A 54,424-nucleotide genomic window follows, 5' to 3' on the forward strand; every position below is an offset into this window, starting at 1 on the left:
ACCCCGCGTGCCGTCCGCAAGCTCACGGGCGGCCAGGGCGCGGACGTCGCCGTGGAGTGCGTCGGCCGGGCCGCCACGATCCGCGCGGCCTGGGAGTCGACCCGCCGCGGCGGCCGCACCACGGTCGTCGGCATCGGAGGCAAGGACCAGCAGGTGACCTTCAACGCCCTGGAGATCTTCCACTGGGGCCGTTCCCTCACCGGCTGCGTCTACGGGAACAGCGACCCCGCCCGCGACCTGCCCGTGCTCGCCGAACACATCCGTGCCGGACGGTTCGACCTCTCCATGCTGGTGACGGAGCGGATCTCGCTGGACGGCATCCCGGCGGCCTTCGAGAACATGATCGCGGGCAAGGGCGGACGCGCGCTGGTCGTGTTCTAGGCGTTGCGGAGGTACGGGGCCGTGGGACCCGCGGCCCCGCTACGCGGCCCCGGACTCCCGGATCACCTGGCTCAGCGGCCTGCGGGGAGGGATCGGGGGCTGCTGCGTCGCGTACCCCAGCCGCAGCACCATCTGCGGGTGCCCGAAGTGCGCGGCGCCGGAGGCCACGTCCGGGCGCAGCTCGGCGTCCTCCAGGGGCTGGTTGGCGAACGAGGCGGCGATGCCGTGTCCGGTGGCTTCCAGCAGGAGCCTCTGCAGCGCCTGGCCGGCGGCGATCCACGCACCCGGATCGTCGTCCGCGGTCTCCAGGACGGCAAGGTCCGGGTGCGGCTCGAAGGCGGCGCTGCCGCGTCCGGGCAGGTCGAGGCCCTGGGCCATGTCCCGTACCGGCGCGTCGTCGGGACGGCCGGGCCTGGGCACAGGCCCGAGATTGCCGACCGGGATGGCGGGCGGCCGGGCGGACGGTGACAGCCGCGCGCCCCGGTCCTCGCGGACCGCATCGTCCTCGGCCCACGTCGCGTGCCGTATCGATGTCAGCATCCGCTGGTACTCCGGCTCCCCTTCCAGCAGGCGCAGCGTCGCGCCCTCGCGCCGGGCGGCGTCGTGCAGCAGTGCCAGCACGGCGGCGGGGATCCCCTCCGGCCTGAAGGGATAGCGGTTCGTACGGCGGCTGCCCAGCCAGCGGTACAGCTCGTCCAGCGCGCGGTCGGGGGCGTCGTCGGTCACGGCGACCCGCGCGACGAGCAGCGGGTCCCCCTCGTCGGGAAACACCGACACCCGGGACCCGTGGCCCCGGCGCGCGAGGGCTACGCGGGCGTTGAACACCGCGGCACCGCACGACAGGCGCACGTCGCGTGCCGCGGACGCCGTCGGCATGGAGGCGTCGTGCGGATCGGCGTGCACCTCCATACCGGCGTCGGTGAAGACGAACGACCACGGCTGGGTGTTGAACACCGAGGGAGCGGCGGCCGCGGCGGCTGCCACGACGAGCTGTTCCGAGGCGTTGAGCGTGGCGTGGTCGGTGTGCTGCATGGCTCGATGACCTCCCGCTGGTTCGGCCGTGCGGAACGGGTGCCGGCCGCACGGATGTGACGTATCTCCCAGCGTGCGACCCGGGCCGGGGCCGGTGCGAGGGACGTCGGTCACCTGTCGGCAGGACTTCGGTCCATCCGCGCGGCGCCGCCTCCGCTCAGGGCCGGTCGGACGCGACCGGCCCGGGATCGGACCCGGCCCGCCCGGCGTCGGACGGCGCCTGCCCGGCGTCCGCCGCCCCCTGTCCGGCGTCCGCGGGGCCGAGGTCGCCCGCCCTCCGGCCCCGGGTCCGGGAGACCGCGACCCCGGCCAGGCAGAGCAGTCCGCCGGCGACGGTGAGCAGCGCGGGCACCTCGTCGAGCAGCACCCAGGACATCAGCACCACCAGTGCGGGCACGGCGTACGTCGTCGCGCCCATCCGGCCCGCGGTGGTCCGCGCCAGCGCGTAGGCCCAGGTGGTGAAGGCCAGTGCCGTCGGGAAGACCCCGAGGTAGATCATGTTCAGCGTCGCGGACAGGGGCGCGTCGGCCGCCTCGGAGACCAGTACGCCGGTGAACGGCAGGCAGGCGACCGTGCCGATCAGGCAGCCGAACGTGGTGATCTGCAGCGGGGTCCCATGGCGCAGCGCGGGCTTCTGGATGACCACCCCGCCCGCGTACGACAGTGCGGCCAGCAGGCACAGCAGGACGCCGAGCACCGAGGAACTCCCGTGGCCGGACATCGAGAGGCCGACGACGACGGCCCCCGTGAACGAGACCGCCATGCCCGTCAGGAGCCGGCGCGGCAGCCCTTCTCCGAGCAGCCGGGCACCCAGCAGTGCCATCAGGATCGGCCCGACGTTCACGATCATGGCCGCCGTGCCCGCGTCCACCTGCTGCTCACCCCAGTTGAGCACCACCATGTACAGCCCGAACCAGAGCAGCCCGGAGCCGATGATCCCCGGCCAGGCCGCCCGGGACGGCAGTCCCTCGCGGCGTACGAGCAGGATCGCGCCGAGCACCAGCGTGCCGGCCAGGAGCCGGCCCAGGGCCAGCGCCCCGGGCGAGTACGCCTCTCCCGCGCTGCGGATGGAGACAAAGGCCGAGGCCCACAGGATGACCGTGGTGCAGGCTGCGGCCGGGGCGCGCCAGTCGCGTCCTGGAGTGGCAGGCGCGACGGGGCGCGCTGTCGGTGTCGTCGTCATGGCCATGACGGTAAGCCGGTAACGCTTCGGCGCCCACCGAATTGTCAGTTGCCGTCAAGTGTCGCCGGCTCGATGCCCAGGTGCCCCCGCAGGGCGCTCAGCCCGGCAGGCGTGGCCCGGACCGCTCGTCCCGTGCCGACCCGTTCGCACCACCCCGCGTCCAGCACGTGACGGCACAGGGCGGCGCCCGCGGTCCCCGCGAGGTGCGGCCGCCGCTCGGTCCAGTCCAGGCAGCCGCGTGCCAGGGGGCGCCGTGACGCCGTGTCCAGCGGGACACCGAGCGCGGCGAACCACCGCACACCGTCCTCGGTGAGCGCGAAACCGGTGTCCTGCCGCAGGAGTCCGCGTCCGGTCATCGCATCGGTGATGCGGATCCCCAGCCGCCCGGCGAGGTGGTCGTAGCAGGTACGCCCGCGCGCCAGCGCGTTCTGGAGGCTCGCCTCGCGCAGGCTGCGCGGAGGCGTCCGCGTTCCGGGGCACGCGTGGGCGGCCAGTCCCTCGATCAGCTGGGCCGTCCGCCCGTCGGCGAGCCGCACGTAGCGGTGGCGGCCCTGGCGCTCCTCCGTCAGCAGCCCGCCGGCGACCAGCTTGCCCAGATGCTCACTGGCCGTCGAGGCGGCCACCCCCGCGGCGCGGGCCAGTTCACCCGCCGTCCAGGCCCGGCCGTCGAGCAGGGCCAGGCAGAAGGAGGCACGGGTCTCGTCGGCGAGCAGGGCTGCCAGCGCGGCGAGCCGGGGCGCCGCCGGATCGTGCGGTGTCGTACGGGTCATACGCCCAGGATGCGTCAGGCACGGTTCGGCGTCTGCCGAACCGTGCGCGCCGCGGCCGTCTGCTCGTACTGGAGCGCCAGGCCGTCCAGCAGGGCGCGCAGCCCGGTCTCGAAAGCGCCCTCGTCGACCTGCTGGCGGCGGTCGGCCAGCAGATGGGCCTGACCGAGGTGGGGGTAGTCGGAAGGGTCGTACGCCGTCTCGTCGTCGACGAACCCGCGGGCGAAGGATCCGAGCGCCGACCCGGTGATGAAGTAGCGCATCAGCGCGCCGATGTACGTCGCCTGGGCGGGCGGCCAGCCGGCCCTGACCATGGCTCCGAAGACCGCGTCGGCCACCCGCAGACCGGCCGGACGCCGGCCCGGCCCCTGGGCGAGCACCGGGACGATGTGGGGGTGCGCGGCGAGCGCCGCGCGGTAGGAGACGGCCCAGTCGTGCAGGGCGGCGGCCCAGTCGCGCGGGTCCGACTCCTCGAACATCTCCAGGTCGACCTGTGCGGACACCGTGTCGGCCACCGCGTCGAGGATCTCGTCCTTGTTCCGGAAGTGGTTGTAGAGCGAGGGACCGCTGACCCCCAGCTCGGCTGCGAGACGGCGGGTCGAGACGGCGTCCAGCCCCTCGGCGTCCACGAGCGAGCTCGCCGCCTCGATGATGCGGTCTCTGCTGAGGAGGGGCTTGCGCGGTCGGGCCATGCGGCACATAGTAGGGCCTGCAAGCATTAAACTAGCAGTGCTAATTAAAAGTGGGGTGCCGCAGGATGAACCTGGAGCTGAGCGAGGAGCAGGACGCCGTCCGGCAGCTGGCCGAGGACTTCGTCGCACGGGAGATCACTCCGCACGTCGTCGAGTGGGATCGCGCCGAGAGTGTCGACAAGTCGATCGTGAAGAAGCTGGGTGCCCTCGGCTTCCTCGGCCTGACGATCCCGGAGGAGTACGGCGGTTCCGGCGGGGACCACCTCGCGTACTGCCTGGTGACCGAGGAGCTCGGCCGCGGAGACTCCTCGGTGCGCGGCATCGTGTCCGTCTCGCTCGGCCTGGTCGCCAAGACGATCGCGTCCTGGGGCAGTGAGGAGCAGAAGCGGCAGTGGCTGCCGAGGCTGACCGCGGGCGAGGCCATCGGATGCTTCGGCCTGACCGAGCCCGGCACCGGGTCCGACGCCGGGAACCTGACGACCAGGGCCGTGCGCGACGGCGACCACTACGTCATCAGCGGCTCCAAGATGTTCATCACCAACGGCACCTGGGCCGATGTCGTCCTGCTGTTCGCCCGCACCGACGACACCCCGGGCCACCGGGGCATCTCCGCCTTCCTGGTGCCGGCCGACGCCCCGGGCCTGACCCGGCGCACCGTCCACGGCAAGCTCGGGCTGCGCGGCCAGGCCACGGCCGAGCTGGTGCTGGAGGACGTCCGTGTGCCCGCCTCCGCCCTCATGGGTCCCGAGGGCAAGGGCTTCTCCATCGCCATGTCCGCCCTGGCCAAGGGCAGGATGTCCGTCGCGGCCGGCTGTGTGGGCATCGCGCAGGCCGCCCTGGACGCCGCCGTGCGCTACGCGGGCGAGCGCGAGCAGTTCGGCAAGTCCATCGCGAGCTACCAGCTCGTCCAGGAGCTCATCAGCGACATCTCCGTGGACGTCGACGCCGCGCGGATGCTGACCTGGCGCGTCGCCGACCTCATCGACCGCGGCCAGGACTTCGCCACGGCGGCGTCCACCGCGAAGCTCTTCGCGTCCGAGGCCGCGGTCCGGGCCGCCAACAACGCCCTGCAGGTCTTCGGCGGCTACGGGTACATCGACGAGTACCCCGTCGGCAAGCTGGTGCGGGACGCCCGCGTGATGACCCTCTACGAGGGCACCAGTCAGATCCAGAAGCTCATCATCGGCCGCGCGCTGACGGGGGTCTCCGCCTTCTGAGCCGGCCACCGGCGGCCTTTCCGTGCCGGTGTCCGGCTCCTCCTCTGAGTACCGGGTGAGTACGCCGGCGGATACCGGCGTACGCCACCGCGCCGGATGCTGTGCGACATGAGTGAGACAACATCGGTCAAGCAGCAGAGCACCGCCGCGTTCTACGGACAGGCCGTCCTCTCCTTCGGCGTGGCGGCGGGCGCGGTGGCCCTCGGCATCTACTTCCTCGACGCCGACGCCTGGGTGAGGGCCTTCCTCGCCATCGGCGTCCTCTACCTCGTCACCTCGTGCTTCACCCTCGCCAAGGTCATCAGGGACCGGCAGGAGGCGGGGCAGATCATCAGCAGGGTCGACCAGGCGAGGCTGGAGAAGATCCTCGCCGAGCACGACCCCTTCCAGAAGCTCTGACGATCTCACCCCACGAGCGCTCTAAGCGCTTGCTCAGGTTCGCGGTATGGTGTTCGTCCTGCCAGCGGAAAGGGGCACGTGGCGATGAGCACGGCGGAGGAGACCGACGGCGAGAGCGCGCCGTGGAGCGAGGTGACGCCCGAAGCGGCCCGACGACTGCTCGTCGCCGCCGTCGAGGCGTTCGCCGAGCGTGGCTACCACGCGACCACCACCCGCGACATCGCCGGGCGGGCAGGGATGAGCCCCGCCGCGCTCTACATCCACTACAAGACGAAGGAAGAGCTGCTCCACCGGATCAGCAGGATCGGTCACGACCGGGCCCTGCGTCTTCTGGAGACGGCGGCCGACAGCGGTGGCGCGGCGTCCGACAGGCTCGCCGACGCCGTCCGGTCCTTCGTCCGCTGGCACGCGGAGCGCCACACCACGGCGCGGGTGGTGCAGTACGAGCTGGAAGCCCTCGGCGACGAGCACCGCACCGAGATCGTGGCCCTGCGCAGGAAGACCGACGCCGTGGTGCGCCGGATCATCAGCGAAGGCGTGCGGGCGGGCGAGTTCGACGTGCCGGACGTGCCGGGCACCACGCTCGCCGTGCTGTCCCTCTGCATCGACGTGGCGCGCTGGTTCAACGCGCAGGGCAGCCGGACGCCCGAGGAGGTCGGCACCCTCTACGCCGACCTCGTCCTGCGCATGGTGGGCGCCCAGAAGTGAAGTGACGCCGGCGCCCGGGCGGGCGACCGGCTCACTCCGCACCGCCGGAGGCGGTGGCGTGCCTCAGAAGTAGTAGCGCGACACCGACTCCGCGACGCAGGCCGGCTTGTCGCCGCCCTCGCGCTCGATGGTGACGAGGGCGGTCACCTGCACACCGCCGCCCGCCTCCTCGACGTTCTTGAGCACGGCCGTGGCGCGCAGTCGCGAGCCCACCGGCACGGTCGAGGGGAAACGGACCTTGTTGGTCCCGTAGTTGATGCCCATCTTCGTGTTCTCGACCTGCAGGATCTGCGGGACGAGCACGGGCAGCAGCGACAGCGTCAGATAGCCGTGCGCGATCGTCGTGCCGAAGGGGCCGGCCGCGGCGCGCTCCGGGTCCACGTGGATCCACTGGTGGTCGCCGGTGGCCTCGGCGAACTGGTCGATCCTCTTCTGGTCGACCTCCAGCCAATCGCTGTGTCCGAGCTCCTGGCCCACCCCGTCCCGCAGCTCCTGTGCGGACGTGAAGATCTTCGGCTCTGTCATGGTGCTGGTCCCTGCCTTCCGGCTGTCGGTCGCCCTCTCCGGGGCGGTGTCTAAGCGCTTGCTCAGCATGGTTGGGCCACGCGCCCCTGTCAACGACGGACCACCCGGGTTCTCGAAGTGGCGGCAGCGGGCCAGGCGCGCCCATTAGGGTTCGGCGAGTGCCGCAGATCCCTCAGACATTCCAAGAACTCACCGTCGGTCAGCTCTCCGCCCGTAGTGGCGCCGCGGTGTCCGCCCTGCACTTCTACGAGTCCAAGGGCCTGATCACCAGCAGCCGCACCAGTGGCAACCAGCGCCGCTACACCAGGGACGCGCTGCGCCGGGTGGCGTTCGTCCGGGCGGCGCAGCGGGTGGGCATCCCCCTCGCCACCATCAGGGAGGCGCTGGCCGAGCTGCCGGAGGAGCGCACGCCGACCCACGAGGACTGGGCCCGGCTCTCCGGGGCGTGGCGCTCGGAGCTGGACGAGCGCATCAAGCAGCTGGGGCGCCTGCGCGACCACCTCACCGACTGCATCGGCTGCGGCTGCCTGTCGCTGGAGACCTGCGTGCTGTCCAACCCGGACGACGTCTTCGGCGACCGGATGACAGGCTCGCGCCTGATGCCCGAGCGGGGCGCGGCGGACCGTTCCTGAGCGCACGGGGCCGCTGTGCCGGGCGGGAGGGACCGTTCCTGAGCGCACGGGGCCTGCCGTGCCGAGCGGGGCGCGGCGAGCCGCTCCCGGACGCGCCCGCCTCCGGGAGGTTCTTCCGCGGCCCCGCGTCCCTCAGGCCGCCGACGCGGCGGCCAGAGTCCTCGTCCGTATCCTCCTGGCCCGGGCCAGCGCGCCCGCCGTCAGGACGGGCCGGGGGACCACGATGCCGCACCCCGTGCAGACCGGGCCCGCCCAGGGTTCCCGGTCCAGGTCCTGCCGCCACACGATCCCGGTCCCCGTGCAGACCGGGCAGGCGGTGCCCGGCTTCGTGCCCAGCGCCGCGATCAGCCGTCCCAGGACGTCGGCGAGGGGGGCGCTGGGGTGGACCCCCGGATCCTCGCAGTGCGCGATCCCGTTGCCGCCCCAGGTCAACCGGTGCCAGTCGTCGAACGTGCCGGGCCGGCGCAGCCCGTCGTGCTTCTCCCGGCGCCGCCGCTCGGCGAAGCCTGTCTCGTACGCGAGCCAGACGGCCCGCGCCTCCTCCAGTTCGTCCAGCGCGCTGATGAGGCGCACCGGATCCGGGGCCCGGTCCTCGGGCTCGAGCCCGTGCCGGGCGCACAGATGATCCCAGGTCGCCCGGTGACCGTACGGGGCGAATCGCTCCAGGCATTTGCGCAGCGAGTACCGCCGCAAAGCCAGATCGCCCCGTGGATCGCGGACCTGTCTCGCAAGACTCCGGAAACCGGCCATGGCACTGCCACCTCCGTCGCTCGTACTTCGGCGTCAAGGGATGGACGTACGACTGCCCGATTCGGCTCCATCGAAAGGTGAAATGCGTCCACGGATTGAGATGGTCCGTGTGAGGCCGTGCAACGAGGTGTGGCGATTCGGAAAAAGTGACTGATGTTCATCTTACCGGCGGAGGCGTACCGCCAGTAACCTCCGGCGCATCGGCCACCCGGAGGAGCACGCATGCCCCCACGCACCCGCACGCTCAGAGCCGCCGCAGCCGCGGCCGTTCTCGCTCTCGGTACGTCCCTGCTCGCCTCGGCGCCCGTCGCCGGAGCCGCGGAACCGAAACCCCTCGCCGTCACCGACCACTGCGGAAGTCAGTGCGCGGACATCCTGCCGCCCGGCGAGAACGGAAACGCCACGCTCGTCGAGATCCTCGGGAACAAGGCGTTCGGCACGCACCCCGCCCACAGCGACGACCAGCTCGACCGCTACAACGGTCTGGTAGCGGGCCATACGAGCCTCACCGACCAGAAGCTGACGGACTTCTTCAACGACGCCTCCTTCGGCGTCCCCGCCGGTCAGGTGGAGTCCGTCACCTCGCCGCGCGAGGACGTCACCATCACCCGGGACAAGAAGAGCGGCGTCCCCCACATCAAGGGCACCACCCGCTACGGCACCGAATTCGGCGCGGGCTTCGCCGCCGGGCAGGACCGGCTGTGGCTGATGGACCTCTTCCGCCACATCGGCCGCGGTGAGCTGACCTCGTTCGCCGGGGGAGCACTGGCCAATCAGGGCCTTGAGCAGCAGTTCTGGCCACAGGCCCCCTACACCGAAGCGGATCTCCAGGCGCAGGTCGAGCGGATCAGGACCACCGAGGGCGCGCGCGGTGAGCAGGCGATGGCCGACGCGCAGGCCTACGTCGACGGGATCAACGCCTACCGGGTGAAGTCCAAGAAGGGCCGCTACTTCCCGGGCGAGTACGTCCTCACCGGGAAGATCGACTCCATCACGAACATCGGCGAGATCCAGCCGTTCGGTCTGACGGACCTGATCTCGATCGCCTCGGTCGTCGGCGGCCAGTTCGGCGGAGGCGGCGGGGGAGAGGTCCAGGCCGCGCTCTCGCTGCTCGCCGCCCAGCAGAAGTACGGCGTCGAGGAGGGCACCCGCGTCTGGGAGTCCTTCCGTCAGCGCAACGACCCCGAGGCCGTCCTCACCGTCCACGACGGCACCTCGTTCCCGTACGCGGGCAAGCCCGACAAGGCCCGTGGGACAGCACTTCCCGACCCGGGCTCCGTCACACCCGAGCCCCTGATCCACGACCGCACCGGTTCCGCGGGCACCGGCAAGAAGGCCCCGGTGAAGGCGCCGGCCGCCCTCGAACCGCTGCAGGGGATGTACGACGACGGCGTCATCCCGGAGGGCTCGCTGCCCGGAACCGGTGACGGCGCGCAGAAGCGCGGCATGTCCAACGCCCTCCTGGTGTCCGGCAAGCACACGGCGAGCGGCAACCCGATCGCCGTCATGGGCCCCCAGACCGGCTACTTCGCGCCACAGCTGATGATGCTCCAGGAGCTCCAGGGCCCCGGCATCAGCGCCCGCGGCGTGTCCTTCGCCGGGGTCGGCATGTACATCCAGATGGGCCGCGGGCAGGACTACGCCTGGAGCGCCACCTCGGCGGCCCAGGACATCACCGACACGTACGCCGTCGAGCTCTGCGAACCCGACGGATCCACGCCCACCAAGGACTCCACCCACTACCGCCGCGACGGTGCCTGCACGGCCATGGAGAAACTGGAGCGCACCAACTCCTGGAAGCCGACGGTCGCCGACTCCACCGCCAAGGGCTCCTACCGGATGCAGGTGTGGCGCACCGACTACGGCATCGTCACCCACCGGGCCACGGTGGACGGCAAGCCGGTCGTCTACACCTCGCTTCGCACCACCTACCGGCACGAGGCCGACTCGATCATCGGCTTCCAGCTGATGAACGACCCGGCGTACGTGACGGACGCGGCCTCCTTCCAGCAGGCGGCGAGCCACATCGACTACGCCTTCAACTGGTTCTACGCGGACTCGCGCACCGCGGCCTTCTACAACAGCGGCATGAACCCGGTGCGTGCGGCCGGGGTGGACGCCGCGCTGCCGGTCAGGGCCGAGAAGGCGTACGAGTGGCGGGGCTACGACCCGGCGGCCAACACCACCGACTACACCCCGTTCGCGGAACACCCGCAGTCCATCGGCCAGGACTACTACATCTCCTGGAACAACCGGCAGGCCGAGGACTACTCCACCGCGGCGTTCGGCTTCGGGGCCGTGCACCGCGGCGACCTGCTCGACGACAGGGTGTCCGAACTGGTGGCGGACGGCGGGGTGACCCGTGCCTCCCTCACCCGCGCCATGGAGGAGGCCGCCCTCACCGATCTGCGCGGTGAGCAGCTGCTGCCCGAGCTCCTGAAGGTGCTGCGCTCCCAGCCGGTCACCGACCCGGAGCTCAACGCGGTCGTCCAGCAGCTCGACTCGTGGCGGGCCGCCGGGGCGCAGCGCAAGGAGACCAGCCCCGGATCGCACACGTACACGCACGCGGACGCGGTAAGGATCATGGACGCGTGGTGGCCGAAGCTGGTCGAGGCGGAGTTCCGTCCGGGCCTGGGCGACAGCCTCTACACGGCGCTCACCGCGAGTCTGGCCACCGACGAGTCCCCGGCCGCGAGCCACGGGCCCAGCGGGGCGCACAGCGGCTCCGCGTTCCAGTACGGCTGGTGGGGTTTCGCCGACAAGGACCTGCGCCAGGTCCTCGGACAGCCCGTCAAGGGGCCGCTGGGGAAGACGTACTGCGGTGGCGGCGACCTCAGCACCTGCCGTACCGCGCTGCTCAGCACCCTGAAGGAGGCGGCGGCCGTCCCGGGGACCACGGTCTACCCGGGTGACGACAGCTGCAAGGCCGGTGAGCAGTGGTGCACCGACACGATCGTCCACCGTCCGCTGGGCGGGATCTCGCAGAAGGCGATCCACTGGCAGAACCGGCCGACGTACCAGCAGGTCGTGGAGTTCCCCTCGCACCGCTGAGCGCGCGGGTCCCACTCCCCCCGCCCGGACGGACCGTTCCTCCGGTCCGTCCGGGCGGGCGTCCCGCCGGACCTGCCCTACCGGTACAGCAGGTGCTCCCGCCGGATCCTCCGGAACGCGGCGAGGTCGCCCGACCACGCGCCGACGACCTCGTCCGTGTCCGCCCCGGCGTCGATCATGGTGCGGACCCGGGTGTTGCCGGTGAGCTTGTCGATCCAGTTGTCCGCCCGCCAGGCGAAGCCGCTCCACGTCCGCTTGGCCGTCACCAGCAGCGCGATGCCGGTGCGTACCGGGTCGAAGGACTCCCGGTCCTGGACGTGCACCTGCACGCCGCCCACCGTCTTCCCCTGGAACTTGGAGAACGTCGGCGCGAAGTACGCCTCACGGAAGGCGACTCCGGGCAGGTCCAGTGCGTTCGCCGCGGCCGCCCAGCGGTGGTCGATCCCCTCCGCGCCCAGCAGTTCGAACGGCCGTGTCGTTCCACGCCCCTCGGAGAGGTTCGTCCCCTCGAAGAGGCATGTCCCGGAGTAGACCACCGTCGTCTCCGGCGTCGGCATGTTGGGGCTCGGAGGCACCCACGGCAGGCCGGTCGCGTCGAAGAAGTCCGAGCGCCGCCATCCGGACATCTTCACGACGTCCAGCTCCACGGGCCGGGCCGCCAGGAACTCGGCGTTGAAGAGCAGCGCGAGCTCCGCCACGGTCATGCCGTGCGCCTGCGAGATCTCCCGGCGTCCCACGAAGGTCGCGAAGGCCGGATCGAGGACCGGCCCCAGCGCCGCCCTGCCGGTCACCGGGTTCGGCCGGTCCAGCACGACGAACCGCTTGCCGGCGAGCGCCGCCGCCTCCATGCAGTCGTACAGCGTCCAGATGTACGTGTAGAAGCGGGCGCCCGCGTCCTGGATGTCGAAGACCACCGTGTCGACACCCGAAGCCGTGAAGACGTCGGCGAGGGCCTGCCCGCTCTTCAGATACGTGTCGTAGACCGGCAGCCCCGTCGCCGGGTCGTCGTAGCGCCCCTCCGAACCGCCTGCCTGCGCCGTCCCGCGGAAGCCGTGCTCCGGGCCGAAGACGGCGGTCAGGTCGACCCGGTCGTCGGGGTGCATCACGTCGACGATGTGCCGGACGTCCGAGGTGATCCCCGTCGGATTGGTCACGACGCCGACCTTCTGCCCGGCCAGCAGCCGGTAGCCGTCGGCGGCCAGCCGGTCGAAGCCGGTGCGCACACCGGCCCCGTGTCCCCGGCCGGCGGCCGCGGCCGTCCCTGGGCCCGCGGCGGTCGCCGCGAGGGCTCCCATCGCGCCGCCGACGGCCAGCACACCACGCCTGGACAGGGTCATTCCGCTACCTCCATGATCGCGACGACTGTCATGGTCACGCACGTTAGCGCGGGTGCGGGCCAGGCGGAACGGCCACGACTGGGCAGATTCCCAGTCCTGCCCCGAACCCCTTCCCCGATCACATACCGACTGGTTAGTCTGCCGGGGACGACTGCTGAGAAGGGCGGGACCGATGAGTACGGTGCAGGGCGCTGGCGTAGTGGTGACCGGAGCCGGAGGCGGCATCGGAGCCGCCCTGGCCCGCAGATTCGCCGCGGAGGGCGCACGGGTCGTCGTCAACGACCTCGACGCCGCCCGGGTCGAGGCCCTGGCGGACGAGATCGGCGGCACGGTCGTGGCGGGCGACGCCTCCACCGTCGTGGACGCCGCACGCGACGCCCTCGACGGCACGATCGACGTCTACTGCGCCAACGCGGGCCTCGCGTCGGGCGGGGACGCCTTCGCGGAGGAGGACGTCTGGGCCAGGGCCTGGGACGTCAACGTGATGGCGCACGTCCGCGCGGCCAAGGCGCTGCTGCCGGACTGGCTGGAGCGCGGCAGCGGCCGTTTCGTGTCCACCGCGTCGGCGGCCGGTCTGCTGACGATGATCGGCGCCGCTCCGTACAGCGTGACCAAGCACGGTGCCGTCGCCTTCGCCGAGTGGCTCTCGCTGACCTACCGGCACCGGGGCGTCAAGGTCCACACCATCTGCCCCCAGGGCGTGCGCACGGACATGCTCACGGCGGCCGGCTCCGCGGGCGACCTGGTGCTCGCACCCACCGCGATCGAGCCGGAGGCCGTCGCCGACGCCCTCTTCGACGCCATGGACGAGGACCGCTTCCTGGTCCTGCCGCACCCCGAGGTGGCCGGCTACTACCGCGCCCGCGCCAAGGACCCCGACCACTGGATCGGCAACATGAACCACCTGCAGCAGAAGTGGGAGGCGGCCGGCGCATGACCCAGTCGATCTACGCGGCGAAGCCCTGGACCGCCCTGCTCACCGAGGCCCAGCTCGCCCCCGTGCACCCCGCCGAGACCGTGGTGCACGCCTTCCGCGCCGCCGCCCGACGGGCCCCGGACCACACCGCGCTCGCCTACTTCGACGGACGCCTCAGCTACCGCGAGACCGACGAGCTGTCCGATTCCGTGGCGGGACACCTCGCGGCCGAGGGCCTCGGGCGCGGCGACCGCGTCGCGATCATGCTCCAGAACACACCGCACTTCGTGCTCGCCCTCCTCGGCGCCTGGAAGGCCGGGGCGACCGTCGTCCCGCTCAACCCGATGTACAAGTCGGGCGAGGTCGGGCACGTGCTGAAGGACGCGGAGGTGTCCGCGCTGATCTGCTCGGACCGCGCCTGGAAGTCCTATCTGCGGGTCACCGCCGAGGCCGCCCCGAGCGTGCGGATCGCCCTCACGGCCTGTGAACTCGACCTCCAGTCGGCCGACGACCCGCGCGTGCTCGGCTTCGAGCGGCTCCCCGCGCCCGGCGCCGACGACCTGGCCTCCGACCTCGTGGCCGTCGCCCGCCAGGGCCTCCCGGCCCCCGGGGGCCGCGAGCTCACCGCCTCGGACACCGCCCTGATCAGCTACACCTCGGGAACGAGCGGCACCCCCAAGGGGGCCATGAACTCCCAGGGCAACATCATGGTCAACGCCGAGCGGCAGCGGGCCGGCCACCCCATCGCCGAGGGTTCCGCCTACTTCGCGCTCGCCCCGCTCTTCCACATCACCGGCATGGTCTGCCAGCTCGCCGCGTGCGTCGCCAACGCGGGCACCCTGGTCCTCGCCTACCGCTTCGAGGCGAGCGTCGTCCTGGAGGCCTTCGCCGAGCACCGCCCCGCCTACACCGTCGGCCCCTCGACCGCCTTCATGGCGCTCGCCGCGCACCCCGGAGCCACCCGGGAGCACTTCGCCTCCTTCGAGGTGATCTCCTCCGGCGGCGCACCGCTGCCGCCCGCGCTGGTCGAGAAGTTCCGCGAGGGCTTCGGCCCCTACATCCGCAACGGCTACGGCCTCACCGAGTGCACCGCGCCCTGCGCCTCCGTGCCGCCGCAGCACGAGGCGCCGGTCGACCCCGTCTCGGGAACCCTCTCCGTCGGCGTCCCCGGGCCCGACACCGTGGTCAGGATCATCGACGAGAAGGGCGACGACGTCGCCTTCGGCGAGCTGGGCGAGATCGCCGTGCGAGGACCGCAGGTCGTCTCCGGCTACTGGAACCTGCCGGAGGCCACCGCCGCCGGCTTCCCGGACGGCGAGCTGCGCACCGGCGACATCGGCTTCATGGACACGGCGGGCTGGCTCTACGTCGTGGACCGCAAGAAGGACATGATCAACGCCTCCGGCTTCAAGGTCTGGCCGCGGGAGGTCGAGGACGTCCTCTACACCCACCCGGCCGTCCGCGAGGCGGCCGTCGTGGGCGTTCCCGACGCCTACCGCGGCGAGACCGTCCGGGCCTACGTCAGCCTGCGCCCGGGGGCCGAGGTCGCCACCGGTGAGCTCGGCGCGTACTGCAAGGAGCGGCTGGCCGCGTACAAGTACCCGCGCGAAGTGGAGATCCTGGCGGAACTCCCGAAGACGGCGAGTGGGAAGATCCTCAGGCGGGAACTGCGTTCCCCCCGTTAGAACAGTTCACGCACGGTACGAGAGGGCAGGTGGCGGCAATGGCCAAGGCGACGGACGGGAACGGTACCCCCGTCCCCCAGAGGCTGCTGGCCGCCGCCACCCGGCTCTTCGCGGAGCGCGGCTACGACCGCACCTCCGTCCAGGAGATCGTCGAGGCGGCGGGCGTCACCAAGGGGGCGCTCTACCACTACTTCGGCTCCAAGGAGGACCTCCTCCAGGAGGTCTACGCCCGGGTGCTGCGGCTCCAGCAGGAGCGGCTCGACGCCTATGCGAACGCCGAGGCGCCGATCGAGCAGCGGCTGCGTGACGCGGCGGCGGACGTGGTCGTCACGACCATCGACAACCTCGACGACGCCTCGATCTTCTTCCGCTCGATGCACCACCTGAGCCCGGAGAAGAACAAGCAGGTCAGGGTGGAGAGACGCCACTACCACGAGCGTTTCCGGGCCCTGATCGAGGAGGGCCAGCGGGCCGGGGTGTTCTCCTCCGCGACCCCGGCCGACCTCGTCGTCGACTACCACTTCGGCTCGGTCCACCACCTGTCCACCTGGTACCGCCCGGACGGCCCGCTCACCCAGCAGGAGGTCGCGGACCACCTGGCCGACCTGCTGTTGAGGGCCCTGCGCCCCTGACACGGCTCCCCGAGGCCCGGCCCGCCGGGTGCGGTCGGCCCGGATCCGGTATGCCCCGGAGCGGCGAGCAGCGGCGAGGCGAGTTCCTCGCGAGCCCTTCGGGGCGCCGGCCGTTCATCAGGCCCACCAGGTCGGTCCGATATGCGGACGGGGCTGTCCGAATCCCGCCCTTGACGGTGCACGGTCAGTGATTGAGCATCGGGGGCGCACTGCGCACCGCCAGCTCCAGGCCCCGGTCGTGCACGCCCGGGGACCCCCGCACGTTCCGTCAGTCCCCGAACGGAATCCGGAGCCTCCGATGAGCCCTGCCCGTCGTCACAGACCTCTGCTCGCCGTCGCCCTCGCAGCCACCGCCCTGCTGGCTTCCGCGGCACCGGCCGTCCAGGCCGCGCCCACCAGGGTCGCGGCCGCCCCCGACATCCCGCTCGCCAACGTCAAGGCGCACCTCACCCAGCTCCAGTCGATCGCCACCGCCAACAGCGGCAACCGGGCCCATGGGAGGGCCGGTTACAAGGCGTCCGTCGACTACGTGAAGGCCAAGCTGGACGCCGCCGGTTACACCACCGCGCTCCAGCAGTTCACCTCCGGCGGTGCCACCGGGTACAACCTGATCGCCGACTGGCCCGGGGGCGACCCGAACCAGGTCCTCATGGCCGGCTCACACCTGGACTCGGTGACCTCTGGCGCCGGGATCAACGACAACGGCTCCGGATCGGCCGCCGTCCTGGAGACGGCCCTCGCGGTCTCCCGGGCGCAGCTCGCTCCCGACAAGCACCTGCGCTTCGCCTGGTGGGGAGCCGAGGAGCTGGGCCTCGTGGGCTCGAAGTACTACGTGAACAACCTGGCGTCCACGGAGCGTTCCAAGCTCGCCGGCTATCTGAACTTCGACATGATCGCCTCGCCCAACCCCGGCTACTTCGTCTACGACGACGACCCGGTCATCGAGCAGACCTTCAAGGACTACTACGCCGGTCTGTCGATACCCACCGAGATAGAGACCGAGGGCGACGGCCGCTCCGACCACGCCCCGTTCAAGAACGTGGGCGTCCCCGTGGGCGGGCTCTTCTCCGGTGCCGACTACACCAAGACGAGCGCCCAGGCCCAGAAGTGGGGCGGCACGGCCGGCCAGGCCTTCGACCGCTGCTACCACTCGTCGTGCGACACGACGGCGAACATCAACGACACGGCCCTGGACCGCAACAGCGACGCGGTGGCCCACGCGATCTGGACCCTGTCCGCGGGGACCGTCACCCCGCCGACCGGGACCGTCTTCAGCAACGCCGCCAACGTCAACGTGCCGGACAACGGCGCCGCGGTGACCTCGTCGGTCGCGGTGACCGGGCGTACGGGCAACGCCCCGTCCGCGCTCAAGGTGGGTGTGGACATCAAGCACACCTACCGCGGCGACCTCGTCGTCGACCTGCTGGCGCCCGACGGCACGGCCTACCGGCTGAAGAACTCCAGCAGCAGTGACTCCGCGGACAACGTGATCGCGACGTACACGGTCAACGCGTCCGCCGAGGCCGCCAACGGCACCTGGAAGCTCCAGGTCAGGGATGTCGCCGCGCAGGACACCGGCTACATCGACAGCTGGCAGCTCACCTTCTGACCCGTCGGAGAGACCCGCGGGGAGGCGCCGTCCGGGCGCCTCCCCGCACAGGGCTCAGAGGTACTTCTTGATCTCGCGCCGCGCCAGCGACCGCTGGTGCACCTCGTCCGGTCCGTCCGCCAGCCGCAGCGTCCGCGCCGACGCCCAGAGTTCGGCGAGCGGGAAGTCCTGGCTGACGCCCCCGGCGCCGTAGAGCTGCACCGCCCGGTCGAGGATGTCGCAGACCGCGCGCGGCGTCGCGATCTTGATCGACTGGATCTCGGTGTGCGCTCCGCGGTTGCCCACCGTGTCCATCAGCCAGGCGGTCTTCAGCACCAGCAGCCGCAGCTGTTCCACCGTCACCCGGGCGTCCGCGATCCAGTTCTGCACGACGCCCTGCTGGGCGAGCGGCTTGCCGAAGGCCGTACGGGCAACGGCCCGCCTGCACATCAGCTCGATCGCGCGCTCGGCCATCCCGATCAGCCGCATGCAGTGGTGGATGCGGCCCGGACCCAGCCGTGCCTGCGCGATGGCGAAGCCGCCGCCCTCCTCGCCGACCAGGTTCGCGGCGGGCACGCGTACGTCGGTGAAGACCACCTCGGCGTGGCCGCCGTGGGAGTGGTCCTCGTAGCCGTAGACCTGCATCGCGCGGCGTACTTCGAGTCCGGGGGTGTCGCGCGGGACGAGGATCATGGACTGCTGCCGGCGGATGTCCTCGCTGTCCGGGTCCGTCTTGCCCATCACGATGAACACCGCGCAGTCCGGGTTCATCGCCCCGGAGATGTACCACTTGCGTCCGTTGATGACGTACTCGTCACCGTCCCGGACGATCCGCGTCTCGATGTTCGTCGCGTCCGACGAGGCCACCTCGGGCTCCGTCATCGCGAACGCCGAGCGGATCTCCCCGGCGAGCAGCGGCTCCAGCCACTGCTTCTTCTGCTCGTCCGACCCGAACTGGGAGAGCACCTCCATGTTCCCGGTGTCCGGGGCCGCGCAGTTCAGCGCGGTCGGCGCCAGGTGCGGGCTGCGGCCGGTGATCTCGGCGAGCGGGGCGTACTGGAGGTTCGTCAGGCCGGCGCCGTACTCCGCGTCCGGCAGGAAGACGTTCCACAGGCCCTGCCTGCGCGCCTCGGCCTTCAGGTCCTCCACGATCCGCGGGGTGTCCCACGGCGACGCGAGAGCCGCGCGCTGCTCCTCGGCGACCTGCTCGGCCGGGTACACGTGCTCGTCCATGAAGGCGAGCAGCTTCGTGCGCAGCTCTTCGGTGCGGGCGTCGAATGCGAAGTCCATGGGGTGATCAGCCTTCCTGGAGGGTGGTGAGGCCGTGCGCGATGAAGACGGGGACGAGGTCGCCGATGCGGTCGAAGCCGGCTCCGACGGTCTGGCCCAGGGTGTAGCGGTAGTGGATGCCCTCGAGGATCACGGCGAGCTTGAACCACGCGAAGGCCGTGTACCAGGAGATGGCGGAGGTGTCGCGGCCGGAGCGGGCCGCGTAGCGCTCGATCAGCTCGGCGGGGCTGGGATGGCCGGGCGCGCCGCTCGTGGTGGAGACCGGCGAGGCGGGCAGGTCGAGGTCGGAGCTGTACATCACCAGCAGGCCGAGGTCGGTCAACGGGTCGCCGAGCGTGGACATCTCCCAGTCCAGCACCGCCTTGATCCGGTCGTCCTGGCCGATGAGCACGTTGTCCAGGCGGTAGTCACCGTGGACGACGGTCGGCGCGGGGGAGTCCGGGAGCTCCCTGCCGAGCGCCGCGTGCAGCTCGTCGATCCCGGCGAGCTCACGGTTGCGGGAGGCGTCGAGCTGCTTGCCCCAGCGCCGCAGCTGCCGGTCCAGGAAGCCGTCTGGACGCCCGAAGTCGCCGAGCCCGACGGCCTCCGGGTCCACGGCATGCAGGTCCACCAGGGTGTCGACGAGCCCCAGCACGACGGCCCTGGTGCGCTCGGCGCCGAGCGGGGCGAGCTGCTCGGCGGTGCGGTACGGGGTTCCCCCGACGTACTCCATGACGTAGAAGGGCGAGCCGATGACGGCGTCGTCCTCGCAGAGCAGCAGGGTCTCCGGCACCGGGACCGCCGTCGCGTGGAGGGCGCTGATCACCCGGTGCTCGCGCTTCATGTCGTGCGCGGTGGCGAGGACGTGGCCCAGGGGCGGCCTGCGCACGACCCACTGTCCGGACCCGTCGGTGACGATGTAGGTGAGGTTCGAGCGGCCGCCCTCGATCACCCGGGCGTCGAGCGGTCCGTTCACCAGCCCCGGCCGCTCACGGTCGAGATGGCCGCGCAGCAGGTCGAGATCGAGACCTGGCGGGTGGACTGGGCTCATGGGGCGCACCTCCGGGACGGTTGAACGGTCGGGACCATGATGCCGACCAGTCGGTATGTCGTCCAGTGTCCGCCCGGAATCCGAGAAGTGATCTCCGGCTCCTCCCGGGGACCGGCTCAGTCGTCCCAGCCCTGCGCCGCCACGAACGCGTCCCCGTGCGCGGCCGACCAGCGGCCCAGCGCCTCGATCGGTTCCAGCAGCGTCCGGCCGAGCGCCGTCAGCGCGTACTCCACGCGCGGCGGAGCCTCGGCGTACGCACGGCGCTCCACCAGCGCGTACTCCTCCAGCCTGCGCAGCGTCTGGGTGAGCACCTTCGCGCTGATGCCGCCGATCTCCGCGCGGAGCTCACCCGGCCTGCGCGGGCCCGCCGCGAGCGCGTACAGGACCACGGGATTCCAGGTGTTCCCCAGCAGGTCGAAGCCGAGCCGCGCCCGGCAGTCGGCGAGCAGCCGGTCCATGCGTTCCCCTTCCCCCGCCCGTTGGGCACCGAACGGTGCGCAACGGGTCCCCTAGCGTCCCCTTCGGCACGACGCTACGTGACCGGACTTCGAAGGGGAGAGACATGCGCATCGGCATCATCGGGACCGGCAACATGGCCGACGCACTGGGCGGCCGGTGGGCGGCGGCCGGCCATCAGGTGCTCTTCGGCGGCAGGTCCGCGGAGCGGGCCGGAGCGCTCGCGGAGCGCACCGGCCAGCGCGCAGGCACGCTCGCGGACGCCGCGGCCCACGGCGACGCGACCCTGCTCGCCCTGCCCCACGACGCGGTGGCGGGTGTGCTGGCCGCACTCGGCGCGGCGGACGGAGCGCTGCGCGGCCGGCTGCTCGTCGACTGCACCAACGCCGTCGGCGCGGGCTTCCGGCTCACCACCGGCAAAGGCCCCGGCGCTGCCCGCGCGATCGCCGACGCCACCGGGGCGCGGGTCGTCAAGGCCTTCAACCACCTGCCCGACTCGGTGTGGAGGCTCGCCGCGCCCTCCTTCCCCGACGGTCCGCTCACCGTCCCGCTGTGCGGCGACGACGCGGCGGCCCTGGAGACGGTCGGGACCCTGGTCCGGGACCTCGGCTGCCTGCCCCTGACCGTGGGCGGGCTCGACCGGGCCGCGTATCTGGAGGCGACCACCGCCTTCGTCATCGGGCTCTGGCACTCCGGCCACGACCCCCGCACCCTGCTGCCGCCCTTCGACGTGGTCACGGCCTGAGTTGCGGGGACCCCCGGGCGCGCCGATCGTCGGAGGATGAAGGCGATCAGCTACAGCAGGTACGGCTCGGCCGACGTCCTGGAGTACGGCGAACGGCCCGACCCCAAGGTCGGCCCCGACTCGGTCCTGGTGAAGGTGCGGGCCGCCGCCGTCAATCCCGTCGACTGGAAGGCCCGCGAGGGCTATCTCCAGGCGGGGCTCGAAGCGGTGTTCCCCGTCATCCCCGGCTGGGACGTCTCCGGTGTCGTGGTCCAGCCCGGAGCCGCCGTGGACGAGTTCGCGGTGGGGGACGAGGTCATCGGCTACGTGCGCGAGGACTTCCTCTCGCGCGGGACGTTCGCCGAGTACGTCGCCGCGCCCGTGCGCACCCTCGCCCGCAAACCCCTGAGCATCGGCTTCGAGGAAGCCGCGGGCCTCCCGCTGTGCGGCCTCACCGCCTACCAGGTGCTGCACCACAGCCTGAAGATCCGGGAGGGCGAGACCGTCCTCGTCCACGCCGCCGCCGGCGGGGTCGGGTCGCTCGCCGTCCAGCTCGCCCGGCACGCGGGCTGCCGGGTCGTCGGCACCGCCGGACCCCACAACCACGACTACGTGCGCCGGCTGGGCGGCGAACCGGTGGAGTACGGCGAGGGGCTGGCCGGCCGGCTGCGGGAGCTCGCCCCCGACGGCTTCGACGCGGCGTTCGACACCGTCGGCGGGGAGGCGCTCCGGATCTCCGCCGAGACCCTCGCCCCCGGTGGCCGGCTCGCGTCCATCGCCGACGGCGAGGTCTTCTCCTACGGCGGGCGCTACGCCTTCGTACGGCCCGACGCCACGGACCTCGCCCACCTCGCGGGACTGGCCGAGCAGGGCATCGTCTCCGTCCACGTGGACCGGGTGTTCCCTCTGGAGCAGGCCGCCGACGCCTACCGGCTGAACCAGGAGGGCCGTACCCGCGGCAAGATCGTCGTCTCCGTGGACTGGGAGGACTGAGGGCCCGCTCCGCCGGGCGGGGCGGCCGGTCAGAACAGCGTCGCGGCGGCGAACACCGCGAGCGCGACCGTGCACGCGGCCGCCGTCAGCGCGCGGCGGGGCGACAGCGGGGCGGGCTCCGCGCTCCCCATGCCCGTCACCCTGCGGTGCGCCACCGCGAGGAAACCCAGCCAGGCCAGCAGGGACAGGGCCACCGCGAGCACCCCCGCCGTCGTCGCCCCGCCGTGCAGCGCCTGCCGCATCGCGAGCAGGGCCACCACCGTGCAGGACAGGGTGGTGCGCCGCCAGGCCAGTCGCGTCCGCTCCGGCTGGAGGCCGGGATCGCGCTCCGCGGAGGTCACCGGCCCTCCCAGCCGAACAGGACCACCACCACCATCGCGACCGCCACCACCGCGACCACGAGGCTGAGCAGCGCGGGGAAGTGCGACGCCGGGAGGTCCTCGCCGCGCCGCATCGCCCGCTCGCACCGGACCCAGTGGTTGACGGCGCGCAGGGAGCAGAGCACCCCGGCCGCCAGCAGTCCGAGGGCCAGCCCGGCGCGTATGCCCCAGGCCAGGCCCGGCAGGAACTGGTCGACGGCGAAGCCGCCGCCGATGAGTGCGAGGGCCGTCCGGATCCAGGCGAGGAAGGTGCGCTCGTTGGCGAGGGAGAAGCGGTAGTCGGGGGTGTCGCCCTCCTCGCGGATCCGCTCCGGCGCGAACCACAGACGCAGACCCCGTACGAAGTCGCTCACGCGCCGGCCCCCGTCCTGCCCGCGGCCCGGAACGCCCGCAGCCGGTGGTAGGTCTCCAGCCCGTCCGGCACCCACGTCCACGTGTCCAGGCGTTCCTCCACCTCGGCGTCGGTCAGGAAGGTGTGCCAGGCGACCTCCTCCGCCTGCGGGTCCACCGGCACCGGGCAGCGCACCTCGTACACGTACGACCACCAGGTGTGCCTCGGGCTCTCGTAGAGGAACTTGAAGAGGGGCGTGGGGCGGGGGAGGCCGGAGACCCCCAGCTCCTCCTCGGCCTCCCGCAGCGCGGCCTCGTCGTACGACTCGCCCGCGCCCACCACCCCGCCGACGAACATGTCGTGGTGCGAGGGGAAGACCAGCTTCGTGGCCGTCCTGCGGTGGACGAAGAGCCGGCCCGCCGTGTCCCTGGCCTCGATGAAGACGCAGCGGTGGCGCAGGCCGCGCGCGGTGGCCTCGCCGCGGGGCATCTGCCCGACCACCTCGTCGTTCTCGTCGACCGTGTCCAGGATCTCGTCAGCCGGATTCATGGGGTCCATCCAACATCAACCGGTCGGCGGCCGTGGATCCGTGTCGCTCCTTCCCCTCCGGCATCGCCGGGTGCAGCCCCAGCAGCACGATCCCGGCCACGATCGCCGCGAGCCCCGCGGCCTGCCAGGCCAGGGCGCCGGTGTCGGTACGCACCTGGTCGCCGAGGAACCCGATCCCACAGGCGATCCCCGAGAGGGGCTGCGCGGCGGTCAGCGCCGGCAGGGACATCCGCAGCGGCCCCGCCTCGAACGCGCTCTGGACCAGGAGCAGCCCGGTCACCCCCAGGACGAGGACGGCGTACGGGTACCAGCTCGTCAGCAGCGCGTCCCAGCCGTCGTCCGACAGCCGCTCACCGCTGAGCCTGGTCAGGGCGTCCTGCAGGCCGTAGAGCAGCCCTGCCGCCAGACCGAGGAAGACAGGGGTCCCCCGCGTCCGGGGGTGTCGGGCACATGCGGTCAGGACCAGGGCGAGACCCGCTCCCACGCCGAGCACCAGCCACTGCCTCAGGGACGACGTCTCCGCCTCACCGCCCTGGGGCTCGCCCGCCAGCAGGAACGCGGTGACGCCGCCCGCCAGCAGACAGAGTCCTCCCCAGCCCTGTCGCCCCAGGGACTGGCCGGTGCGGTGGCGTGACAGGGCCATCGCGAAGAGGAGATTGGTGGCCAGGAGAGGTTCCACGACGGACACCTCGCCCTGGCCGAGGGCAAGGGCCCCGAGGACCATCCCGCAGACCATCAGGCCGAGCCCGGCCAGCCAGCTCGGCACCCGCATCAGGTCGAGCAGCAGACGGGGCGAGAGGAAATCGCTCAGGGGCGCGCGGCGGGCGGCGTCCTGCTGGAGCACGAAGCCGAAGCCCAGGCAGCAGGCGGCGCCCACGGACAGCAGGATTACCAGCACCGACACGGTCCGACGATAGCCCGGCAGACGTACAGGATCGGTGAGGGCGCCATCGACCGGACGGTTGACGTGGGCGCGGCCCGTACCGAAGATCTGACCCACAAGTAACTTGGCTGCCGCGCCCGCCGCTGCCCCGCACCGCCCCGAAGGATGGAACCCATGGCGTACGACGCTGATGTGATCGTGATCGGGGCAGGGCTCGCGGGGCTGGTGGCCACCGCGGAGCTCGTCGACGCGGGCCGCTCGGTGATCCTGCTCGACCAGGAGCCCGAGCAGTCCCTGGGCGGCCAGGCGCACTGGTCCTTCGGCGGGCTCTTCCTCGTCGACTCGCCCGAACAGCGCCGGTTCCGGATCAAGGACAGCCACGACCTGGCCCTCCAGGACTGGTACGGCACGGCCGGCTTCGACCGCGACGAGGACCACTGGCCGCGCAAGTGGGCGGAGGCGTACGTCGACTTCGCGGCCGGGGAGAAGCGGTCCTGGCTGCACGCCCAGGGACTGCGGTTCTTCCCCGTCGTCGGCTGGGCCGAACGCGGGGGCTACGACGCGAACGGCCACGGCAACTCCGTCCCCCGCTTCCACATCACCTGGGGCACCGGGCCCGGCGTCGTCGCCCCCTTCGAGCGGCGGGTCCGCGAAGGCATGGCGAAGGGCCTCGTCCAGGCGCGCTTCCGGCACCGGGTGACCGGCCTGGGCCGCTCGGCGGGAGCGGTCGACACGGTCACCGGCGAGATCCTCGAGGAGAGCGGCGCCGAGCGGGGCACCGCGAGCAGCCGCGAGGTGACCGGCGCCTTCGAGCTCAGGGCCCAGGCCGTGATCGTCACGTCCGGGGGCATCGGGGGAAACCACGACCTCGTGCGCGCCCAGTGGCCCGAGCGGCTGGGCACCCCGCCCGAGAAGATGCTCTCAGGGGTCCCCGCCCACGTCGACGGGCTCATGCTGGGCATCACCGAGAAGGCCGGGGCCCACCACATCAACCGCGACCGGATGTGGCACTACACCGAGGGCATCGAGAACTGGAGCCCGATCTGGGACAAGCACGGCATCCGGATCCTGCCCGGCCCGTCCTCCCTCTGGCTGGACGCCCGCGGCAAGCGGCTCCCGGTCCCGCTCTTCCCGGGCTTCGACACGCTGGGCACCCTCGAACACATCATGAGGTCGGGCCACGGCTACACCTGGTTCGTCCTGGACCAGAAGATCATCGGCAAGGAGTTCGCGCTCTCCGGCTCCGAGCAGAATCCCGACCTGACCGGGAAGTCGGTCCGCGACGTCATCGGCAGGGCGCGCGCCGACGTCCCCGCACCGGTCAGGGCGTTCATGGACAAGGGCGTGGACTTCGTCGTCGAGAAGGACCTCGGCGCCCTCGTACGGGGCATGAACGCGCTCACCGGCGAAGGGCTCATCGACGAGGAGGACCTGCGCCGCGAGATCACGGCCCGCGACCGCGAGATCGCCAATCCCTTCACCAAGGACCTGCAGATCACGGCGATCAACGGGGCCCGCTCCTACCTCGGCGACAAGCTGATCCGCACGGCGAAGCCGCACCGCATCCTCGACCCGGCCGCGGGCCCGCTCATCGCCGTACGGCTGAACATCCTGACCCGCAAGTCCCTCGGCGGGCTGGAGACGGACCTGTCCTCCCGCGTCCTGACCGAGGACGGCACCCCGCTGCCCGGGGTCTACGCGGCGGGGGAGGCGGCGGGCTTCGGCGGCGGCGGGGTCCACGGCTACCGCTCCCTGGAGGGCACCTTCCTCGGCGGCTGCATCTTCTCGGGCCGGGCGGCGGGCCGGGCGGCGGCGGAGGCGATCGGCTGAACGCCCCCGGCCGGCCTCCGGGCACACCGGGCGGTGTGCCCGGAGGCCGGCCGCAGCGTGGACAGGGAGAACCCAGGTGTTCCGGGGCCACAGGTGTCCCGTGTCTCCGGGCCCGCCGTCAGACGAGCCGCTCCACCACCCGGAACCGCTCCGCCACGATCATCGTCGAGTCGTCCACGGTGAACAGCGGGTCCCCGAGCGCCTCCCTCATCTCCTCGCTGTGCCAGAACCCCTCGTGTCCCGCCCGCCAGTCGGCCACCGACGCGTATCCCTCTCCCTCGTCGAGCGCGTGCCGCAGATCCACCGAACCCAGTGGCAGCACCCGGACCTCCGTGAGCTCGACCACGGCCACCTCCCGCCCGTCGGAGTCGATGAGCGCCGACCGCTCGCCCACCGGCGGGAGTTCCTCGCGCTCGATCTCGTACTCCAGGAGCAGCCCGGACGTGGAGACCTTCTCGCCCGAGAGCACGGCGGCCACGAGCTGGTCGCGCAGCGCCCCGGGGAAGGCGAGGAGGAGGGGCTTGAGCGGTTCACGGTTCTCCATGGCGGCAGTGTGGCACGCGTCACGCCCTCCTCCTCCGTCACTCCCGTGAGGGTGCTCGCGAACTGCGCGAATGGTTCGAGGCGGCCCGTTCCGCGGTCAACTACCTTCACCGTGAACCTGGTTGGTGCAGACCTGCCCTTGACGAGAAGCCTTGCCTACCGCTTTGCTGTGCGCGATCGTTTGCTCGCACACGGCATCGAAATGTGCCGGCGTCATGTCGAAGTCGAAAAGGAACCCTGCGGATGTCTCCGCCTCCGCCGCCCCTGGGCCGTGCCCGCCGCAAGGGCGGACGCTCGGACCACGCCTTCGACCCGGCCCTCGGCGACAGCGAACTCATCGACGTACGGCAGCAGTTCGCGCAGGGGCGCTGGACCCGGGCCCGTGCCCTGCTCGTCGCGACGGGCGCGGACTGGGACCTCCGGGGCCATCGGCTCCTCGCCCTCGCCGCCGTCCCGTCCGCCGCCGGCTGGGCGCGCGACTGGCTGCTCGCCGAACCCGGCAGCCCCGACGCCACGACGCTCCTCGCCTGCGCCACCGTCGCCCGGGCCCAGCGCCGCAAGGCCGCGCCCGCCGAGAGCGGCCCGGCCCGCGAGGCCTGCCTGGCCGCCGCCGCGCTCGACCCCGCCGACCCCACCCCCTGGCTCGGGCTGATGACCCTGGAGCGCACCCACGGCACCCACGAGGAGACCGCCAGGCACTTCGAGGAGATCCGCGCGCGGCACCCCGAACACCACCACGCCCACCACCTCATGACGGCCGCGCTCGCCGAGGCGCACCCCGAGAACGACCCGCTCCACGAGGTGTACGACTTCGCCGCGTGGGCCGCCGAACAGGCCCCCGCGGACTCGCCGCTCGCCGTGCTCCCCGTCGTCGCCCACGCGGAGCGCTACCGCGTCCTGGTCGCGGCCGGCGCGGTGTCCGACGACCCGGCAGCCTCCGGCCACTGGTCGGGACGCCGGGCCAGGCAGGTGATGAAGGCCGCCTTCGACTGGTGGCTCGAATGGGAACGCGAGGACCACCCCCGCCACCGCGCCGACCTCAACTTCCTCGCCCACGCCAAGACCTGCGAGGGCCGCCCCGCCGAGGCCGCCGCACTCTTCCACCGCATCGGTCCCCACGCGACCGAGGCGCCGTGGTCGTACGCGGGCCGCGACCCCTACCCCGAATTCCTCGCCGCGCGCACCCTCGCGCTCGGTGCCCCCTGACGCACGTTTCTCGACGAAGGGACCATCCCCGCCATGTCGACGGGCAGAACAGATACGAGCGAGACCGGAACAGCAGGCGACACCGGCGGGATCAGCACCTACAAGGGCGAGGAACGCGCCCTGCGCGCCGACCGGCTCGGCACTCCCGGGCTGCTCCTCTCCGTCCTCGCCGCGAGCGCCCCCCTGATGGTCGTCGCCGGGGTGATGCCGACGGTCTTCGGCGTGATGGGCATCGTCGGGCAGCCTCTTCTCTACGTCATCCTCGGCGTCGTCCTGATGCTGTTCGGCGTCGGCTACGCGGAGATGAGCCGGCACGTCCACAACGCCGGTGCCTTCTACGCGTACATCGCCCGCGGTCTCGGCGCCACGGCCGGTGCGGGCGCCTCGCTCGTCGCCCTCGTCGCCTACAGCGCCATGCAGGTCGGCATCTACGGCATCCTCGGCTTCGAGGTCTCCGGCCTCTTCGCCACCTATCTCGACATCGACCTCCGGTGGTGGATCCCCGCCCTGCTGGCCGTGGCCGTCGTCGGCGTGCTGGGCTGGCTGAAGATCGACCTCAACGCCAAGGTCCTCGGCGTGCTGCTCGTCGTCGAGTGCGCGCTCGTCGTGATCTTCGACATCGCCGCCGTCGGCAAGCCGGGCCCCGAAGGCCTGTCCTTCCACGCGTTCAACCCCGAGACCCTCACCGGAGCGGGCCTCGGAACCGCGCTCTGCTTCTGCATCGCGGCGTTCGTCGGCTTCGAGCAGGCCCCGGTGTACGCCGAGGAGACCAGCCGCCCGCAGGTGGTCGTGTCCCGCGTGATGTTCCTGGCCGTCGGCTACGCGGCCCTCTTCCTCGCCGTCAGCTCCTGGGCCCTGACGGTCGCCGCGGGGCCCTCGTCCATCGCGGACACCTCGCTCAAGGAGGGTCCGGGCATGCTCTTCGGCCTCACCGAGGAGCGGCTCGGCACCACCTTCACCGACGTCCTGCACGTCCTCTTCGTCACCGGCATGTTCGCGGCGCTGCTCAGCTTCCACAACGTGGTCGCCCGCTACGCGTTCGCCATGGGGCGCGAGGGGCTCCTCCCCGCGGCCTTCGGCCGCACCAACAGGTCGAGCGGGGCCCCCGCCACCGGCTCCATGCTCCAGTCCGCGGTCTCCGCCGTGATCGTGCTCGCCTTCGCGCTCACCGACGACAACCCCGTGGGCGACCCCACCGCGCCCGTCCTGCACCTGTTCACCTGGATGGGCAACGTCGGCGCCCTCGGGGTCATCGTGCTGATGGCCGCCGCCTCCTTCGCCGTCATCGCCTTCTTCGTGCGGCGCGGCGCCGGCCGGGTCCAGGCGCCCAGGCTGGTGGCCTCGGGGCTCGCCGGCCTGGCCCTGCTGGCCATCGCCGTCCTCACCGTGCGGGACTTCGACGTCCTGGTCGGCTCGGGCCCCGGCTCGTCGCTGAACTGGCTGCTGCCCGGCGTCATCGTCCTCGCCCTCGTGGGAGGGCTGGCCTACGGGGCGGTGCTGCGCCGCACCAAGCCCGAGGTCCACGCGCGGATCGGTCTCGGCAACGAGGCGTTCCAGCTGGAGAAGACGGCGGAGGGCGCGACCGTGCGGCACTGAGCCGCCGATTCTTACCGAAGCATGACGCGCACCCGCGGCCCCTGGTGAAGGACGGCCGCGGGTGTTCGAATGAGTGGGTGAACAGTCCCCCTCCCGGCCCCTCTCCCGACGACGGCGCGCCCGTCGGCCGCCGTCTGGTGCTGACCATGCTCGGCCTCGGCGCCGCCGGGGTGGTGGCCGCCCCGGTGCTGCAACGCTCGCTGGAGAGCGGCCTCGGCGCCGTCGCCGACAAGGACCCGACCGGGCTGACCGGCCTGCTGCCCAACGGCGGCGGCTTCCGCTACTACTCGGTCACCTCCTCCGTGCCGCACAAGGGCGCCGCGGACTACCGGCTGACCGTCGACGGCCTCGTGGAGCGCCCGGCGACGTACACGCTGGACTCCCTGAAGGCGCTGCCGCAGACCCGCATGGTGCGCGACGTCCAGTGCGTCACTGGCTGGCGCGTGCCCGAGACCCCGTTCGAAGGGGTCAGGCTCTCGGCGCTGCTGGACGCGGCAGGGGTGCGGCCCGGCGCGAAGGCGATCCGCTTCACCTGTTTCGACGGTGCCTACAGTGAGAGCCTCACCCTGGAACAGGCCCGGCGCCCGGACGTCCTGGTCGCCCTGCGCATGCAGGACAAGCCGCTGGCCCACGCGCACGGCGGCCCGGTCCGGCTGTACGTCGCCCCCATGTACTTCTACAAGTCCGCAAAATGGCTCTCCGGGATCACCGTCACCGACTCCGTGCGCCCCGGCTACTGGGAGGAGCTCGGTTATGACGTCGACGCCTGGGTCGGCCGGTCCAACGGCCGCGACGACGCCCCCACCGTCTGAATCCGCTCCGAGGATGCGCCGCTTCACCACTGCCGAGCGCTGGGTGCACCGCACCACGGCCTGGCTGGTGCTGCTCTGCGTGGCCACGGCGGCCTGCCTGTACGTCCCCCAGCTCGCGGAGCTCGTCGGCCGCCGCCACCTCGTCGTCACGGTGCACGAGTGGTCCGGGCTCCTGATTCCCGTACCGCTCCTGGCGGGGCTGGTCTCCAGGGCCCTGCGCGCCGACCTCTCCCGGCTCAACCGGTTCGGGCCGCACGACCGTGAGTGGCTGCGGGCCGCCCTGCGCCGCGACCGCACGCCGGGGTCCCGCCCGGCAGGGAAGTTCAACGCGGGCCAGAAGCTCTACGCCGCGTGGATCGCGGGCGCCGTGCTCGTGATGACCGGCACCGGGCTGCTGATGTGGTTCACGGGGCTCGCCCCGCTGGTGTGGCGCACGGGCGCGACCTTCGTGCACGACTGGCTCGCGCTCGCGGTCGGCGTCGTCCTCGCCGGGCACATGGCGAAGGCGCTCGCCGATCCGGAGGCACGCCGTGGCATGCGCACCGGATCGGTCGAGCGCCCCTGGGCCCGTTCCGAGCACCCGCTGTGGCGGGAGCCGGAGGAGTAGTGCCGTCTACAACACCAGAGACAGCAGCAGGATGAAGCCGAGCGAGACGACGGAGATGATCGTCTCCATCACCGACCAGGTCTTGATCGTCTGCGGGACGTCCATGCCGAAGTACTCCTTCACCAGCCAGAACCCCGCGTCGTTGACGTGGCTGAAGAAGAGCGAACCCGCACCGACCGCGAGGACGAGCAGCGCGACGTGCGACGTCGACAGGTCGGCGGCCAGCGGAGCGACCAGACCGGCCGCCGAGATGGTGGCCACCGTCGCCGAGCCCGTCGCCAGCCGTATCGCCACGGCGATGAGCCAGCCCAGCAGCAGGGCGGGGACCGACCAGTTCTCGGAGAACTCCAGGATCATCTGACCCACACCGGCATCGATGAGCGTCTGCTTGAACCCGCCGCCGGCACCCACGATCAGGAGGATGCCCGCGATCGGGGCGAGCGACTTCTCGACGGTGCCGGAGAGGCGGGCCCTGGTGAATCCGGCAGCCCGGCCCAGGGTGAACATGCCGACGATCACGGCTGCGAGCAGGGCGATCAGCGGCGAGCCGATGACATCGGTGACCCGCTGGACGTGGTTCTCCGGGTCGTCCACGACGATGTCGACGAGCGCCTTGACGAGCATCAGCACGACGGGCAGCAGGATCGTCGCCAGGGTCGCGCCGAAGCTGGGCCGGCGGTCCAGCTCCTCCGACGGGCGCGTCGGGATCATCTTCTCCGGCGCCTCGATGTCCACCCAGCGGGCGGCGTAGCGGGAGAAGACCGGGCCCGCGATGATCACGGTGGGGATGGCCACCAGCACACCGAGGGCCAGCGTGATGCCCAGGTTGGCACCGAGGGCGTCGATGGCCACCAGCGGGCCGGGGTGCGGCGGGATGAGCCCGTGCATCACGGACAGACCGGCGAGCGCCGGGATGCCGATCCGCATCAGGGAGTAGTTGCCGCGCTTGGCGACCAGCAGCACCACCGGAATCATCAGGACGATTCCGACCTCGAAGAACAGCGGAAGCCCGATGATCGAGGCGATCAGGACCATCGCCCACGGCATCGCGCGCCCGCTCGTCCTGGCGAGGATCGTGTCGACGATCTGGTCGGCGCCGCCGGAGTCGGCGAGCAGCTTGCCCAGGATGGCGCCGAGAGCGATGAGGACTCCGACACCCGCGACGGTCGAGCCGAGGCCCGCGGTGAAGCTGGTGATCGTCTTCGCCGGGTTGGCGCCGGCGAAGGAGCCGAGTGCGAGCGAGCCGATGGTCAACGCGAGGAACGCGTGCATCTTGAGCTTGGTGATGAGCAGGACGATGACGGCGATGCCCGCCAGGACGGCGATGCCCAGCTGCGCGTTGCCGGCCGAAGTGATGGGTTCGACGGCATCCGCTGCCAGCATCTCGACGCTGAGACTGGTCACGGTGGTGATCCTTAGTTCGCGAGCCGGCGCAGCGCGGCGACGGCCCGTTCGGTGATTTCCTCGGGGGTGCCGGACACGTCGACGGAGACGCCCGCCTCGTCCTCCTGCAGCGGCTGCAGGGTCGCGAACTGGGAGTCGAGCAGCGCGGTCGGCATGAAGTGGCCCTTGCGGTCCGCCATGCGGCGTTCGATGAGTGACCGGTCGCCGGTCAGATGAAGGAAGACGGCACCGGGCGCCTCGGCCCTCAGCCGGTCGCGGTATACACGCTTGAGCGCCGAGCTGCTGACGACGCCGCCGAGCCCCGCCCGGCCGTGCGCCCACTGCCCGATCGCGTCCAGCCACGGCCAGCGGTCGTCGTCGTCCAGGGGGGTGCCGGCGGACATCTTGGCGATGTTGGCCGGCGGGTGGAAGTCGTCGCCCTCGGCGTAGGGGAAGCCGAGGGCGTCGGCGAGCAGGGGGCCGATCGTGGTCTTGCCGGTCCCTGCTACGCCCATCACCACGACGACGTGGGGGGTGCTCATTGGTGCCTCGCTGTCTTCATCGACATCGGTCCGTCGACATCGGTCCGTCGCGCTACTGAAACCCATTACATACGACTTATTCAAGAGGCTGTGACATAAACGTCGTACTTATTCTTCCCGTGAGCAGCCCCGTAGGCTTGTGGGCATGACCACACCTGCCCAGGGGCTCCATACGCATGTGCTGGACACCCTGGGCCTGGAGATCGCCGCGGGGGAGTCCCCGCCCGGCCTGGTCCTGCGCACCGACGAGCTGGCCCAGCGCTTCGACGTGTCACGCACCGTCGTGCGCGAAGTGGTCCGCGTCCTCGAGTCCATGCACCTGGTCGAGTCCCGGCGCCGGGTCGGTGTGACCGTGCGGCCCACCGAGGAGTGGAACGTCTACGACCCCCAGGTCATCCGCTGGCGCCTCGCCGGCGCCGACCGGCCCCGCCAGCTCCGCTCCCTCACCGTGCTGCGGTCCGCCGTCGAACCCGTCGCCGCGGGCCTCGCCGCCCGGCACGCCACGGCCGGACAGTGCGCGGCGCTCACGGAATGCGCCCTCGGCATGGTGGCGACCTCGCGCGGCCAGCAACTGGAGGGCTACCTCCGGCACGACATCGCCTTCCACCGCATCGTGCTCAACGCGTCCGGCAACGAGATGTTCGCGCGCCTGGGCGACGTCGTCGCCGAGGTCCTCGCCGGGCGCACCCACCACCAGGTGATGTTCGAGGACCCCGATCCCGCCGCCGTCACGCTCCACGTCCGGCTCGCCGAAGCCGTACGCGAGGGGGACGCCGAAGGGGCCGAGCGGCTGACCAAGGAGATCGCCGTCGGCGCGCTGCACGAACTGGACGTGCTCGCGCCCTGAAGGGCCCTCAGGCGCCGGGCCGGGAGGCGGTCAGGTGCCCCAGCCGCGCGGACGCCGCGGCCAGCACCATCTCCAGCGCCGCCGGATATCCGCTGCGGCCCATCTCCGCGACGAGCACCGGAGCGGTCGCGGCGATGTTGGGGTGGGTCCGCGCCGACTGCCGGGCGTAGACCTCCGGCCAGGCCCGGACCTCCAGGGCGCGGGCCTGCTCCGAGAGCACCAGGGTCGAGGCGTCCAGCGCGGCGAACGACAGCGTCTGGTCGACGAAGACGTGGTAGATCCGCACCGCCTCGGCGTCCGGGAACCCCGCCCCGCGCAGCACCCCGAGGATCGCCTCCACCGACCGGACCTCGTGCGTCCGGCCGGTCACCCGCGAACAGGTCAGCATCGCCGCCTGCGGATGCGCCAGGCAGTCCGCGTGCATCCGCAGCCCCAGGGCGCGCAGATCGGCCCGCCATTCGCCGGTCGGCCGCCAGGCGCGCAGAGTCCGTCCGATCAGCTCGTCGGCCACCGCCAGGAGCAGCTCGTCCGTGTCCCGGAAGTACCGGTAGAGCGCGCTCGGATCGCAGCCCAGCGCCGCGCCGAGCCTGCGCACGGTGAGCGCCGCCGCCCCGTGCTCACCGATGAGCCGCAGCGCCGTCTCCACGATCAGCTGCTCCGACAGCACCGTGCCCTGCTTCGTGGGGCGCCTGCGGCGACGCGCGCCCTCGGCCACCACCCGCTCGCTCGCGTTCATGCGGGGCACCTTATGACAACAGCGTTGACGTGCGGAACCCCCGGGGAGTTCGATGTGCCGCCATCGGGGCCGACAGACGCCCCCCCCGGCGAAGGAGCGGCCATGACGTCCCCTCGTACACCCTCCGGCGGCGCACCACCGGCGTCCGCGGGCCTGAACAAGAACCTCGGCGTGATCGACGGCTTCGCCATCGCGGCCTCGTCGACCGCGGCCACCACCAGCATCGGGATCGGGCTCGGTGTCACCGCGGGCGCCGTGGGGCTGCACCTGCCGATCATCATGCTGCTCGCCTTCCTGCCCGTCCTGGGCATCGCGAGCGCGTACTCCCGGCTCAACGCCGTCGAGCCGAACATGGGCAGCGGCTACGTCTGGGTCGGACGCTCCCTCAGCCCCTGGCTCGGCTTCCTGGTCGGCTGGATCGGCATCGTCGCCACCATGGTCTTCCTCGCCTACACCACCACCGTCACCGGCTCCGCCCTGCTCCAGCTCGCCGGCGAGGCCGGAGTGCGCGAGGCGGCCGGGCTCCGGCTCGACCCGGACTCCACCGCGCAGTCGACCGTGCTCGGCATCGTGGTCCTGGTCGCCGTCACCCTCACCGCGGTCACCGGCCTCCGGTCGGCCGCCAACCTCCAGAAGTACCTGCTGGTGTTCGAGTACGTGGTCCTCCTCGGCTTCTGCGGATACGGCCTGTTCGCCGGCCCGCACCCCTTCAGCCTCGACTGGATCAACCCGTTCACCATCCCCTCCGGGCAACAGCTCGCCCAGGGGCTCCTGCTCTCCGTCTTCTGCTTCTGGGGCTTCGAGGCCTCGTTCAGCGTCACCGAGGAGGTCCGCGACCCCAGGGACGCCTCCAAGGCCGGCATCATCACGCTCTTCACCATGCTCGGCCTGTTCCTGCTCGGCTCCTTCGCCTTCCAGCGCGTCCTGTCCCTCGACGAACTCACCGGCCACGGCGCCCAGGGCCTCACCTACTTCGGGGACCGGCTGGCCGACCAGCCGCTCGCCGCGCTGCCGCTGATCGCCCTGACCTTCTCCGCCGTGGCGTCCCTGCAGTCCGGCGTGATCCCCACCGTCCGCGGCATGTTCGCGATGGGCCGCGACCGCACCCTCGGACCGCTCTGGACCAGGGTCAGCCCCCGGTACGGAACGCCCGCGGCCGGAACCGTCGCCGTCGGCTGCGTGGCCGCCGCCATCGCCGTCCTCTCCCTCGTCATCCCGAAGGTCGGCGACCTGATCCTCGCCTCCGTCAACGCGATCGGGGTCGTCGTCGCGCTCTACTACGCCCTCACCGCGCTGGCCGCCGCGGCACGTTTCCGGGGCACCGTCCGGGAGGGCTGGAGCCAGGCGCTGCGCGCGGTGGTGCTCCCCGTGGCCGGCGCCCTCGTCCTGCTCGCCCTCGGCGGCTATCTCTGCTGGACCTTCCTCACCTCGGCCGACCACTTCGAGGTCAGCCCGGACAACGGCTGGTTCATGCTCACGTGCCCGGCCCTGATGCTGCTGACCGGACTCCTCGCCGCCGCCTGGGCCAAGTGGGTGCGGAAGTCCCCGTACTTCGCCACCGGCCGCTCCGCCGCACCCGACCCCGGCCCGGAGCCGGCCCCGGACCCGGCCTGACGACGCCCCTTCCCGCACGGCCCGCCCGCCGTCCGGCAGACCGACGAAACGGAACCCTCCCCATGCACCGCGCCCCTGCCGACCTCGTGTTCACCGGCGGCCCCGTCCACACGGCGGACGCCGCCCACACCCGCGCCACCACCGTCGCCGTCACGGGCGAGCGGATCACCGCCGTCGGCCACGACGAGGTACGCGCGCTCATCGGGCCCCGCACCGAGGTCGTCGACCTCGCCGGACGCCTCCTGATCCCCGGCTTCCAGGACGCCCACGTCCACCCGGTCACCGCCGGCCAGGAACTCGCCCGGTGCGACCTCACCGGCGCCGGGGACGCGGCCGCCACCGTCGCCGCCGTACGGGCCTACGCCGACGGGCACCCGGACCGGGAGTGGATCACCGGCGGAGGCTGGTCCATGGAGGCCTTCGACCGAGGAGCCCCCACCCGGCAGCAGCTCGACACCGTCGTCCCGGACCGCCCCGCCTACCTGGTCAACCGCGACCACCACGGTGCCTGGGTCAACAGCCGGGCCCTCGCCCTCGCCGGAATCACCGCCCGCACCCCCGACCCGGCCGACGGCCGCATCGAACGCGACGAACGGGGCGAGCCCACCGGCCTCCTCCAGGAGGGCGCCATGGACCTCGTCGCCCGCCACACACCCCGCTCCACCCCCGCCGACCGGCTCGCCGGCCTCCTCCGCGCCCAGCGGCTGCTCCACGCCCACGGCATCACCGCCTGGCAGGACGCCATCATCGGGGAGTACGGCTCGATGGACGACGTGTCCGACGCCTACCTGACGGCGGACCGCGACGGATCGCTCACCGCCCGCGTCACCGGCGCCCTCTGGTGGGACCGCGAACGCGGCAGCGAGCAGATCCCCGAACTCCTCGCCCGGCGCTCCGAGCTGAGCGGCCGCAACTTCCGGGCCGGGACGGTGAAGATCATGCAGGACGGGGTCGCCGAGACCGGCACCGCCGCCCTCCTCGCCCCGTACCTCGACGCCTGCGGCTGCGCCACGGCCAACAGCGGGACCAGCTTCGTCGACCCCGCCGCACTGTGCCGCTACGTCACCGAACTGGACGCGCTCGGCTTCCAGACCCACTTCCACGCCCTGGGCGACCGCGCGGTGCGCGAGGCCCTGGACGCCGTCGAGGCCGCCCGCGCCGCCAACGGGAACACCGACACCCGCCCCCACCTGGCCCACCTCCAGATCGTGCACCCCGACGACATCCCCCGCTTCCGCGCCCTCGGCGCCACGGCCAACATCCAGCCGCTCTGGGCGGCCCACGAACCCCAGATGGACGAACTGACCATCCCCTTCCTCGGAGACGAACGGGCCGCGCTCCAGTACCCGTTCGCCGCGCTGCTGCACTCCGGGGCCACCGTCGCCGCGGGCTCCGACTGGCCGGTCAGCAGCGCCGATCCGCTGCACGGCATCCACACCGCCGTCAACCGCGTCGCGCCCGGCGGCGACGGGCCCGTCTTCCTCCCGGGCCAGCGCATCTCCCTGACCGACGCGCTCACCGCGTACACGGCCGGCTCGGCGTACGTGAACCACCTGGACGACACCGGCGGCATCCGCGCCGGCGCCCTGGCCGACCTGGTGGTGCTGGACCGCGACCCCTACGCCGCACCCGCGGAGGAGATCGCCCGCACACGGGTCCTCGGGACGTACGTGGGCGGCCGGCGCGTCCACGGGGAGTGACGTACGCGCTCCCTCTCCTCCCTCCCGCCCGGCGCGCCGGGGGAGCGGCACGTGTGTGCCCCACGCGGCGCGCTCCCACGGCACCCCCGGACGGCGTACGGTTGTTCGTGATCGATCTCAGAGGAAAAGTCGGGAAAGGGAGTCCACGGGAATGCCGCAGCACGTACAAGGGGTCATCGCGCCGGGGAAGAACGAGCCGGTACGGGTCGAGACCATCGTGATTCCGGATCCCGGCCCCGGCGAGGCCGTGGTCAAGGTCCAGGCGTGCGGCGTCTGCCACACAGACCTGCACTACAAGCAGGGCGGCATCAACGACGACTTCCCCTTCCTGCTCGGCCATGAGGCCGCAGGTGTGGTGGAGTCCGTCGGCGAGGGCGTCACCGACGTCGAGCCGGGCGACTTCGTCGTCCTCAACTGGCGTGCCGTGTGCGGCCAGTGCCGTGCCTGTCTGCGCGGACGTCCCTGGTACTGCTTCGACACCCACAACGCGAAGCAGAGGATGACCCTCCTGGACGGCACCGAGCTCTCCCCGGCGCTCGGCATCGGCGCCTTCGCCGAGAAGACCCTCGTCGCCGCGGGCCAGTGCACCAAGGTCGACCCCGAGGTCTCCCCGGCCGTCGCCGGGCTGCTCGGCTGCGGAGTCATGGCGGGCATCGGCGCCGCCATCAACACCGGCCAGGTCGGCCGCGGCGACTCGGTCGCCGTCATCGGCTGCGGCGGAGTCGGCGACGCGGCGATCGCCGGTGCCCGGCTCGCGGGGGCGGCGAAGATCATCGCGGTCGACATCGACGACCGCAAGCTGGAGACGGCGAAGACGATGGGCGCCACCCACACCGTCAACTCCCGCTCAGGCGACCCCGTCGAGGCCATCCGCGAGCTGACCGGCGGCAACGGCGCCGACGTCGTCATCGAGGCGGTCGGCCGACCGGAGACGTACAAGCAGGCCTTCTACGCCCGTGACCTGGCCGGCACCGTCGTCCTCGTCGGTGTGCCCACCCCCGAGATGCAGCTCGAACTCCCCCTCCTGGACGTGTTCGGCCGCGGCGGTTCCCTCAAGTCCTCCTGGTACGGCGACTGCCTGCCCTCGCGCGACTTCCCGATGCTGATCGACCTGCACCAGCAGGGCCGCCTCGACCTGGGTGCCTTCGTCACGGAGACCATCGGCATCGGGGACATCGAGCAGGCCTTCGGCCGGATGCACGACGGCGACGTCCTGCGCTCGGTGGTGGTCTTCTGATGGCCGCCCGCATCGACCACCTGGTCACCTCCGGGACGTTCGCCCTCGACGGCGGCGAGTGGGACGTCGACAACAACGTGTGGATCGTCGGTGACGACACCGATGCCGTCGTCATCGACGCCGCCCACGACGCCGCGGCGATCGAGGCGGCGCTCGGCGGCCGCAGGCTGCGCGCGATCATCTGCACCCACGCGCACAACGACCACATCGACGCGGCCCCGGCGCTCGCCGACGCGACGAACGCGCCGATCCTGCTGCACCCGGACGACCTGCCGCTCTGGCGGCAGACCCACCCGCACCGCACGCCCGACGCCGAACTGGCGGACGGCCAGGTGCTGGAGATCGCCGGCACGCGGCTCACCGTGCTCCACACCCCGGGCCACGCCCCCGGCGCGGTGTGCCTCCACGCCCCGGAGCTGAGCACCGTCTTCACCGGTGACACCCTCTTCCAGGGCGGCCCCGGTGCCACGGGGCGGTCGTTCTCGCACTTCCCGACGATCATCGACTCGATCAGGGACCGGCTGCTCGCCCTCCCGCCGGAGACCACCGTCCGCACCGGGCACGGGGACTCCACCACCATCGGCGCGGAGGCCCCGCAGCTGGAGGACTGGATCGCCCGCGGCCACTGAACGCGACGGGGTTCACCGGTCCGGCCACGCGGAGAGCCGCAGCCCGCTCTCGAAGCGGTGCGGCTCACCCGTGACCGGGTCGGTGAACTCCAGCACCTTGGCCAGCAGTTGCAGCGGTCGCCCGTAGTCCTCCCGCTCGGGCTCGGGCTCCACCACCGGATAGACCGGGTCGTCGGCCAACGGCAGCCCCAGCGCGTTCATGTGGACCCGCAGCTGATGGGTCCGGCCGGTCGCGGGGAGCAGCCGGTAGCGGCCGGACCCGCCCCGGTGCTCCAGCAGCTCGATCCGGCTCTCGCTGTTCGCGGTCCCCGGCTCCTCGCGCGCGGCGATGACTCCGCGCTCCTTGACGATCCGGCTCCGCACGGTGCGGGGGAACGCGAGCCCGGGGTCGTACGGGGCGACCGCCTCGTACTCCTTGCGCACCAGCCGGTCCCGGAACAGCGTCTGGTACGCCCCGCGGTCCTCGGCGCGCACGACGCAGAGCACCAGGCCCGCCGTCAGCCGGTCGAGCCGGTGCGCGGGCTGCAGTTCCGGCAGCCCCAGCCCGTCGCGCAGCCGCGCGACCAGGGTCTGGGTGACGTGCCTGCCGCGCGGGGTGGTGGCCAGGAAGTGCGGCTTGTCCGCGATCACCAGGCGGTCGTCGCGGTGGACGACGCCGATGGGGAAGGGCACCGGCTCCTCGGGCGCGAAGTCACGGTGGAACCAGATATGGCGCCCGGCCGTGTACGGCTCGTCCGCCCGCACCGCGCCGCCGTCCGCGCCGACGAACCTGCCCCCGGCCAGCATGGCGTCCACCCGCTCGGCGCCGACCGCCCCGGCGAACCGTTCCAGCAGGTGGTCCCGGACGGTCGGCCAGGCCCCGGCCGGATCCGCCGGGAACCGCACTCGCACCGGGTCCACGCCCGCGCGCTGGGGGAGCGGGGCGGCGGGCGGTTTCGCCCGACCTCTCATCGCATGGGTCCTTGTCACCGGGGAAAAGCGAAAACCCCCAGGGTGACCTGGGGGTTTTCTACTGGTGTCCGAGGGGGGACTTGAACCCCCACGCCCGATAAAGGGCACTAGCACCTCAAGCTAGCGCGTCTGCCATTCCGCCACCCGGACCGGGTGTCTGTCGTCCGGGCCGTGCCCGTTCCGACGTGGAAAACCATAGCAAACATTCGGGGGTGCTCGATAACGCCCCATGGCATGTGAAAGGCGCGTGACGGGAGCCGGGCGGTCTTGGGTGTGCGGGGCAGGCGCGCGAGGATGAGGGGGAGCACCACCGCGACAGTGGAAGGAAGCAGCGTGAGCGACACCAGCACGGCCCGGACCGGCATCGGTGAGTCCGCCGAGAATGAGGTCGTGGACCTCTGTCGTGACCTGATCCGGATCGACACCAGCAATTACGGCGACCACTCGGGGCCCGGGGAGCGGGCCGCCGCCGAGTACATCGCAGAGAAGCTCGCCGAGGTCGGGCTGGAGCCGAAGATCATCGAGTCCCACAAGGGACGCGCCTCCACCGTGGCCCGGATCGAGGGCGAGGACCCCTCCAAGCCGGCGCTGCTGATCCACGGGCACACCGACGTCGTCCCGGCCAACGCGGCCGACTGGACCCACGACCCGTTCTCCGGGGAGATCGCGGACGGCTGCGTGTGGGGTCGCGGCGCGGTCGACATGAAGGACATGGACGCGATGACCCTCGCGGTCGTACGCGACCGGATGCGCAGCGGGCGCAAGCCCCCGCGTGACATCGTGCTGGCCTTCCTCGCCGACGAGGAGGCGGGCGGCACCTACGGGGCGCGCCACCTCGTCGACAACCACCGGGACCTCTTCGACGGCGTGACCGAGGCGATCGGCGAGGTCGGCGGCTTCTCCTTCACCGTCAACGAGAACCTGCGCCTCTATCTGGTGGAGACCGCGGAGAAGGGCATGCACTGGATGCGGCTCACCGTGGACGGCACCGCCGGGCACGGCTCGATGACCAACACGGACAACGCGATCACCGAGCTCTGCGAGGCGGTCGGCCGGCTGGGGCGCCACCAGTGGCCGGTCAGGGTGACCAAGACCGTGCGGTCCTTCCTCGACGAGCTCTCCGACGCGCTCGGCACCCCGCTCGACCCCGAGGACATGGAGGCGACGCTCGCCAAGCTCGGCGGTATCGCCAAGATGATCGGCGCCACCCTGCGCAACTCCGCCGCTCCCACCATGCTCGGCGCCGGCTACAAGGTGAACGTCATCCCCGGGCAGGCCACCGCTCACGTGGACGGCCGGTTCCTGCCCGGCTTCGAGGACGAGTTCCTGACCGACCTGGACCGGATCCTCGGCCCGCGGGTGAAGCGCGAGGACGTGCACGGGGACAAGGCCCTGGAGACCAGCTTCGACGGGTCCCTCGTGGACGCGATGCAGATCGCGCTGAAGGCCGAGGACCCGATCGCGCGCGCCGTGCCCTACATGCTCTCCGGCGGCACCGACGCGAAGTCCTTCGACGACCTCGGCATCCGCTGCTTCGGCTTCGCCCCGCTGAAGCTGCCGCCGGAGCTGGACTTCGCCGGCATGTTCCACGGCGTGGACGAGCGGGTCCCGGTCGACGGCCTGAAGTTCGGCGCCCGGGTGCTCGACCGGTTCATCGACCACTCCTGACCCGGCACCGCCCTGCGCGCGGCGGAAATCGACAGCCTGTACGCACCTCACCGGAAAGGGTGAAAGGGATCACGGACTCGTAGCCCCCGCACTCTCTCCTCGTTACAGGTGATGCGGTCCGCGGCTGGTACCGCACTTGTCAACCAGGAGGAATCATGATCAAGAAGGTCGTCGCAATCGCGGCTGCTACCGGTGGTCTCGTGCTCGCGGGTGCGGGCATGGCGTCCGCCGACGCCGGCGCCCAGGGTGCTGCCATCGGCAGCCCCGGCGTGCTCTCGGGCAACGTCATCCAGGTCCCGGTCCACGTTCCGGTGAACGTGTGCGGCAACACGATCTCCGTGATCGGTCTGCTGAACCCCGCCTTCGGCAACGCCTGCGTCAACGACTGACGTTGAGCATCAACCCGTAAGGGTGTGAGTCCGGTCGGCCCCGGGAGTGCGCGCCATGCACTCCGGGGCCGCTGGGCATTCGGCCCCGTCACTGCTGTGTCCGGGGCATTTCGGTAGGCAGAAGGCAGGAAGACAACCTATGCGACAGGTCACACGCAAAGGCCTGATCACGATGGCTGCGGCGGGCGGAGTGCTGGCGCTCGGCGGCGGTTACGCGCACGCCGACGCGGGTGCGGCCGGCGCCGCGTCGGGTTCACCGGGAGTGGTCTCGGGGAACTCGATCCAGGTCCCGATCGATGTACCCGTCAACGTGTGCGGAAACTCCGTGGACGTCGTCGGTCTGCTCAACCCCGCGGCCGGAAACGACTGCGGAAACGGATCTTCGGACTCCGGTCATGCGTACGCCCCGGACGGCGGTTCCTCGTCCGGTCACGGTTCCGGCAGCGAGGCGTCCGGGCACGGACGCGGGCACGGGCACGACAGCGCACGCGGCGGCGAGGCGTCCGGGCACGACAGCGGGGCGGGGACGGGCAGGCACCGTGCCTCCGGCACCTCGGCGCAGGCGGAGACCACCGGTTCCCCCGGCATCCTCTCCGGCAACCAGGTGCAGGTGCCGGTGGAGATCGCCCTGAACCTCTGCGGCAACAGCGTCACCGTCGGCGGCCTGCTCAACCCGGTCTTCGGCAACTCCTGCGAGAACGACTCGGAGACGGCCCCGCCTCCCGTCGTGCCGCGGACGCCGCACACCCCGGAGCGGCCGGTCACCCCGCACACGCCCCCGGCTCCAGAGACCCAGCTCGTGGTCGGTGAGCAGCTCGCCCACACCGGTGGGGGCGGGCTCGGCCTGCTCGTCCCGGCGAGCGCGGGCCTTCTGCTCGCAGGCGCGGGCACGGTCCTGTACCGGCGTTCGCGCAGCGCCGCGTAGACGCACCGCGGCACCGGCACGACGAGCGGGTTCCGCACACGCGGGACCCGCTCCGTCCTACCAGGTGGGCCGGAGCTGGCGGATGATGCGGCGGCGCAGCCGCACCCGGCGGCTGCCGTCACGGCGCAGCGTCAGCCGGTCCAACTCCCAGTGCCCGTACTCGGCATGGTCGGTCAGCAGTCGGGCCGCCTCCTTGCGGGACACCCCGCGCGGCACGTACACGTCGATGAATTCGTATTCCGGCATCGCATCTATTGTGCGGGCAGACCCCTGGTACGGATAGCGTCTGTCCCATGTCTGATGCTGCGCAGCCCACCGCTGCCGAGGTACGCGCCGCCGCCGATGCAGTCAAAACCGCGCTCGACCGCCACCTCCAGGCGGTCGAACGCCGTACCGGGGACGACGACCCCGCTGTCTACGACGCGTTCAACGCACTGGCCGCTGCGGCCGAGGTCTACGACGAACTGCTCTACGACCGCCACGACGAGGTCACCCCCTTCGAGATCCCCGGCGCGGAGGACACCCTCCCGCCCTACGCCGGTCCGGAGGAGCCACACGCCGTCAGCGTGCTGATCAGGCGCGACTACGCGGTGGCGGAGCCCGCGCGGCTGATCGCCCAGGCACAGCGGCTCGCCGACCTCGATCCGGACAGCCGGGACGCCGGCGTCCCGACCGTCGCCGACGCGGGCGTCCATGCCGCGCTGGGCGTCGTGTTCGGAGAGTACGAGGCGGACGAGATCGCTTCCCGGCACAAGGAGTTCGGTCTGGAGGAGGGGGACTCCACCCTCTGGGTCTCCGCCGCGGACGAGCTTCCCGAGCCGGGGGAGTGGCTCGGGGCGCCCTTCGACGAGGCCGACCCCGCACTGGTGGTCTGCCGCTTCGACGTCAGTGCGGTCTTCGACGAGGAGGACGAGCTCGACGGGGACCCGGACTCCGTCGTCCCGGAACGCCTCTGACCTCACGGCCTCAGGGCCTCACGGCCTGTCGGCCCGGCGCCCGACGGCCCCGGCGCGAGCGCGCCGGGGCCGTCGGCGTGCTCCCGCGGGGCCGGGGCGGCGCGACTACGAGGCGTCCGGGCTGGGAAGCGCCTCCAGCAGGGGGCGCAGCCGTGTCGTCCGCTCCTGGGCCGGGACCTCGGCCACCGCGCGGGGCAGGGCCTGGTCCACTCCGTGCACCACGGACAGGTGCCGCTCCCCGCGGCTGAACGCGGTGTAGACCCAGGGCCTGCTGAGCCCCTGGGCGGCGTCTCCCGGCAGGACGACCACGACGGCGGGCCAGCGCATCCCGGCCGCCTGGTGTGCGCTCAGTGCCCAGCTGTGGCGTACGGAGGCCTCCACCCGGTCCTGCGCCACGACGACGGGGGTGCCCGCGCAGTCCAGATGCAGGCCCTCGGCGTCCGCCGAGACGACCGCGCCCGGCACGGCCCTGCCGGGCGCGGGGACGTGGACCACCCGGTCGCCGGGGTCGAATCCGCCGAACCTGCCCGGCCCCGGGTTGAGCCGCTGCTTGAGTGCCGCGTTCAGCGCGGTGGTGCCCGCCGATCCGCGGTGTCCGACGGTGATCACCTGTGTGTCGGCGGAGGGCACGCCGATGGCGCGCGGCACCGAGTCGGCCACCAGCTGCACCGTGCGGTGGACCGCCTCACCCGCGTCGCGGACGGGCACGATCACCACCTCCCTGCCGGGCGCCTCGACCTGGGTGAGCTCACCGATGCCGATGCCGGAGACCAGCTCGCCGATCGGTCCGGGGTCGGGCGTGCGCGAGACCACGTGCGGGCAGGCGCGCGCCGCGATCACATCGGCGAACACCCGGCCCGCACCGGCCGAGCCGAGGACCCCCGGATCGCCGCTCAGGACCAGCCGGGTCCCGTCGGCGAGGGACTCCACCAGCATCGCGGCCGTCTCCACGTCGAGCTGCGGGGCGTCCAGCACCACCAGTACGTCCAGTGCGAACGCGCCGTCCGCGTCCCGGCCGGGGCCGTCCTCGCCGGAGAGCAGGGCGGAGAGCGTGACGGCCGACCGCGGATCGCCGACCGCGTCGGCCAGCCTGCGCCGCCCGTCGGGGCTGTGCGTGGTGCCCAGGGCCCGCAGGCCGAGGCTGTGCGCGGCAGCGATCAGTGCGGCGGGTTCCGCCCGGGCGCTCTCGCCGCCGCTGTGGGCGACCAGACCCGCCGTCGCGGCGGCGCGGATGAGCTCGCCCGCCGAGGGGGACGGGGCGGCGGCAGCGGCGTCAGTCCAGTCGGTGCCCTTGTCACAGGAGTTGATCAGCCTGCCCAGGCCGTCCGCGAGGCTCTCCTCGGCCAGTGCGTACCGGTCGAGGCCGAGCAGGACCCGCACGGGCTCCGCCTCGTCCCGCGTCCCGTCCTCGCCCGCCTCGTCGGCGGTCTCCTCCTCCGGCTCCTCCGCGCCCGTGGCGTCGACACCGTCCTGGAAGACCAGCACGACACCCTCGGCGACGGCGTGCTGGACGGCCTCCGCGGGATCGGTGACCGCGAACCCCGCCAGCGCCTTCCGGGCCTCGTCGGCGTCGAGCGCTGTGTGGCCGCGCAGCGCGGCCCGCTCCAGCAGCCATCCCACCAGGGCGGCCGTGCGCCGCTCGTCGTCGGGTCCGCACTCCGCGCCCAGCAGCGCCCGCGCGAAGCCGTCAGCCTGCTCCGGCCGGACACCGGGCAGGGACAGCAGCTGCCACGGGTCGTCCCGGAGGACATCGGCGGCTCCTTCGCCGAGCCTCTCCGCCGCCGGGCGTGCCAGGGCCTCGGGAGCCCCGCCCTCGGTGAGCAAGGTCGCGACCGAGGACGCGGCCTCGGGTGACGCGGCGCGGTGGGCCGACTGCTCGGGGGAGGGGGAAGGACGGGCGGCCGCGGCGGGAGCGGGGGTCGCGCGGCGCGGCGCGGGCGCCGACGCGGGTGAGTCGAAGAAGTCGGTGCCGGGCTTCTCGCCGCTCTCCACCGCGCGGACGGCCGCGAGCAGATCCGCTGCCGGGCCGCTCAGCTTCGTCCCGGCCGCGATGGGACCGTCCTTCTCGGCCTTGCGCTCTTCGATCCGCTGGCGCAGCTCGCGCTGAGCGGCAAGCTCCGCTTCCGCCTCCGACGGCGCGGGCGCCTGCTCCGCCCCTGACGCCCCTGAGGCCCCCTCCGCGCTCTCCGCGCCTTCCGTGCTCTCCGCGCCTTCCGCGCCGCCCTCCTCGGGTGCGCCGGGCGTGTCGGCGGCCTGGACACCGGTGTCCTCGCCGGCCTCGTGGTCCTCGGCGGCGGGGTCCGGGGTCTCTCCCCGGGGATGCGCAGTCACAGCGTGCTCCAGTCCTGGTCGGGATAGCGGTGCACGGGCGCCGACACGTCGTCGAGCGCCTGGCAGATCTCGTCAGGAAGACTAAGCGCCTCCACTGACAACGCCGCGGTCAGCTGCCGCGCGTTGCGCGCGCCGACGACCGGTGCCGCCACCCCCGGCCGGTCCCGCACCCAGGCGAGCGCGACCTGGAGCGGGGTCGTGGCGAGGCCGTCGGCGGCCGTGGCCACCGCGTCCACGATCCTGCTCGCCGCCTCGTCGAGGTACGGCTCGACGAAGGGGGCCAGCCGCTCGGAGGCGCCGCGCGAGTCGGACGGTGTGCCGGTGCGGTACTTGCCGGTCAGCACCCCCCTGCCGAGCGGGGAGGACGGCAGCAGCCCCACTCCCAGGTCCAGCGCCGCCGGCAGCACCTCCCGCTCGACGCCCCGCTGCAGCAGCGAGTACTCCATCTGCGTAGAGGCGAGACGGGTGCGCAGTCCGGGCGCGGCGAGCTGCCAGGTGGCCGCCTTGGCCAGCTGCCAGCCACTGAAGTTGGACACTCCGGCATACCGGACGCGCCCCGACGTCACGGCCAGGTCGAGCGCCTGGAGGGTCTCCTCCAGCGGTGTCACGGGGTCGAAGGCGTGGACCTGCCACAGATCGACGTAGTCCGTCCCGAGCCGCCTCAGGGACGCGTCGAGCGAGGCGAGCAGGTGCCCGCGCGAACCGTCGAAGCGGCGGTAGGGGTCCGGGACGCTCCCCGCCTTGGTCGCGATGACCAGGTCCTGTCGCGGGACCAGGTTGTCCAGGAGGCGTCCGAGCAGGTACTCGGCCTCACCGCCGCCGTACACGTCGGCGGTGTCGACGAGGGTGCCGCCCACGTCCCAGAAGGCCTTGAGCTGGTCGGCGGCGTCGTGTTCGTCCGTGTCCCGGCCCCACGTGAGTGTGCCCAGCCCGATCCGGGACACGCGAAGGCCGGTACGGCCGAGATGCCTCTGCTCCATGGGCGCTGAGATTACTGGCCGGGGCCCCACCGGGTGGAAGCCTGTGGACAACCCGGCCGCCCGGGGCGAGCCTGCCGGATTCCGGCGCCCCGCGCTAGAGTCCCGGGCACAGGAACGTTACTGATCAGTAGAGGAGCGTGGGTATGCGGCTCGGCATCAATCTCGGTTACTGGGGTGCGGGGATGGACGGCGACAACCTCGCCGTCGCCCAGGAGGCCGACCGGCTCGGCTACGACGTCTGCTGGGCGGCCGAGGCGTACGGCTCCGACGTACCGACGGTGCTGGCCTGGGTGGCGGCCCGGACCGAGTCCATCGACGTGGGCTCCGCCATCATGCAGATCCCCGCCCGTCAGCCCGCCATGACGGCCATGACCGCCGCCACCCTCGACTCGCTCTCCGGGGGACGCTTCCGCCTCGGCCTCGGCGTCTCGGGCCCGCAGGTCTCCGAGGGCTGGTACGGCGTCAAGTTCGACAAGCCGCTGGCCCGCACCCGCGAGTACGTCGAGATCGTGCGCAGGGCGATGTCCCGGGAGCGGCTGTCCTACGAGGGCGAGCACTGGACGCTGCCGCTGCCCGACGGCCCCGGCAAGCCCATCAAGCTGACCGTCCACCCGCAGCGCGAGCACATCCCGCTCTACATCGCGGCGATCGGCCCCAAGAACCTGGAGCAGACCGGCGAGATCGCCGACGGCGCCCTGCTGATCTTCCCGTCCGCCGAGCACCTCGAGGAGACGGCGGTGAAGCACCTGCGGGCCGGACGCGAGAAGGCGGGCAGGACGATGGACGGCTTCGACGTCTGCCCGACCCTCCCGCTGGCGATCGGCGACGACATCAACGGTCTCGCCGACATGTTCCGCCCGTACACCGCGCTCTACGTCGGCGGCATGGGCAGCCGCAAGCAGAACTTCTACAACCAGCTCGCCCAGCGCATGGGATACGAGAAGGAGGCCGCCGAGATCCAGGACAAGTACCTGTCCGGCGACAAGGCCGGCGCGGCCGCCGCCGTACCGCACCAGCTGATCGACCAGACCACCCTGCTCGGCTCGGTGGACCGCATCGCCGACCGGATGCAGGCCTACGCGGCGGCGGGTGTCACGACGCTGACGCTCGCACCGGCGGGCTTCACGCTCGACGAGCGGCTCGCGGCCCTGCGCGCCGGGACGGACGCGCTGGAGCGCTCCGGCCTCGCGGCATGACCCTCTAGGGCGGAACCGGCGCAGCGCTACGGCCGTGGTGGGGGCTCGGGGGGTCCTCCCCGCCACGGCCGTCGTACGGAACAACGCGCCGGACCGCCCCGGGTTACGCCCCGTACCCCTCCCGGGACACCCGGGCAGGTCCGGCTTCCGCGCGACGCCCGTTCGGCCCTGCCCGGTCCCGTTCGTGTTGCCTACCGACGCGTACCGAATTTGACTGTGCCTCTGCGGACACCGGTGCGAAAGGTGGCAGTGATGCTCTCGGCAAAGAGTCTGTTCCAGGAGATCCTCGACAACGACGAGTCGTTCCGGCTGTTCTGCTCGATCGCCGCAGGCGGGGAGTCGCAGGGCGGCTGGGAGAACGGGCGCATCGCCGCACTCGTCCCCCCGGGACTCCGTGAGCTCGCGCCCAAGGTCGCCCGGCACGGTGCCGACGAGGACAAGCACGGCCGGATCTTCAACGCCCTGCTGAAACAGCGCGGACTCCAGCCCGTGGCGGTGCCGTACGAGACCGACTACACCCTCCTGCTGGAGCGCCACGGCATCGGCCTCGCCCACGACCGGCTCAGCCGTGAGGAGCCGCTCACCGAGCGGGACGTCATCGTCTACCTGGCCCACAGCAGGGTCACCGAGCAGCGGGCCTCCGAACAGATGCGGCTCCTGCTCAAGCACTTCGCCGACCACCGGGTCCTCGGACGAGCCGTGAGGATGATCTCGCGCGACGAGGACAACCACCTCGCGTACTGCCACGAGGAACTCCTCAGCCTCGCCCGCGCCGGCCACGGCCGGACGATCCAGTCCGTCCTGCGGGAGTGCGCCGAGGCCGAGATCCGGGTGTACCGCGATGTCAGCCTCGCCGTGATGCGTCACATGGGCACCGTGCTGCGCTGGCCCCGGGCCAAGGCCGCCGTGCTGGCCGCGGGCATCCACGCGGTGTACGGCTACGAGCGGCTGGTCGGCTGGCGGCGCATGGTGAGCCTCCGACAGCCCGCCCTGCGTGACCCGCTGGGCGGCCCGGTCGTGCCCGAGACCGAGTACGCCTGAGGCGGGCCGCCCGCCCTACATCCAGCCGCGGCGCTTGAACAGGCGGAACAGCCCGGCGACCGCGACGCCCATCAGCACGATCACCGCCGGGTAGGTCCAGGCCCAGTCGAGCTCCGGCATGTGCCGGAAGTTCATGCCGTAGATGCCGGCCACCATCGTCGGTACGGCGGCCATGGCGGCCCACGCCGAGATCTTCCGCATGTCGTCGTTCTGACGCACGCCCACCTGAGCCAGGTGCGCCGACAGAATGTCCGAGAGCAGCCGGTCGAGCCCTTCCACATGCTCGACGGCACGCGTCAGGTGGTCGTTCACGTCCCGGAAGAAGGGCTGCGACTCGGTGTCGACGAACGGGACCCCCGCGCTCGACAGCCGCGCCATCGGGGCGCCCAGCGGATTGGTGGCCCGGCGGAATTCGAGCACCTGCCGCTTGAAGGTGTAGATACTGGCGGCGGTGTTCGTGGTGTCCCTGGAGCCGGTGGGGGCGAAGACCTGGGCCTCCAGCTCCTCGAGGTCGATCTGGAGCTCCGCCGCGACCTCGATGTAGTGGTCCACCACCGCGTCACTGACCGCGTACAGCACGGACGTGGGCCCGTGCCTGAGGACCTCCGGCTCTGCCTCCAGGCGGCTCCGTACCGCCGCCAGCGGCGCGCCCTCGCCATGCCGCACCGTCACCACGAAGGAGTCGCCTATGAACAGCATCAGCTCCCCGGCGCTCACGGTGTCGTTCTTCGGCTCGTAGACCACGGGCTTGATCACGACGAACAGGGAGTCGTCGTAGATCTCCAGCTTGGGCCGCTGGTGGGCGCGCAGGGCGTCCTCCACGGCCAGAGGATGCAGCGAGAACTCGCTCGTCACCAGGTCGAACTCCTTCTCCGTCGGCTCGTGCAGCCCGATCCAGACGAAGGCGTCCCCGGTGGCCCGTGCCTCGTCGAGGGCATCGGAGAAGTCGGCGGGACCTTCGGTCCGGCGCCCGTTCCGGTAAATTCCGCAGTCGACGATCACCCGCGCATTGTTCCCTGCCGCGAAGGCTTCACGCACCTCTACGCTTGCGGGTATGCCCACGCTCATCCTCGTACGCCACGGACGCTCGACCGCCAATACCTCCGGAGTGCTCGCCGGCCGGACGCCCGGCGTCTCCCTCGACGAACGCGGCGCCGCGCAGGCCGCCGCCCTGCCCGGCCGTCTCTCCGCCCTCACGTTCGCCGCGGCGGTCAGCAGCCCGCTGCAGCGCTGCCGGGAGACGCTCCAGCCACTGCTCGACGCCCGGCCGGAACTCGCGCTGCACACCGAGGACCGGATCAGCGAGTGCGACTACGGGGACTGGTCGGGGCGCAAGCTCGCCGAACTCTCCGACGAACCGCTGATGAAGGTCGTCCAGCAGCATCCCTCGGCCGCCGTGTTTCCCGGCGGCGAGTCCATGCGGGCCATGCAGGCGCGGGCGGTCGACGCCGTGCGGGACTGGAACGCCCGCATCGAGGCGGAGCACGGCGAGGACGCCACGTACGTGATGTGCTCGCACGGCGACATCATCAAGGCCCTCGTCGCCGACGCGCTCGGCATGCATCTCGACCTCTTCCAGCGCGTCCAGGCCGACCCGTGCTCCGTCACCGCGATCCGCTACACGCGGCTGCGCCCGTTCCTCCTGCGCCTCGGCGACACCGGCGATTTCGCGTCCCTGGCACCGCGTGAACAGGCCATCGGGGCCGACGCGGCGGGGGACACGGCGACGGACGCGGCCGTCGGGGGCGGCGCTGGGGCACCGTGATCGCTCCGCGCAGTAGGGTGGACGCGCCGTAGAGGCCTTGCGGGACCTCCCGCAGGGCCCCGGGGCCGCCCCCATCCACCATCTCGATCTCAAGGGAGACAGGACGTGTCCCGTCAGGTGTTCCTCTACGACCCACCGGACCGCTTCGTGGCCGGCACGGTCGGGCTGCCTGGCCGCCGTACGTTTTTCCTGCAGGCATCCTCGCGCGGACGGGTCACGAGTGTGGCCCTGGAGAAGACCCAGGTCTCCGCGCTGGCCGAACGGATCGACGAACTCCTCGACGAGGTCGTCCGGCGGACCGGCGGCAATTCACCGGTGCCCGCCGTGGCCCCCATGGACGTCACCGACACCGCGCCGCTCGACGCCCCCGTCGAGGAGGAGTTCAGGGTCGGCACGATGGCCCTCGCCTGGGACGGCGAGGAGCAGCGCATGATCGTAGAGGCCCAGGCTCTCGTCGAGCTGGACGCCGACTCCGACGACGATCTCGCCGAGGCCGAGGAAAGGCTTCTGCAGGACGAGGAGAACGGCCCGCCGATGCTGCGCGTCCGGCTGAGCGGTGCCCAGGCGCGTGCGTTCGCCAAGCGCGCGCTGGACGTCGTGAACGCCGGCCGTCCGCCGTGCCCGCTGTGCAGCCTCCCCCTGGACCCGGAAGGACACGTATGCCCGCGCCAGAACGGATACCGTCGCGGGGCCTGACGGAGGCCGGGCTGCGTACCCTGCTCGCCGAGGGGGAGCTCACGGTCCTCGGCCAGGTCCGGGGCGCGTCGAACGCGGTCCTGTACTGCGCGGTCGCCCACGGGGGCGAGGAGCGCCACTGTGTCTACAAGCCGGTCGCCGGGGAGCAGCCGCTGTGGGACTTCCCCGACGGCACGCTCGCCCAGCGTGAGGTCGCGGCGTACGAGATCTCCGAGGCCACCGGGTGGGGCCTCGTGCCGCCCACGGTGCTGCGGGAGGGTCCCTACGGCGAGGGGATGTGCCAGCTGTGGATCGAGGCGGACGCCGGGGCCGCCCCCGCCGACGGGCTGCCGCCCCTCCTCGCGCTCGTCGAGACCGAGGAGCCGGGGGACGGCTGGAAGGCCGTCGGCCTCGCCGAGGTGGGGGAGGGGAAGACCGCCCTGCTCGTCCATGCCGACGACCCCCGGCTGCGCAGGCTCGCCGTCCTGGACGCCGTCATCAACAACGGTGACCGCAAGGGCGGGCACCTGCTGTCCGCACCGGGCGGGCGGCTGTACGGGATCGACCACGGCGTCACCCTCAACGCGGACGACAAGCTGCGGACGCTGTTCTGGGGGTGGGCGGGCGAGCCGCTGACGGCCGAGGCCACCGAGGTGCTCGACCGGCTGTCCGCCGGCCTGGAACCGGGCGAGGCGCTGGCCACCCGGATGGGGGAACTGATCACCGCGGCGGAGCTCGACGCCCTGCGAGGCCGTGTGGAGAGCCTCCGGAAGTCCGGCCTGCACCCGCAGCCGAGCGGCGACTGGCCGCCGCTCCCGTGGCCCCCCGTGTGACGTGCACGGCCCCCTCACCCCTGCCGGCAACGGCCCCGCCGCGTCCCGCGCGCCGCGCGGCTGACGCGTCCGGCGCCTGACGGCGTCCCGGCCCGGGGCGCCTTTGTCCCGGGCCGGTCGAAGGAGAACCTTCCCGCGCGCAAGACCGCCTCTTCGGCCACGATCTGCCATCCGGTTCGTATCCGGAAGCATCGTCCGGTTACGCTCATGACATGCATGCCTGGCCCGCTTCTGAGGTCCCCGCCCTTCCTGGCAAGGGCCGCGACCTTCGGATCCACGACACCGCGACCGGCGGACGGATCACCCTTGACCCCGGTCCCGTCGCCCGCATCTACGTCTGCGGCATCACGCCGTACGACGCGACCCACATGGGTCATGCGGCGACCTACAACGCGTTCGACCTCGTTCAGCGCGTGTGGCTCGACACCAAGCGGCAGGTCCACTACGTCCAGAACGTGACCGACGTGGATGATCCGCTGCTGGAGCGGGCCGTGCGCGACGGCGAGGACTGGACCGAGCTCGCGGAGCGCGAGACGGCACTCTTCAGGGAGGACATGACCGCCCTGCGCATGCTTCCCCCGAAGCACTACATCGGGGCGGTGGAGGCGATACCCGGCATCGTCCCGCTCGTGGAGCGCCTCCGCGACGCCGGCGCCGCCTACGAGCTCGACGGCGACGTGTACTTCTCCGTCGAGTGCGACCCGCACTTCGGCGAGGTCTCGGGACTCGACTCCGAGGCCATGCGGCTGCTCTCCGCCGAGCGCGGTGGTGACCCGGAGCGTCCCGGCAAGAAGAACCCCCTCGACCCGATGCTCTGGATGGCCGCCCGTGAGGGCGAGCCGAGCTGGGACGGCGGCACGCTCGGCCGTGGCCGCCCCGGCTGGCACATCGAGTGCGTCGCCATCGCCCTGGACCACCTGGGCATGACCTTCGACGTCCAGGGCGGCGGTTCCGACCTCGCCTTCCCGCACCATGAGATGGGCGCCTCCCACGCCCAGGTCCTGACCGGCGAGCACCCGTTCGCCCGCGCCTACGTGCACGCCGGCATGGTCGCCCTGAACGGCGAGAAGATGTCCAAATCCAAGGGCAACCTCGTCTTCGTCTCGGCGCTGCGCCGGGACGACGTGGATCCCGCCGCGATCAGGCTCGCCCTGCTCTCGCACCACTACCGTGCCGACTGGGAGTGGACCGACCAGGTCCTCGCCGACGCCGTCGAGCGTCTCGCCCGGTGGCGTGCGGCCGTCTCCCGGCCCGACGGGCTCTCCGCCGACGCCCTGGTCGAGGAGGTCCGCGAAGCGCTG

Annotated in this window: 55 protein-coding genes and 1 tRNA gene (2 of these 56 only partly in view); 32 read left to right on the plus strand and 24 right to left on the minus strand. The window is 72.1% G+C overall.

What is annotated here, in order from left to right:
* Positions 1–381 carry the 3' portion of a Zn-dependent alcohol dehydrogenase gene (locus ACFUNE_RS27805; protein WP_383573688.1) on the plus strand. It extends 699 nt beyond the left edge of the window, so only the last 381 of its 1,080 coding nucleotides appear in the window; its start codon lies off the left edge, out of view; the stop codon is at positions 379–381.
* Positions 382–420: 39 nt separating this feature from the next.
* Here the strand turns inward: ACFUNE_RS27805 and ACFUNE_RS27810 are convergent, their stop codons facing one another.
* The 4 genes from ACFUNE_RS27810 to ACFUNE_RS27825 all read right to left on the minus strand — a co-directional run bounded on the left by ACFUNE_RS27810 (position 421) and on the right by ACFUNE_RS27825 (position 4,055).
* A complete protein-coding gene (locus tag ACFUNE_RS27810) occupies positions 421–1,413 on the minus strand; it encodes an Acg family FMN-binding oxidoreductase (RefSeq protein WP_383573690.1) in 993 nt (330 codons plus the stop codon).
* A 157-nt stretch (positions 1,414–1,570) separates the two neighbouring features.
* Positions 1,571–2,596 (minus strand): DMT family transporter, encoded by a 1,026-nt coding sequence (locus tag ACFUNE_RS27815; RefSeq protein ID WP_383573691.1) that lies wholly within the window; start codon positions 2,594–2,596, stop codon positions 1,571–1,573.
* 44 nt (positions 2,597–2,640) lie between these two features.
* Entirely contained in the window at positions 2,641–3,366 is a 726-nt protein-coding gene (locus ACFUNE_RS27820) for an ArsR/SmtB family transcription factor (RefSeq protein WP_383573693.1), read from the minus strand.
* A 14-nt stretch (positions 3,367–3,380) separates the two neighbouring features.
* Positions 3,381–4,055 (minus strand): TetR/AcrR family transcriptional regulator, encoded by a 675-nt coding sequence (locus tag ACFUNE_RS27825; protein WP_383573695.1) that lies wholly within the window; start codon positions 4,053–4,055, stop codon positions 3,381–3,383.
* 65 nt (positions 4,056–4,120) lie between these two features.
* Between ACFUNE_RS27825 and ACFUNE_RS27830 the strand changes: the two genes are divergently transcribed.
* The 3 genes from ACFUNE_RS27830 to ACFUNE_RS27840 all read left to right on the plus strand — a co-directional run bounded on the left by ACFUNE_RS27830 (position 4,121) and on the right by ACFUNE_RS27840 (position 6,379).
* Complete coding sequence (locus ACFUNE_RS27830) at positions 4,121–5,272, plus strand: acyl-CoA dehydrogenase family protein (protein WP_383573696.1); 1,152 nt, start codon at positions 4,121–4,123, stop codon at positions 5,270–5,272.
* 108 nt (positions 5,273–5,380) lie between these two features.
* Positions 5,381–5,671 carry a YiaA/YiaB family inner membrane protein gene (locus ACFUNE_RS27835; RefSeq protein ID WP_383573698.1) on the plus strand — a complete coding sequence of 97 codons (291 nt, stop codon included), beginning with the start codon at positions 5,381–5,383 and terminating at the stop codon, positions 5,669–5,671.
* Positions 5,672–5,755: 84 nt separating this feature from the next.
* Complete coding sequence (locus tag ACFUNE_RS27840) at positions 5,756–6,379, plus strand: TetR/AcrR family transcriptional regulator (protein WP_383573700.1); 624 nt, start codon at positions 5,756–5,758, stop codon at positions 6,377–6,379.
* 63 nt (positions 6,380–6,442) lie between these two features.
* Here ACFUNE_RS27840 and ACFUNE_RS27845 read toward each other — a convergent pair whose 3' ends face one another.
* Positions 6,443–6,904 carry a MaoC family dehydratase gene (locus ACFUNE_RS27845; protein ID WP_383573702.1) on the minus strand — a complete coding sequence of 154 codons (462 nt, stop codon included), beginning with the start codon at positions 6,902–6,904 and terminating at the stop codon, positions 6,443–6,445.
* Between the two features lie 158 nt (positions 6,905–7,062).
* Here ACFUNE_RS27845 and soxR point away from each other — a divergent pair, with 158 nt between their 5' ends.
* Complete coding sequence (soxR, locus tag ACFUNE_RS27850) at positions 7,063–7,536, plus strand: redox-sensitive transcriptional activator SoxR (RefSeq protein WP_383573704.1); 474 nt, start codon at positions 7,063–7,065, stop codon at positions 7,534–7,536.
* A 132-nt stretch (positions 7,537–7,668) separates the two neighbouring features.
* Here the strand turns inward: soxR and ACFUNE_RS27855 are convergent, their stop codons facing one another.
* The gene (locus ACFUNE_RS27855; RefSeq protein ID WP_383573706.1) at positions 7,669–8,286 is read right to left on the minus strand and encodes a hypothetical protein; all 618 of its coding nucleotides are present in this window, start codon (positions 8,284–8,286) and stop codon (positions 7,669–7,671) included.
* A 222-nt stretch (positions 8,287–8,508) separates the two neighbouring features.
* On the opposite strand from ACFUNE_RS27855, the gene ACFUNE_RS27860 reads away from it, so the two are divergent.
* Complete coding sequence (locus ACFUNE_RS27860) at positions 8,509–11,337, plus strand: penicillin acylase family protein (RefSeq protein ID WP_383573708.1); 2,829 nt, start codon at positions 8,509–8,511, stop codon at positions 11,335–11,337.
* 77 nt (positions 11,338–11,414) lie between these two features.
* Here the strand turns inward: ACFUNE_RS27860 and ACFUNE_RS27865 are convergent, their stop codons facing one another.
* On the minus strand, positions 11,415–12,674 hold the full coding sequence (locus ACFUNE_RS27865; RefSeq protein WP_383573710.1) for an exo-beta-N-acetylmuramidase NamZ domain-containing protein: 1,260 nt from the start codon (positions 12,672–12,674) through the stop codon (positions 11,415–11,417).
* 172 nt (positions 12,675–12,846) lie between these two features.
* Between ACFUNE_RS27865 and ACFUNE_RS27870 the strand changes: the two genes are divergently transcribed.
* The 4 genes from ACFUNE_RS27870 (at position 12,847) to ACFUNE_RS27885 (ending at position 17,516) form a co-directional block, all read left to right on the plus strand.
* A complete protein-coding gene (locus ACFUNE_RS27870) occupies positions 12,847–13,611 on the plus strand; it encodes an SDR family oxidoreductase (RefSeq protein WP_383573712.1) in 765 nt (254 codons plus the stop codon).
* The gene (locus ACFUNE_RS27875; protein WP_383573714.1) at positions 13,608–15,275 is read left to right on the plus strand and encodes an AMP-binding protein; all 1,668 of its coding nucleotides are present in this window, start codon (positions 13,608–13,610) and stop codon (positions 15,273–15,275) included. The genes ACFUNE_RS27870 and ACFUNE_RS27875 overlap by 4 nt, the downstream gene beginning before the upstream one ends.
* A gap of 38 nt (positions 15,276–15,313) precedes the next feature.
* Positions 15,314–15,907 (plus strand): TetR/AcrR family transcriptional regulator, encoded by a 594-nt coding sequence (locus ACFUNE_RS27880; RefSeq protein ID WP_383573716.1) that lies wholly within the window; start codon positions 15,314–15,316, stop codon positions 15,905–15,907.
* Between the two features lie 298 nt (positions 15,908–16,205).
* Positions 16,206–17,516 (plus strand): M28 family metallopeptidase, encoded by a 1,311-nt coding sequence (locus ACFUNE_RS27885; RefSeq protein ID WP_383573718.1) that lies wholly within the window; start codon positions 16,206–16,208, stop codon positions 17,514–17,516.
* 54 nt (positions 17,517–17,570) lie between these two features.
* On the opposite strand, the gene ACFUNE_RS27890 is transcribed toward ACFUNE_RS27885, so the two are convergent.
* From ACFUNE_RS27890 to ACFUNE_RS27900, 3 genes are all read right to left on the minus strand, one after another.
* Complete coding sequence (locus ACFUNE_RS27890; protein ID WP_383573721.1) at positions 17,571–18,785, minus strand: acyl-CoA dehydrogenase family protein; 1,215 nt, start codon at positions 18,783–18,785, stop codon at positions 17,571–17,573.
* Between the two features lie 7 nt (positions 18,786–18,792).
* Positions 18,793–19,815 carry a phosphotransferase family protein gene (locus ACFUNE_RS27895; RefSeq protein WP_383573723.1) on the minus strand — a complete coding sequence of 341 codons (1,023 nt, stop codon included), beginning with the start codon at positions 19,813–19,815 and terminating at the stop codon, positions 18,793–18,795.
* Between the two features lie 116 nt (positions 19,816–19,931).
* On the minus strand, positions 19,932–20,273 hold the full coding sequence (locus tag ACFUNE_RS27900; protein ID WP_383573724.1) for a winged helix-turn-helix transcriptional regulator: 342 nt from the start codon (positions 20,271–20,273) through the stop codon (positions 19,932–19,934).
* Between the two features lie 104 nt (positions 20,274–20,377).
* Here ACFUNE_RS27900 and ACFUNE_RS27905 point away from each other — a divergent pair, with 104 nt between their 5' ends.
* A complete protein-coding gene (locus tag ACFUNE_RS27905; RefSeq protein WP_383573726.1) occupies positions 20,378–21,016 on the plus strand; it encodes an NADPH-dependent F420 reductase in 639 nt (212 codons plus the stop codon).
* A gap of 36 nt (positions 21,017–21,052) precedes the next feature.
* On the plus strand, positions 21,053–21,988 hold the full coding sequence (locus ACFUNE_RS27910; RefSeq protein WP_383573728.1) for an NADP-dependent oxidoreductase: 936 nt from the start codon (positions 21,053–21,055) through the stop codon (positions 21,986–21,988).
* A 29-nt stretch (positions 21,989–22,017) separates the two neighbouring features.
* Here the strand turns inward: ACFUNE_RS27910 and ACFUNE_RS27915 are convergent, their stop codons facing one another.
* From ACFUNE_RS27915 to ACFUNE_RS27930, 4 genes are read right to left on the minus strand one after another with little or no spacing between them, the layout of a single operon-like run.
* Complete coding sequence (locus ACFUNE_RS27915; RefSeq protein WP_383573730.1) at positions 22,018–22,329, minus strand: DUF202 domain-containing protein; 312 nt, start codon at positions 22,327–22,329, stop codon at positions 22,018–22,020.
* On the minus strand, positions 22,326–22,721 hold the full coding sequence (locus ACFUNE_RS27920; protein WP_383573732.1) for a YidH family protein: 396 nt from the start codon (positions 22,719–22,721) through the stop codon (positions 22,326–22,328). Before ACFUNE_RS27920 ends, ACFUNE_RS27915 begins: the two co-directional genes overlap by 4 nt.
* A complete protein-coding gene (locus tag ACFUNE_RS27925) occupies positions 22,718–23,248 on the minus strand; it encodes an NUDIX hydrolase (protein ID WP_383573734.1) in 531 nt (176 codons plus the stop codon). The genes ACFUNE_RS27920 and ACFUNE_RS27925 overlap by 4 nt, the downstream gene beginning before the upstream one ends.
* The gene (locus tag ACFUNE_RS27930; protein WP_383573736.1) at positions 23,235–24,152 is read right to left on the minus strand and encodes a DMT family transporter; all 918 of its coding nucleotides are present in this window, start codon (positions 24,150–24,152) and stop codon (positions 23,235–23,237) included. The genes ACFUNE_RS27925 and ACFUNE_RS27930 overlap by 14 nt, the downstream gene beginning before the upstream one ends.
* A 153-nt stretch (positions 24,153–24,305) precedes the next feature.
* On the opposite strand from ACFUNE_RS27930, the gene ACFUNE_RS27935 reads away from it, so the two are divergent.
* The gene (locus ACFUNE_RS27935; RefSeq protein ID WP_383573738.1) at positions 24,306–25,961 is read left to right on the plus strand and encodes an FAD-binding dehydrogenase; all 1,656 of its coding nucleotides are present in this window, start codon (positions 24,306–24,308) and stop codon (positions 25,959–25,961) included.
* Positions 25,962–26,079: 118 nt separating this feature from the next.
* Here the strand turns inward: ACFUNE_RS27935 and ACFUNE_RS27940 are convergent, their stop codons facing one another.
* A complete protein-coding gene (locus ACFUNE_RS27940; protein ID WP_383573740.1) occupies positions 26,080–26,505 on the minus strand; it encodes an ASCH domain-containing protein in 426 nt (141 codons plus the stop codon).
* Positions 26,506–26,747: 242 nt separating this feature from the next.
* Here ACFUNE_RS27940 and ACFUNE_RS27945 point away from each other — a divergent pair, with 242 nt between their 5' ends.
* The 4 genes from ACFUNE_RS27945 (at position 26,748) to ACFUNE_RS27960 (ending at position 30,725) form a co-directional block, all read left to right on the plus strand.
* Positions 26,748–27,710 (plus strand): hypothetical protein, encoded by a 963-nt coding sequence (locus tag ACFUNE_RS27945; protein ID WP_383573742.1) that lies wholly within the window; start codon positions 26,748–26,750, stop codon positions 27,708–27,710.
* A gap of 33 nt (positions 27,711–27,743) precedes the next feature.
* Positions 27,744–29,306, plus strand: a complete 1,563-nt coding sequence (locus tag ACFUNE_RS27950) for an APC family permease (protein WP_383573744.1) — start codon at positions 27,744–27,746, stop codon at positions 29,304–29,306.
* Positions 29,307–29,452: 146 nt separating this feature from the next.
* A complete protein-coding gene (locus ACFUNE_RS27955; RefSeq protein ID WP_383573824.1) occupies positions 29,453–30,118 on the plus strand; it encodes a molybdopterin-dependent oxidoreductase in 666 nt (221 codons plus the stop codon).
* A 13-nt stretch (positions 30,119–30,131) separates the two neighbouring features.
* A complete protein-coding gene (locus ACFUNE_RS27960; protein WP_383573746.1) occupies positions 30,132–30,725 on the plus strand; it encodes a cytochrome b/b6 domain-containing protein in 594 nt (197 codons plus the stop codon).
* A gap of 6 nt (positions 30,726–30,731) precedes the next feature.
* Here the strand turns inward: ACFUNE_RS27960 and ACFUNE_RS27965 are convergent, their stop codons facing one another.
* Together ACFUNE_RS27965 and ACFUNE_RS27970 are read right to left on the minus strand one after the other, a co-directional pair.
* Entirely contained in the window at positions 30,732–32,129 is a 1,398-nt protein-coding gene (locus ACFUNE_RS27965; protein WP_383573748.1) for a GntP family permease, read from the minus strand.
* A gap of 11 nt (positions 32,130–32,140) precedes the next feature.
* Positions 32,141–32,650 (minus strand): gluconokinase, encoded by a 510-nt coding sequence (locus ACFUNE_RS27970; protein WP_383573750.1) that lies wholly within the window; start codon positions 32,648–32,650, stop codon positions 32,141–32,143.
* 145 nt (positions 32,651–32,795) lie between these two features.
* Between ACFUNE_RS27970 and ACFUNE_RS27975 the strand changes: the two genes are divergently transcribed.
* Complete coding sequence (locus tag ACFUNE_RS27975; protein ID WP_383573751.1) at positions 32,796–33,497, plus strand: FadR/GntR family transcriptional regulator; 702 nt, start codon at positions 32,796–32,798, stop codon at positions 33,495–33,497.
* A gap of 7 nt (positions 33,498–33,504) precedes the next feature.
* On the opposite strand, the gene ACFUNE_RS27980 is transcribed toward ACFUNE_RS27975, so the two are convergent.
* Positions 33,505–34,233 (minus strand): TetR/AcrR family transcriptional regulator, encoded by a 729-nt coding sequence (locus ACFUNE_RS27980; protein ID WP_383573754.1) that lies wholly within the window; start codon positions 34,231–34,233, stop codon positions 33,505–33,507.
* A 102-nt stretch (positions 34,234–34,335) separates the two neighbouring features.
* On the opposite strand from ACFUNE_RS27980, the gene ACFUNE_RS27985 reads away from it, so the two are divergent.
* From ACFUNE_RS27985 to ACFUNE_RS28000, 4 genes are all read left to right on the plus strand, one after another.
* A complete protein-coding gene (locus tag ACFUNE_RS27985; RefSeq protein WP_383573756.1) occupies positions 34,336–35,847 on the plus strand; it encodes an APC family permease in 1,512 nt (503 codons plus the stop codon).
* Positions 35,848–35,909: 62 nt separating this feature from the next.
* Complete coding sequence (locus tag ACFUNE_RS27990) at positions 35,910–37,547, plus strand: amidohydrolase (protein ID WP_383573758.1); 1,638 nt, start codon at positions 35,910–35,912, stop codon at positions 37,545–37,547.
* A 151-nt stretch (positions 37,548–37,698) separates the two neighbouring features.
* Positions 37,699–38,784, plus strand: a complete 1,086-nt coding sequence (locus ACFUNE_RS27995; protein ID WP_383573760.1) for an S-(hydroxymethyl)mycothiol dehydrogenase — start codon at positions 37,699–37,701, stop codon at positions 38,782–38,784.
* Positions 38,784–39,413, plus strand: a complete 630-nt coding sequence (locus ACFUNE_RS28000) for an MBL fold metallo-hydrolase (RefSeq protein WP_383573762.1) — start codon at positions 38,784–38,786, stop codon at positions 39,411–39,413. The genes ACFUNE_RS27995 and ACFUNE_RS28000 overlap by 1 nt, the downstream gene beginning before the upstream one ends.
* 12 nt (positions 39,414–39,425) lie before the next feature.
* On the opposite strand, the gene ACFUNE_RS28005 is transcribed toward ACFUNE_RS28000, so the two are convergent.
* The gene (locus ACFUNE_RS28005; RefSeq protein WP_383573764.1) at positions 39,426–40,364 is read right to left on the minus strand and encodes a pseudouridine synthase; all 939 of its coding nucleotides are present in this window, start codon (positions 40,362–40,364) and stop codon (positions 39,426–39,428) included.
* Between the two features lie 62 nt (positions 40,365–40,426).
* A tRNA-Leu gene (locus ACFUNE_RS28010) sits at positions 40,427–40,514 on the minus strand.
* Positions 40,515–40,658: 144 nt separating this feature from the next.
* Between ACFUNE_RS28010 and ACFUNE_RS28015 the strand changes: the two genes are divergently transcribed.
* The 3 genes from ACFUNE_RS28015 to ACFUNE_RS28025 all read left to right on the plus strand — a co-directional run bounded on the left by ACFUNE_RS28015 (position 40,659) and on the right by ACFUNE_RS28025 (position 43,346).
* Entirely contained in the window at positions 40,659–42,032 is a 1,374-nt protein-coding gene (locus ACFUNE_RS28015; RefSeq protein WP_383573766.1) for a M20/M25/M40 family metallo-hydrolase, read from the plus strand.
* A gap of 155 nt (positions 42,033–42,187) precedes the next feature.
* On the plus strand, positions 42,188–42,421 hold the full coding sequence (chpH, locus tag ACFUNE_RS28020; RefSeq protein WP_329212748.1) for a chaplin ChpH: 234 nt from the start codon (positions 42,188–42,190) through the stop codon (positions 42,419–42,421).
* A gap of 139 nt (positions 42,422–42,560) precedes the next feature.
* The gene (locus tag ACFUNE_RS28025; RefSeq protein WP_383573769.1) at positions 42,561–43,346 is read left to right on the plus strand and encodes a chaplin; all 786 of its coding nucleotides are present in this window, start codon (positions 42,561–42,563) and stop codon (positions 43,344–43,346) included.
* Positions 43,347–43,403: 57 nt separating this feature from the next.
* Here ACFUNE_RS28025 and ACFUNE_RS28030 read toward each other — a convergent pair whose 3' ends face one another.
* On the minus strand, positions 43,404–43,592 hold the full coding sequence (locus ACFUNE_RS28030; RefSeq protein WP_053930948.1) for a DUF5703 family protein: 189 nt from the start codon (positions 43,590–43,592) through the stop codon (positions 43,404–43,406).
* 47 nt (positions 43,593–43,639) lie between these two features.
* On the opposite strand from ACFUNE_RS28030, the gene ACFUNE_RS28035 reads away from it, so the two are divergent.
* Entirely contained in the window at positions 43,640–44,302 is a 663-nt protein-coding gene (locus ACFUNE_RS28035; RefSeq protein ID WP_383573771.1) for a hypothetical protein, read from the plus strand.
* 105 nt (positions 44,303–44,407) lie between these two features.
* On the opposite strand, the gene ACFUNE_RS28040 is transcribed toward ACFUNE_RS28035, so the two are convergent.
* On the minus strand, positions 44,408–46,633 hold the full coding sequence (locus ACFUNE_RS28040) for a helix-hairpin-helix domain-containing protein (protein ID WP_383573773.1): 2,226 nt from the start codon (positions 46,631–46,633) through the stop codon (positions 44,408–44,410).
* Complete coding sequence (locus ACFUNE_RS28045; RefSeq protein WP_383573775.1) at positions 46,630–47,613, minus strand: aldo/keto reductase; 984 nt, start codon at positions 47,611–47,613, stop codon at positions 46,630–46,632. Before ACFUNE_RS28045 ends, ACFUNE_RS28040 begins: the two co-directional genes overlap by 4 nt.
* A 143-nt stretch (positions 47,614–47,756) precedes the next feature.
* On the opposite strand from ACFUNE_RS28045, the gene ACFUNE_RS28050 reads away from it, so the two are divergent.
* Together ACFUNE_RS28050 and ACFUNE_RS28055 are read left to right on the plus strand one after the other, a co-directional pair.
* Positions 47,757–48,809, plus strand: a complete 1,053-nt coding sequence (locus ACFUNE_RS28050; RefSeq protein WP_383573777.1) for an LLM class F420-dependent oxidoreductase — start codon at positions 47,757–47,759, stop codon at positions 48,807–48,809.
* Between the two features lie 252 nt (positions 48,810–49,061).
* Positions 49,062–49,850 (plus strand): ferritin-like domain-containing protein, encoded by a 789-nt coding sequence (locus ACFUNE_RS28055; protein ID WP_383573779.1) that lies wholly within the window; start codon positions 49,062–49,064, stop codon positions 49,848–49,850.
* Positions 49,851–49,865: 15 nt separating this feature from the next.
* Here the strand turns inward: ACFUNE_RS28055 and corA are convergent, their stop codons facing one another.
* The gene (gene corA, locus ACFUNE_RS28060; RefSeq protein WP_383573781.1) at positions 49,866–50,852 is read right to left on the minus strand and encodes a magnesium/cobalt transporter CorA; all 987 of its coding nucleotides are present in this window, start codon (positions 50,850–50,852) and stop codon (positions 49,866–49,868) included.
* 52 nt (positions 50,853–50,904) lie between these two features.
* On the opposite strand from corA, the gene ACFUNE_RS28065 reads away from it, so the two are divergent.
* The 4 genes from ACFUNE_RS28065 to mshC all read left to right on the plus strand — a co-directional run.
* Positions 50,905–51,615, plus strand: a complete 711-nt coding sequence (locus ACFUNE_RS28065; RefSeq protein ID WP_383573783.1) for a histidine phosphatase family protein — start codon at positions 50,905–50,907, stop codon at positions 51,613–51,615.
* Positions 51,616–51,720: 105 nt separating this feature from the next.
* Entirely contained in the window at positions 51,721–52,311 is a 591-nt protein-coding gene (locus ACFUNE_RS28070; protein WP_329227024.1) for a DUF3090 domain-containing protein, read from the plus strand.
* Positions 52,275–53,123 carry an SCO1664 family protein gene (locus tag ACFUNE_RS28075; RefSeq protein WP_383573785.1) on the plus strand — a complete coding sequence of 283 codons (849 nt, stop codon included), beginning with the start codon at positions 52,275–52,277 and terminating at the stop codon, positions 53,121–53,123. The genes ACFUNE_RS28070 and ACFUNE_RS28075 overlap by 37 nt, the downstream gene beginning before the upstream one ends.
* Before the next feature lie 212 nt (positions 53,124–53,335).
* Positions 53,336–54,424, plus strand: the 5' portion of a protein-coding gene (mshC, locus tag ACFUNE_RS28080) for a cysteine--1-D-myo-inosityl 2-amino-2-deoxy-alpha-D-glucopyranoside ligase (RefSeq protein ID WP_383573787.1). The gene runs 141 nt beyond the window's last position; 1,089 of the gene's 1,230 nt are visible here — the first part of the coding sequence; its start codon is at positions 53,336–53,338; its stop codon lies beyond the right edge, outside the window.

Source organism: Streptomyces sp. NPDC057287 (assembly GCF_042667905.1).
Classification (GTDB): Bacteria; Actinomycetota; Actinomycetes; order Streptomycetales; family Streptomycetaceae; genus Streptomyces.

Excerpts from the sequence above, each read along its gene's own strand:
- ACFUNE_RS28000 (WP_383573762.1), top strand. The coding sequence starts at position 38,784 with ATGGCCGCCCGCATCGACCACCTGGTCACCTCCGGGACGTTCGCCCTC.
- ACFUNE_RS28075 (WP_383573785.1), top strand. The coding sequence starts at position 52,275 with ATGCCCGCGCCAGAACGGATACCGTCGCGGGGCCTGACGGAGGCCGGG.
- ACFUNE_RS27900 (WP_383573724.1), bottom strand. The coding sequence starts at position 20,273 with ATGGACCGGCTGCTCGCCGACTGCCGGGCGCGGCTCGGCTTCGACCTG.
- ACFUNE_RS27845 (WP_383573702.1), bottom strand. The coding sequence starts at position 6,904 with ATGACAGAGCCGAAGATCTTCACGTCCGCACAGGAGCTGCGGGACGGG.
- ACFUNE_RS27885 (WP_383573718.1), top strand. The coding sequence starts at position 16,206 with ATGAGCCCTGCCCGTCGTCACAGACCTCTGCTCGCCGTCGCCCTCGCA.
- ACFUNE_RS27820 (WP_383573693.1), bottom strand. The coding sequence starts at position 3,366 with ATGACCCGTACGACACCGCACGATCCGGCGGCGCCCCGGCTCGCCGCG.
- ACFUNE_RS27810 (WP_383573690.1), bottom strand. The coding sequence starts at position 1,413 with ATGCAGCACACCGACCACGCCACGCTCAACGCCTCGGAACAGCTCGTC.
- ACFUNE_RS27960 (WP_383573746.1), top strand. The coding sequence starts at position 30,132 with ATGCGCCGCTTCACCACTGCCGAGCGCTGGGTGCACCGCACCACGGCC.
- ACFUNE_RS27945 (WP_383573742.1), top strand. The coding sequence starts at position 26,748 with ATGTCTCCGCCTCCGCCGCCCCTGGGCCGTGCCCGCCGCAAGGGCGGA.
- ACFUNE_RS27865 (WP_383573710.1), bottom strand. The coding sequence starts at position 12,674 with ATGACCCTGTCCAGGCGTGGTGTGCTGGCCGTCGGCGGCGCGATGGGA.
- ACFUNE_RS27970 (WP_383573750.1), bottom strand. The coding sequence starts at position 32,650 with ATGAGCACCCCCCACGTCGTCGTGGTGATGGGCGTAGCAGGGACCGGC.
- ACFUNE_RS27835 (WP_383573698.1), top strand. The coding sequence starts at position 5,381 with ATGAGTGAGACAACATCGGTCAAGCAGCAGAGCACCGCCGCGTTCTAC.
- ACFUNE_RS28015 (WP_383573766.1), top strand. The coding sequence starts at position 40,659 with ATGAGGGGGAGCACCACCGCGACAGTGGAAGGAAGCAGCGTGAGCGAC.
- ACFUNE_RS27955 (WP_383573824.1), top strand. The coding sequence starts at position 29,453 with ATGCTCGGCCTCGGCGCCGCCGGGGTGGTGGCCGCCCCGGTGCTGCAA.
- ACFUNE_RS28045 (WP_383573775.1), bottom strand. The coding sequence starts at position 47,613 with ATGGAGCAGAGGCATCTCGGCCGTACCGGCCTTCGCGTGTCCCGGATC.
- ACFUNE_RS27950 (WP_383573744.1), top strand. The coding sequence starts at position 27,744 with ATGTCGACGGGCAGAACAGATACGAGCGAGACCGGAACAGCAGGCGAC.
- ACFUNE_RS27815 (WP_383573691.1), bottom strand. The coding sequence starts at position 2,596 with ATGACGACGACACCGACAGCGCGCCCCGTCGCGCCTGCCACTCCAGGA.
- ACFUNE_RS27895 (WP_383573723.1), bottom strand. The coding sequence starts at position 19,815 with ATGAGCCCAGTCCACCCGCCAGGTCTCGATCTCGACCTGCTGCGCGGC.
- ACFUNE_RS27925 (WP_383573734.1), bottom strand. The coding sequence starts at position 23,248 with ATGAATCCGGCTGACGAGATCCTGGACACGGTCGACGAGAACGACGAG.
- ACFUNE_RS27975 (WP_383573751.1), top strand. The coding sequence starts at position 32,796 with ATGACCACACCTGCCCAGGGGCTCCATACGCATGTGCTGGACACCCTG.
- ACFUNE_RS28035 (WP_383573771.1), top strand. The coding sequence starts at position 43,640 with ATGTCTGATGCTGCGCAGCCCACCGCTGCCGAGGTACGCGCCGCCGCC.
- ACFUNE_RS27870 (WP_383573712.1), top strand. The coding sequence starts at position 12,847 with ATGAGTACGGTGCAGGGCGCTGGCGTAGTGGTGACCGGAGCCGGAGGC.
- ACFUNE_RS27825 (WP_383573695.1), bottom strand. The coding sequence starts at position 4,055 with ATGGCCCGACCGCGCAAGCCCCTCCTCAGCAGAGACCGCATCATCGAG.
- ACFUNE_RS27940 (WP_383573740.1), bottom strand. The coding sequence starts at position 26,505 with ATGGAGAACCGTGAACCGCTCAAGCCCCTCCTCCTCGCCTTCCCCGGG.
- ACFUNE_RS27935 (WP_383573738.1), top strand. The coding sequence starts at position 24,306 with ATGGCGTACGACGCTGATGTGATCGTGATCGGGGCAGGGCTCGCGGGG.
- ACFUNE_RS27855 (WP_383573706.1), bottom strand. The coding sequence starts at position 8,286 with ATGGCCGGTTTCCGGAGTCTTGCGAGACAGGTCCGCGATCCACGGGGC.
- ACFUNE_RS27860 (WP_383573708.1), top strand. The coding sequence starts at position 8,509 with ATGCCCCCACGCACCCGCACGCTCAGAGCCGCCGCAGCCGCGGCCGTT.
- ACFUNE_RS27990 (WP_383573758.1), top strand. The coding sequence starts at position 35,910 with ATGCACCGCGCCCCTGCCGACCTCGTGTTCACCGGCGGCCCCGTCCAC.
- ACFUNE_RS28055 (WP_383573779.1), top strand. The coding sequence starts at position 49,062 with ATGCTCTCGGCAAAGAGTCTGTTCCAGGAGATCCTCGACAACGACGAG.
- ACFUNE_RS27830 (WP_383573696.1), top strand. The coding sequence starts at position 4,121 with ATGAACCTGGAGCTGAGCGAGGAGCAGGACGCCGTCCGGCAGCTGGCC.
- ACFUNE_RS27995 (WP_383573760.1), top strand. The coding sequence starts at position 37,699 with ATGCCGCAGCACGTACAAGGGGTCATCGCGCCGGGGAAGAACGAGCCG.
- ACFUNE_RS28065 (WP_383573783.1), top strand. The coding sequence starts at position 50,905 with ATGCCCACGCTCATCCTCGTACGCCACGGACGCTCGACCGCCAATACC.
- ACFUNE_RS27910 (WP_383573728.1), top strand. The coding sequence starts at position 21,053 with ATGAAGGCGATCAGCTACAGCAGGTACGGCTCGGCCGACGTCCTGGAG.
- ACFUNE_RS28025 (WP_383573769.1), top strand. The coding sequence starts at position 42,561 with ATGCGACAGGTCACACGCAAAGGCCTGATCACGATGGCTGCGGCGGGC.
- chpH (WP_329212748.1), top strand. The coding sequence starts at position 42,188 with ATGATCAAGAAGGTCGTCGCAATCGCGGCTGCTACCGGTGGTCTCGTG.
- ACFUNE_RS27890 (WP_383573721.1), bottom strand. The coding sequence starts at position 18,785 with ATGGACTTCGCATTCGACGCCCGCACCGAAGAGCTGCGCACGAAGCTG.
- ACFUNE_RS27880 (WP_383573716.1), top strand. The coding sequence starts at position 15,314 with ATGGCCAAGGCGACGGACGGGAACGGTACCCCCGTCCCCCAGAGGCTG.
- ACFUNE_RS28005 (WP_383573764.1), bottom strand. The coding sequence starts at position 40,364 with ATGAGAGGTCGGGCGAAACCGCCCGCCGCCCCGCTCCCCCAGCGCGCG.
- ACFUNE_RS27980 (WP_383573754.1), bottom strand. The coding sequence starts at position 34,233 with ATGAACGCGAGCGAGCGGGTGGTGGCCGAGGGCGCGCGTCGCCGCAGG.
- ACFUNE_RS28050 (WP_383573777.1), top strand. The coding sequence starts at position 47,757 with ATGCGGCTCGGCATCAATCTCGGTTACTGGGGTGCGGGGATGGACGGC.
- ACFUNE_RS27840 (WP_383573700.1), top strand. The coding sequence starts at position 5,756 with ATGAGCACGGCGGAGGAGACCGACGGCGAGAGCGCGCCGTGGAGCGAG.
- ACFUNE_RS27905 (WP_383573726.1), top strand. The coding sequence starts at position 20,378 with ATGCGCATCGGCATCATCGGGACCGGCAACATGGCCGACGCACTGGGC.
- ACFUNE_RS27875 (WP_383573714.1), top strand. The coding sequence starts at position 13,608 with ATGACCCAGTCGATCTACGCGGCGAAGCCCTGGACCGCCCTGCTCACC.
- ACFUNE_RS27985 (WP_383573756.1), top strand. The coding sequence starts at position 34,336 with ATGACGTCCCCTCGTACACCCTCCGGCGGCGCACCACCGGCGTCCGCG.
- ACFUNE_RS28030 (WP_053930948.1), bottom strand. The coding sequence starts at position 43,592 with ATGCCGGAATACGAATTCATCGACGTGTACGTGCCGCGCGGGGTGTCC.